The organism is Xanthomonas cannabis pv. cannabis (assembly GCF_000802365.1).
In the GTDB taxonomy this organism is placed as follows: Bacteria; Pseudomonadota; Gammaproteobacteria; order Xanthomonadales; family Xanthomonadaceae; genus Xanthomonas; species Xanthomonas cannabis.
The window spans coordinates 1-44,505 of sequence record NZ_JSZE01000083.1 but is presented as its reverse complement, the minus strand read 5'-3'; the positions used below and the strand labels follow the sequence as shown (position 1 = coordinate 44,505).

Below are 44,505 nucleotides of genomic sequence, written 5' to 3'. Positions count from 1 at the left end.
GGGGATTGGGGATTGGGGATTCGTCAACACCAGCACAGCGGCGGTGCTGGCCTTCGATGTTGCGAATCCCCAATGCCCAATCCCCAATCCCGGCTTCAAAACGCCCAACGCACCCCGATCACGTACTGCCTCGGCACCCCGGGCGCCAGGAAGCGTGCCGGTCCGGTTTCCACCGGCGCGTCCTGCGGGCGGGCGAGTTCGCCGTCGGGGAACACGTCTTCGGCCACGGCGGCATAGGTGGCGTACTGGCGATCGAACAGGTTGTCGATGCGTGCGAAGACCGCTACCCGCGCGGTGACGGCCCAGCGCGCCTGCAGATCGACCAGCGCGTAGCCGGCGGTGCCAATGTCGATGCGTTCTGGCGCGGCCTCACCCTCCTGCGCGTTGTCGACCTGGCCATCTTCGTTGCCGCTGGCCACGCGCCCGGACACTGCACGCACGCCGGCGCCCAGTGTCAGCGCGTCGCGTTGCCAGTCCACCCCGAGCTTGAGCTGGTGCCTTGGCAGCGCGGCGATCCGTAAACCGGGCCGCAGGGTGATCACACGCTCGCCGGACAACAGTTCGCCGTCGCTGCGATAGGTGGCGTCCAGATAGCTGTACCCGGCCGACCACTGCCAAGCGCCGCTGCGCAGCGCCAGCGCGACATCGGCGCCCTGGTAGCGGGTACGGCCCACGTTGTCGAAGTAGCCCAGCTGGGTCTCCGGCGCGCGCAGGAACAGGATGTCGTCGCGATTGTCGGCGCGGTACACCGACACGGTGGCGTTGCTGTCGGCCGACGGCGCCCAGCGCGCGCCCAGTTCGTAGGTGCGCGACACGATCTGCTCCAGGCGCGGGTCGGCCTGCAGGCCGGTCGGCAGCCGGCATGGCTGGGTGGGGTCGGCGCAGCCCAGCTCGATCGCCGTGGGCGCACGCGTGTTCTGCGCGACCGAGCCGTACACCGTCAGCCCGGACTCCAGCCGGTGGGTGAGCCCCAGCGAGGGATTGGCCTTGGCATAGACGAAGCGCTCGCGCGGGCGGTCGCCGTCCTCTGCGGTGGACAGGATGTTGTCCACCACGACGCGGTTCCAGCGCACCGCCGCGGTGAGGTGGGTGGCAGCGTCCAGCTCCCAGGTATCGGCGACGAACGCGCCGAGCGTCTTGGAACTGCCGCGCACGCCGGAGAAGAACGCCCGCTCTGCAGCCGGATCGGCCACCACCGAACGGTCCGGTTGCACCCAGCCCTCGCGGGCGAACTGCCGATACCGCACATGGCCGCGGTCGAAGGTAACGCCGGTGGTGAGCGCGTGTGCGCCCCACTGCGTGCTCAGGTTGAGCGCAACGCCTTGTGCTTCCTGACGCATCTGGGTGGTATTGAGCGCGCCGGTGGGCAAGGCATCGGCATCGGCGCGCGCAACATCGCATTCGGCATCCAGCGCACGGCCATCGGCAGCGTAGCCGGAGGCGCATTCTTCCACGAACCCTTCGTAGTCTTCGCCGATATCGCCATTGACGGTGTCGCGACGACCCACGCGCGAATAGGCCAGCGCGTGCAACGCGGTGTCTTCGTCGAAACGGTGGTCCAGCTGCGCGGTCAGCAGCGTGTTGCGGTTGCGGGTGAGATCGGGCGAGGTGTACACCGAACGCCGATCGGCGCGGTACAAGCCAGGTGCCGGTCCTTCGTCGGTGTAGCGTGTATCGGGCAGCAGCCCGTTGCCGATCAGACGGCTGCGGCCATGCAGCAGCGACAGGCTCCAGTCGGTCTGCTCGCCCTGCCTGCCCAGCTTGCCGAACAGCGTGCCGAGCCGCCCCTCGGAGGCATCGCGCCAGCCATTTTCATCGAACCCGGTCACCGCCACAAAGCCATGCCAGCCATCGGCGCCAGCGACGCCGTAACTGGCATCCAGCCGCTTGCGCGCGCCGCTGCCGCTACTCACTTCGCCCTGCAACCCGGGCGCGGTCAGCCCGGACGCGGTGGACAGCACCACCGCGCCGCCGAGCGTATTCGGCCCGAACAAGGGGTTGGAACCGGGCATCAGCGTCACCGCAGTGATCGCCGATTCGGGCAGCATGTCCCAGCTGACGATGTCGGCAAACGGTTCGTTGACGCGCACGCCATCCAGATACACCGACACGCCTTGCGACGCGCCCGGCAAGGCGGAGGCGCGAAAGCCGTGGAAGGTGAGGTCGTTCTGGAACGCGCTGCCTTGCACGTCGTTGCCATCTACACCCACGAAGCGCCGCTGCAATAGATCGCTTAGGTTGTTGCTGCGCCCGCGCGACAGCTCGGCATTGGTCGCCGACTGCACCATGTACGGCAGTTGCGCCGCATCGATGGTGGTGCCGGGGATGGGCGTGGCGGTGACTTCGATACGGTCCAGCCAGGTCACCTGCGGGGTATCGTCGGCAAGGACGTTGCCGATCGTGCTACTGCACAGCAGCGCTGCGCAGGCGTAGGCCAAGCGATGTTTTCGTAGTGCATTGCATCGCTTTTGTGCAGCGCGAGGTCGCGGTGTCCTGCAATGAACCAGCACCTGGTGGGTCGACGTCATGTCGTCTCCTTCAATAAAGCACGATCGATTTGATGCCGCGCGCTGCGCGCAGATCCGCCAGCGCCTGATTGATGTCCTCCAGCGCCAGCCTGCGGGTGATCAGCGGTGCCAACTGGATGTCGCCCTGCAGATAGCGCTCGACGTAGCCGGGCAATTCGCTGCGCCCCTTCACCCCGCCGAATGCACTGCCGCGCCAGACCCGCCCGGTGACCAACTGCAACGGACGGGTGCTGATTTCCTGCGCGTCGTCGGCGACGCCAAGGATGACGCTCTCACCCCAGCCCTTGTGGCAGCACTCCAGCGCCGCGCGCATCGCCGCGACGTCGCCCACGCAGGCGAAACTGTGGTCGGCGCCGCCATCGGTGAGATCCACGATCACCTGCTGGATGGGTGCACCGTAGTCGCGCGGGTCCAGGCAATCGGTGGCGCCCAACACGCGCGCCAGTGCGAACTTGCCAGGGTCGATATCCACCGCGACGATGCGCCCGGCCTGCGCCAGCACCGCGCCCTGGATCACCGACAGGCCGATGCCGCCCAAGCCGAACACCGCCACGCAATCGCCGGGGCGTACATGCGCGCTGTTGAGCACCGCGCCCACCCCGGTGGTGACCGTGCAGCCCAGCAGGCAGACCTGGTCCAGCGGCGCGTCGGGGTGGATGCGTGCCACCGCAATCTCCGGCAGCACGGTGTATTGGGAAAACGTGCTGGTGCCCATGTGGTGCAGGATCGGCCGGCCGTTCAACGAGAACCGGCTGCTGCCATCGGGCATCAGGCCGCGTTCCTGGCTGCTGCGGATCGCCTGGCACAGGTTGGTGCGGCCGGAGCGGCAGAACTTGCACACGCCGCATTCGGGCATGTACAGCGGGATGACGTGATCGCCGGCGCGCACGCTGGTGACGCCGATGCCGACCTCTTCGACGATACCCGCGCCCTCCTGGCCCAGGATCGCCGGGAAGCTGCTCGCGCGGCCATGCACCAATGCATGCGCGTCGCCATGACAGACGCCGGTGGCGACCAGGCGCACCAGCACCTCGCCGGGACGCGGCGGCTGCAGGTCCACCTCCTCGATGGTCAGCGGCTGATGCGGACCCCAGGCCACCGCAGCGCGTGTCTTCATCCCGCCTCCCCGGCGCGCGTCGGCATGGCCGCCGCTCAGCGCGCGATGACCACGCCCCACGGCAGTTCGCCGACGGGGATCTGTTTGCGTTCGCGCAGGCTGGCGGTGTCGATCACGCTCACCGTGTTGGAGCGCCCGTTGGCCACGTAGAGCTTGTCGCCGGCCGGGGTGAGCGCCGGATTCCAGGGCCGCAGCCCGACCGGGATCTCGGCCACGCTGCGCCCGTTCTGCGTGTCGATCACGCTGACCGTGCCGGCGCCGCCGTTGGACGCGTACAGCCGCGTGCCATCGCCCGACAAGGCGACCCCGGCGGTGCGCACGCCGGCCGGCAGACTGGCGCGTCGGGTGCGGGTCTGCAGGTCGACCACGTCCACCACGTTGGCGGTCTCCTGCGCGATGTAGACGCTGCGCCCGTCCGGGGCGAACGCCATGCCGCGCGGATGCCCGCTGGTAGCTACCACGCCACGCGACCGATGCGTGGCCAGCTCGATCATGTCCATGTCGCTGGAACCCTCGTTGCTGGTGAGCAACCACTGCCCATCGGGCGTATATGCGCAGTGCTCCGGTGCCTGTCCACGCGTGGCGATCACCTGCTGCACGCGGAACTGCGCGGCATCGATCAGCATCACCTGGTTCTGCCCTTCCACGCACACGGCAAACTGCTTGCCATCGGGCGACAGCGCGATGCCTTCGGCGTTTTCGCCGATGTCGACCTGACGCAGCACCGCATCCCTGGCGGTGTCCAGTTCGATCAAGCGGTGGTGCTCGGCATCGATCAGGTACAGATGCCCCTGCGGGCCGGGCAACACCTGCTGCAAGCGCTTGCCGAGCTGGCCCTGCGCGCTGAGCGTGCGCACCACCGTGTCGGTGCCGGTGTCGATCACCGACACCGTGCCGCTGCGCTGATTGGGCACGTAGGCAACGACCGGTGCGGGTGCAGGCGAAGTTGCGGCGTCTACCGGAGCAGGCGGCGCACCGGCAGCCGCCGCCGGCACTGCCGCATCGCGCTGGCAGCCGGCCAAGGCCAGCAGTGCGCCCACCGCAACCGCGGTGCAGCGGCGCTGCCAGCTTGCGCACGCCGTTCGCAGCGGGCCATGCGTCATTGCGGCTTGCCTGCAGTCTTGTTGATCGAATGGATGAAGGCCAGCAGTTTTTCGGTGTCGCCCGGCTTGAGCACCGGTGCGAACGGCGGCATCTGGCCGACCACCTTTTCGTGCCCGATGCGGGTCTTGCCGTGGGTGATCATCGCGGCAGTGCCTTCGCTGATGAGCGCGCGCAAGGTGTCGTCGTCGCTGCCATACACCCAGATGTCGTTGGTCAGCGGCGGGCACATGCCGCCGCCACCGGTACCGCCATGGCAGGCATTGCAGCCAGCAGAGAAATAGATCTTCTTGCCTTCGGCCACCAGCTCCGGGGTGACCTTGACCTCGGGTCCCTTCGGAATCGGCGCCACGGTGGCCGGCGGTGCCGGCGGTGTGGCCGGATCGGGCGCCGGCCCGGCGGCAAGATTAGGCATTCCCGGCGCTGTGGCGGCCGGTGCTGGCGCTGTGGCGGCCGGTGCTGGCGCTGTGGCGGCTGGTGCTGGTGCTGGTGCGCCGGCGGCAGCGGCAGCGGGTGCCGCCGCATCCGGCGCCGGAGCAGGCGGCGGCGCTTCTTCCTTGCCGCATGCCGCCAGCACTGCACTGAGCAGCACGCCGCACAGTGCTGCGCGGACGGAACGATCGATACAACCCACGGTGGACTTGCGCATGAACGAACCTTTCTGATCGGAGGGAACGCCGCGCACCCCGTGCACGCGGCGGATGAAACGGTCAGCGTCTGGCAGGGCGCCTGGCCTCGTTGAGGAGCGAAGCCAGCGCGGTATCGCCGCGGTCCTGTGCCAATGTCGCGGCGGTCTTGCCATCGCGGTTGCGTGCCGCCGGGTCGGCACCGGCCGCCAGCAGACGCTTTGCGACGTCCTCGCGTCCGGCCGCTGCGGCCAGCATCAAGGCGGTGACACCGGCCTGATTGGCGCGCCCCACGTCGGCGTCGCGCGCGAGCAGCGCGTCGAGAATGGCCGGGTCATCGCGTGCCACTGCAAACATCACCGGCGTAAACCCAGTGGCGTTGGCGCGCCGTGCATTTGCGCCGGCAGCAAGCAGTGCCTGCACCACCTCGGCGTCGGCGTAGGACACCGCCAGATCCAGCGCGCTCCAGCCATCGCCGGACACGGTGTCCACCGGCGCGCGCTTGCGCAGCAGGCGGCTGACGCTGTCGGCATCGTTGGCCCAGGCTGCCTTCATCAAGGCGGTCCAGCCGCTGGCATCGCGCGCATCCAGCCGCGCACCGGCATCCAGCAGCAGACCGACCAGATCCGGTTCCTGGTTGCGGATGGCCTGATGCAGCGGCGGCTCGCCGAGCAGGTTGGGCGTGTTGGCGTCGGCACCGTGACGCAGCAACCAGGCCGCACGGAGCGCATCGCCGGCATCCAGCGCATGCGCCAGTTCCTGGTTGGGGTTGGCGCCGTCCGCGATGCGCAGCTGCAGCTGCGCCAGTTCCTGCGACGAGGCGGCAGGACTGCGCGCAGTCGATGCGGGGGCCGGTGTGGTGTAAGGCCCATGCGACGGCAGATCGCCAGCCACGATGCAGTCGCTGCAACGGACCAGCGGCACGTGATAAGCCTGCAGGATCTCGGCGATCTTTGCGGCGTTGTCCTGCAGTGCCTTGTTCAATGCATCGCGTAGCTGCGCGTTCTTGCGCGACACCGCCCACGCCATCGAATACTCCAGCACCGCATCGTCGATGGTGTTCAACGGCACCACGCCCAGCCCGCTGCGCGCCGCGTAATAGCCGGCCACCGGGCCCCAGGATTCGGCCGCATCCAGTGCATTGGCGGCCACCTGCTCCACCAGCTTGCCGGGATGTTCTTCCGGTGCGGTGGCCGAGTCGTAGAACAGGTACTGCACCTCACCGCTGACGCCGTGTTCGTACAGCGCCTGGCGCGCCGGCGAACTCTGGAACACGCCCAGCCGAAGCTTCTTCAGTGCGGGGTCGTCCAGCGAGGTCGGTACCAGGTTCAGGCCTTTGCGCGTCACCAGCACATAGGCCGAGCGATACACCGGGCGCGTGGTCAACCCCTGCTCGAAATCGCTGTTGAGGTCCATCAACAGATCGCAGCGACCCGCGTTGATCGTGCTGCGGGCCAGCCCGCGCTGGTAATAGGTGCGCCACTCGTATTCCAGCCGCCGGCCCATGGCAGCGGCCACCACCTGCGCAATCTTGTTCTGGAAGCCTTCGCCGGCCTGGTTGGACAGCGGCATGTTGCCCGGGTCTGCACACACCCGCAGCACCGTTGGATCGGGCGTGGGCGGCGGCGCAGACACCGACGCTGCAGTGGATGCCGGTGGCGCGGTGTGTGCCGGCGCCGCGGCCGGAACCGCACCGGAGTCAGAAACGCGAGCCGTCGGTGAAGACGGCTCGCGTGTGCAACCTGCGGCGACGAGTCCGAGGCTGCAAACCAGCAGCACCGTGTGCAGGTGCGCGGTCATGCCGCGCACGCCGGCAGGCATCTGCCGACATGCGCGTCCGACGCCGTGCGTGGAGCTCATCGTGCCGTCTTCGCGGCTGCGTTGGCGGTACCGCCGCCCCCGGCCGCTGCGGTGGCCGTCGTGGTGGTCGACACGGTCTTGCCGGCGCCATCCAGGCGGAAGGTATGCACCATGCCGCCGAGCGGAATCTTGTCGAAACCGGCCCCGAACGCCAGCCCGGCCGCACCCAGTGCGCCATACGGGTCACTCGGATCCAACCCCGCTGCGACCGGCAGGCCGATCCAGCCACCGATGCCGGAGAACACCGCCACATACTGGTGGCCGTTGGCCTTGTAGGCGATCGGGTTGCCGATGATGCCGGAGGGCAGCTTCATCTCCCACAGCTTCTTGCCGCTGTCCTTGTCCACCGCACGGAACCAGCCATCCAGCGTGCCGTAGAACACCAGCCCGCCATCGGTGACCAGGGTGCCACTCCACACCGGGAACTTTTCCTTGATCTCCCACTTGGATTTGCCTTCCACCACGTCGAACGCCTTGACGATGCCCAGCGCACCCGGCTCGTTCGGTTTCATCATCACGTTGGCGAACACGTACGGCAGGCCCATCATGGTATTGCCGCGCTCCTGCGGCTCCAGCTCCATGTGCCAGTTGTTGGTACCGCAGAAAAACACCGCCGCGTTGGCCGGATCCACCGAGCACGGTTGCTGGTCCTTGCCACCCATCGCCGACGGGAACGCCTGCACTTTCTTGCCGCGTTCCAGCGGCGAATGCGCCGCCACCTTGACCGGGCGGCCGGTCTTCATGTCGATGCGTTCGGCCCAGTTGGCCGGCACGAATTTATGCGCGCGCAACAACGTGCCGTCGCGACGATCGAGCACATAGGCAAACCCATTGCGATCGAACTGCACCACCGACGGAACCTGCTTGCCGTCGATGGTGAGGTCCACCAGGATCGGCTCGTTGATGCCGTCGTAATCCCACTGGTCGAACGGGGTCTTCTGATAGCCCCACACCGCTTCGCCGGTATCGATCTTGCGTGCGAACAAGGTCATCGACCACTTGTTGTCATGCTCGCCGTTGTTGCATTCCTCGTGCGTGGTCTTGCCGCAGCGGTACGACGGGCTCCACAGGCCGGGATTGCCGGTGCCGTAGTACACCAGCTTCAACTTCGGGTCGTAGCTGTACCAGCCCCAGGCCGCGCCGCCACCGCGCTTCCATTCGTCGTTGGGAAAGGTCTTCACCCCGAGATCGCCGAGCTGGCCATGCTGCGGATTGGCCTTGTTGAAATCCGGACCCAGGCAGATGGCCTTGTCGGTGCCGGCCGCATCGCAGGACCAGGCCTGCTTGCCATCGGACAGGTTGTAGGCGGCCACGCGCCCGAGCACGCCGAACTCGTTGCCGCTGATGCCGGCGACCACTTTGCCATCGGCGATGATCGGCGCCATGGTGATGGTTTCGCCCTTGTCCGGGTGCGCGAGTTTCTGCTTCCACACTTCCTTGCCGGTCTTGGCATCGAGCGCAATCACATCGCCGCTGAGGCTGCCAAACACCAGCTTGCCATCGGCATACGAGGCGCCGCGGTTGACCGTGTCGCAGCACGCCACCGCCACCGAGCGTTCGTCCTGTTGCGGGGTGTACTTCCACAGTACCTTGCCACCGTCGTCCTGCGCTGCGAGGTCGATGGCGAACACATTGTTCGGGTACGCACTGACCATGTACATGATGCTGCCGATCACCAGCGGCTGGCCTTCGTGGCCGCGCGTTGCGTCGGTTTTCATCTCCCACGACATCTTCAGATTCTTGACGTTGTCGCGATTGATCTCGGCCAACGGGCTATGCCGGGTGAGCGCGAAGTCGCGCCCCACGCCGCCCCAGTTGTCTGCATTGCTGGCGTTGGCCGTGAATTCGCCGTCGGTGTCGACCACGGCGGCGGCCGGCGTCGCGGCGGGTGCGGCGGCAGGTGCGGGCGGTGCGGTATCGGCAGCCGGCGTGTCTTTCTTGCAACCGGCCAACACGATGCTCAGCGCAAGCATCAGCAGCGCCGAGCTGCCGATGCGGCGACAGGAAGATTGGTGCATATGCGTCTACCCCTCTCGGTGAAGAATCCAATCGAACGAAGAGCCACGCGCGCTTGCTGCGCAGCGACGGCGCAAACGGGTGGGTACCGGGAGACGACAGAGCACAGCGCGTGCCAGCGTACTGTTGCGTCGCAGCACCTTGCAGTGGCAGCGCGTTGCGCACGCGTGGTTGCCGCAGCACACCAGGTGTCACGCATTTGGCACAGTTTGCGCCGGGCGTGCTGTCGCGCTGGTGGAGCACTGCGTGCGGTTGGGTGAAGGCGTGGCGCTCTTGCGGTGCCCAGGCACGTGCGCAGGATCGTTGGAAGGTGTTGTCTGCCTTCGCCCGCTGGGAGGCCAAGCACGATGAAGGATGAGGGCGGGCATTGGACGGTTGGAGACGTGCACTGCTCACGACGATGCACGCACCATGCAGCGTCTTTGCGCGATGCACTCAGGATGTGCCGAAGGCGCGAGGATGTGCCGATGGCGCCTGGGCCGTACCCTCACCCCAACCCCTCTCCCGCGGGGAGAGGGGCTAGCACCGTGCTGAGCGCTCTAGCACTTTGCTGAGCCCTGGAGCTTGCGCTTGTTGTGCTCACCAGCAGCAACGCTACCGCTTTCAATCACCGCATCAGACGCCTCCCTTCTCCCAACGGGAGAAGGTGCCCGAAGGGCGGATGAGGGTAGGTGTGCTGCAGGGATACAATGCAGTGCGTCTCAATCACCGCATCAGACGCCTCCCTTCTCCCACCGGGAGAAGGTGCCCGAAGGGCGGATGAGGGCGGGTGTGCTGCAGGGACGCAATGCAGTACGTTTCAATCACCGCATCAGACGCCTCCCTTCTCCCACCGGGAGAAGGTGCCCGAAGGGCGGATGAGGGCAGGTGTGCTGCAGGAACTCAATGTAGTGCGCGCTGTGCAGCACAGCGCTGCAAAACAGTGCCGCAGATTGACCGATCGCAGCCTGCCGAACCCATGTCGCAAGGCGCGCGACAGTGGATTGGCGAGCTGCGTCGGCGCGACATCGGGGCAACTCGCAACGCGCGAGCGCCACACGATATGCCGCCGTGCCAAGTGAAGACAGCGAAACTACTGACCAGCGCGGGCCTGCCAGTGCTGTAACAGGTCAGCGCAATCGCGCAGGCGCCAATCGGCCAGGCCAGGCCAGGGATCGCCCGGGGTATTGACCAGCACGGTGCCTGCGCCGGCGGCGCGGCCACAGGCCAGGTCGTTGTGATGGTCGCCGACCATCAGCAGTGCCGCGGCGCTCACTGCCCAGCGCCGCTGGAAGTGGCGCAGGCCATCGGGCGCGGGTTTGGGTGCCGCTTCGTCACGGCCGACGATGTCGTCCGGCGCAAAGGCATCGGCCAGACCGATCGCCTCCAATGTCACCTGCGCCAGGCTGCGTGCGTTGCGGGTCAGCAAGCCCAGCCGGCAGCCATCGGCCTGCAGCGCGCGCACCAGCTGCTGCGCACCGGGCGCAGGGCGTGCCGCCTCTGCCAGGACACGCTCGTGCTCCAGCAACCAGGCATGCTTGGCCTGCGACTCATTGGCCGGCAATGCAGCCAGGTGATGCAGGATGTCCGCGTCGGGCGGGATCTCCAGCGCGCGTCGGATCAATGCAAAATCGTGCACCGGCTCGGTCAGCGTGCCATCCATGTCGAACACCCAATGCCGGCACGCAGACAGCGGCAGGCGTGCGGCAATCGCGCCGTCCATGGGTTATTTCCAGCCCGGCATCTGGGTGGTGTCCAGCCCGCCCACCTCGAATTCCGCGGTCCGCGTGCCGCCGGCCTTGACCGGGAAGGCGATGTTGATGCGCTTGGCGTTGCGCACCAGCTTCCACAGTGCCTTGTCGTCGTCGATGAACATGGCGATCGCTTCATCGGTATCCGGTCGATGCGCCGCCATCGCGCGTGGTGCGCCGCCGTCGGTCGCAACCTGCACCTTGCAGCCAGCGTAGCAATTGAAGTCGCCGGCCTTGAGCACGAGATAGCTGTGGCGCTTCCACTGCGGATGATCGCGGAACACCAGGCTGACCGGCTTTGGCCCACTGCCATCCACATCCACGCGCTCCTTGGCCTCGATCATCGCCGAGCGCTGGGTGCCACCCTTGGCCGGCACCTGCGAGTACTGCCACAGCGCCTGCATGCGGCGCAGTTCGCGCGCCTGCTCGCCCTTGGCCTTGATGTCGGCATAGCCGGGCTCAATGCGTGTGGCGGCTGCAGTGCCGGCATAGCCTTCGAGCAAGGCGGCGCCGTGGGCGCGCGCCATGTCCCAGTTCTGCGCCTTCACCGCCTCGTCGTATTGCTTGGCAAGCGCATCGGCCTGGGTTTCCTTGGCCTGCGCCTGTGCAGTTTCCTGCGCCTTGCGTTGCGCCTCGCGGTCGGTGCAGGCAGTCAGGGCCGCGACGCACAGGGCCGCGCTCAGCAGATACTTCATCGTCGACTCCGGGGCGAATGCAGCCGTAACGATAGCAGCCTGTCCGCATGACCCGCGATCAACCGCGATTAACCGCCGCACACCGTAGGAGCACACCCGGGCGCGACGGGGGTTTCACCGGCAAAGCCCTGTCGCGCCCGGGTGCGCTCCTACGATGGTGGTTGCAGGCACGATGCCGCGATGGAGTGGCGGGCGAGCATGCACAACGGCGGGACTGCATCGTCGCTTCCGGAAGGCATGGACGGCAACGGCATGGCAACGGCATGGCAACGGCAACGGCAACGGTACCAGCCTGCCGCACCACCCGCGATCAGCTACCCCGCGTCGTAGGAGCGCACCCGGGCGCGACGGGGGTTTCACCGGGAAAGCCCTGTCGCGCCCGGGTGCGCTCCTACGAGGGTGGTTGCAGGCACGATGCGGCGATGGAAGCGACGGAGGGCGTCTGCGACGCCCTCCGCTGCCACTACGGCTGCGTCGGCGCAGCCGCCTTGGCCTTGGCGATCATCTCGGTCACCGACGCAGTGGTGATCGGGTGGTAACCCGGCTTGGCCTTTTCGAACGCCTGTTCGGCAAACGCAATGCCGTCCGGGGTCTTCAACAGTTCCGTATAGATCGGCAGCACCAGCTTGCGACGGCCGACGCGCTCGATGAACTCACCGGCGGCAGCGCGCGCGTCGGTGTAGCCGCTGCGGGTCGCCAGCGGATACCAGCGCATGGCGATCTCGCCATTGGGCGTGCCGGTGAAGTGATACGCCTCATCCAGCTGCTTGAGCTGCTCGGGCTTCAAGGTGGCACCCATGCCGCTGAGGAAATGCACCCACTCCTGCGTGCCCCATTCGCCGGTGACCTGCTTGCTGGGCAGCGTACCGCTACCGCTCCAGGCGATGCGTGCGGTGTCCACGATGGAGAAGCTGCGCGAGCGCGCCTTGGCCGCGAATGCCGGGATGCCCGGCTGCTTCAGCCAGGCATCCACCTCGGCGGCGCTCACCGTGTTGGGATGCTTGGCCAGCAGGTTCTTCTGCAGGTAATCGACAAACTGGTCGGTGGTGGCGCTCTGGAACGCGTGATCGTCGAACCAGCCACGCAGGAACGGGTCGAACACCTCGCGGCCGAAACGCTGCTCCAGGAACTGCAGGAACCACGCGCCCTTGACGTAGGCCACCTGGCTCAAAGCCTCGTCCGGGTCGCGCTGCGCCAGCGGCGGCAACTCCAGCACCTGGTCGGCCGGCGGCATGTCCTTTACTTCCGCCAGCAGATCGCCCTGGTCGATCTCGCGCTCCATCTCGGCCATCTCGGTGCCGTACAGCGCTTCGGTGATGCGGCCCTGCACGTAGGTAGTGAAGCCTTCGTTGAGCCAGATGTCCTTCCAGCTGGCATTAGTCACCAGGTTGCCCGACCAGCTGTGCGCCAATTCGTGCGCCACCAACGACACCAGCGACTTGTCGCCGACGATCACGGTGGGCGTGGCGAAGGTCAGGCGCGGATTTTCCATGCCACCGAACGGGAACGACGGCGGCAGCACCAGCATGTCGTAACGGCCCCAGCGATACGGGCCATAGAGTTTTTCCGCAGCACCGATCATCTTCTCGGTGTCTTCGAACTCCTTGGCAGCCTTGTCGGCCATCGCCGGTTCGGCCCACACGCCCGAGCGTGCGGAGATCGGCTTGAACACCACATCGCCGGCGGCGATTGCCAGCAGGTAGGACGGAATCGGCTCGGGCATCTTGAAGCTGTAATCGCCGTCGCGCGCGGCCTTGGGGTCGTTGTCGGCGCTCATCAGCACCATCACGTCCGGACGCGAGGTGACATGCGCGCTATAGGTGAAGCGCACACTCGGGGTGTCCTGCAGCGGTACCCAGCTGCGCGCGTGGATCGCCTGCGACTGGCTGAACATGAAAGGCAGCTGCTTGCCTTCGGTCATGGCCGGCTCCAGCCACTGCAGGCCCGAGGCGGTGGGCGCGGTGTGATAGGTGATCACGACCTTGCCCGGCTGGGTCGGCGCTTCGATGGTGAGTTTGCTGCCAAAGGTCCTGTCGGCCGGCGCCAGTGCGAATTGCAACGGCGACAGACCGCCCTTGCCATCGTCGGCCTGCACCTGCGCAATGCTCAGCTCGCGCGTGTCCAGCACCAGTTGCTTGGCGGCCTTGTCCTTCCACTGCAGCGTGTAGGTGGCGGTGCCCCCGATCTGCCTGGCATCGAAATCCAGCTTCAGGTCCAGCGCCAGGTCCTTGATGACCACCAGCTGCGGCTGGGCATAGGAGCTCTCGTCGTGGGTGCGGGCGTCTGCTTTCACGGGGGCCTTGGCAGTGGCGGCCGGTGCGGCGGTGGTGGCAGCCGGCGGCGTGGACTCATTGGAACAGCCGGCCAGTGCGAGGGACACGGCCAGGGACAGCGACAGGGAAGTGAAGCGCATCGACGGCACCGCAGCGAGGGAATTGGGCATTTTAGCGCTCCCGGCCACGGCCTGCCCGTGCCGCCGGGTGCGGGCGCGCAGCCGACGGCCAGCGCTTGCTCACGCCAGCGCTGCCGCGCCGTCGGTGCTCAGGTCACTGGATGACTGCGCGGGGTGTCGTGGCCATCGCGCACCAGCCGCCGCCCGCCGGAGAACTTGGCGCGGTACATCGCCGCATCCGCGCGCCGATACAGTTCGGTGGCGTCCAGCCCCTGTTCGCAGACCGCGCTGCCGGCGCTCAGATGCAGCGGCGCTTCATCGCCGTCTTCGCGTTCAAGCATCGACAGCCACTGATTGAGCTTGAGCGTGGCTTCGTCTTCGCTGGCATGCACGCCGATCAGAAATTCATCGCCGCCCCAGCGCCCGATCCAGTCCTGCGCGCCCAGCCAGCCATAGGCCGATTCCACCAGCCGCACCAGCACGCGGTCGCCGGCCAGATGCCCGAAGCGGTCGTTGATCGGCTTGAGGTTGTCCATATCCAGCACGAACAACACGAACGGCCAGCCTTCGCGCTGCGAGGCGGCGACCGAATCGCGCATGGCCTGTTCGCAACCGCGCCGGTTCAACGCTTCGGTCAGCGGGTCGAACAGCGCGTGCTTCCTGAGATCGCGCATGCCCGCGTCGATGCCACGCAGACTGCGGTTGATGCCGCGCAGCAGCCGGCCCAGTTCGTCGTCGCCATGCTCGGGCAGGCTGGGCAGACGTTGGTCGGCGTAGTAGGTGTCCAGCGCGTCGGCGGCGATGCGTAACGGGGCAAGCAGGCGATACAGCGCCGAGAGCGTCAGCGCGGTGCCTGCCAAGGTGGCCAGCAAGGCCACGATGACCACCGACCACAACGGGCGGCCTTCCAGCTCGCTCTGCGAGGCCAGCCAGGCGATCAACAACAGCAGCGGCAGGTGGATCCCGATGAAGGTCACCGCCAGCAACTTGGCGCTGAAGGAACGGGGAAACACGCGCGAGAGCCCGGCGTACAAGCGCATCCAACTCTCCGGCAAAGGGGCGCCTAGTGTCGCCGACAGTCAGTGGAGCCAACGCGACGAGCGTCCCAGAAATCCGCTGGTGCGCACACCTGTGCAAGCAGCCAGGGCGCGCCAAGCGAACCCAAGCGGCGCGAGCTCATCCAGGCTGCGGCGCGCGATGCGCGCGCCGCCTCGGCGGCCCGGCGCGCGTGGTCAGATCTTGTAGCCGGAGTGGATGGCCACGATGCCGCCAGTCAGATTCTTGTAATGGCAACGCGCGAATCCGGCCTCGCCCATCATGCCCTTGAGCGATTCCTGCGGCGGGTGCTTGCGGATGCTTTCGGCCAGGTACTGGTAGCTGTCGGCGTCGCGCGCGAACAGCTGGCCCAGCCTGGGCAGGATCTTGAACGAGTGGAAGTCGTAGATTGGCTTGAACCAGTCGGCGGTCACTTCGGAAAACTCCAGCACACGTGCCTGCCCGCCCACCTTCAACACGCGGTACATCTCGCGCAGTGCGGCGTCCTTGTCGGTGACGTTGCGCAGGCCGAAGGAGATGGTCACCAGGTCGAAACTCTGGTCCGGGAACGGCAGCGCTTCGGCGTTGCATTGCACGTAATCGAACCCGGACACCAGCCCGCGGTTGGTGAGCCGGTCGCGGCCCACCGACAGCATGCCGGCATTGATGTCGCCCAGCACCACCGCGCCTTCTTCGCCCACGCGCTCCTTGAGCAGCACGGCGATGTCGCCGGTACCGCCGGCCAGGTCCAGCACGCGGTCGCCCGGCTTCACCTGCGCGGTCGCCACGAAGTAGCGTTTCCATGCGCGATGGACGCCCAGGCTCATCAGGTCGTTCATCAGGTCGTAGTTGCGCGCGACCGAGGTGAACACTTCGCCGACCAGCTTCTGCTTGTCCTTGGCAGCGACATCGCGAAAGCCGAAATGGGTGGTACCGGAGGTATAGGGGGATTCGCTCATGGCCGGATTATCGCACTGCTGACGCCACCATGACCGCAACCGGACCACAATCGCGCACTCTTCCGCCCCTGCCTTGCGAGCATTGCGTGCGTGACAAGTACGCCCAGCGCGACTGGCAGCCCCACGAAAAGCCCACCCTGCCGGGCTCGGCCTCCACCCCGCTGCACCCCACCCGGCGCCGCATCCAGTACGGCCTGGTCGGCATGGTGGTGGCGCTGACCGGGGGCCTGAGCAATGCGCTGGTCACCGCCAACCTGCCCTACCTTCAGGGCGCGCTGGGCGCCTACGCCACCGAAATGGCCTGGCTGCCGGCCGCCTATGTGATGACCAACATGTCGGCGAACCTGTTGCTGGTGAAGTTTCGCCAGCAGTTCGGGCTGCGCCGCTTCACCGAGATCTTCCTGGCTCTGTATGCGGCCATCGCCCTGGCGCATCTGTTCGTGCACAGCCTGAGCTCGGCGATCACCGTGCGAGCCGCCCACGGCCTGGTCGGCGCCGCGCTCAGCTCGCTGGGCTTGTATTACGTGATCCAGGCGTTCCCGGGCAAATACCGGCTCAAGGCCGTGGTGCTGGGGCTGGGCGTCACCCAGCTGGCGTTGCCGCTGGCGCGGGTGTTTTCCACCGACCTGCTGGAATTTGGCCAGTGGCAGGGGCTGTATCTGTTCGAGTTCGGGCTGGCGGTGTTTGCGCTGGCCTGCGTGCTGGCGCTCAAGCTGCCGCCGGGCGACCGTTACCGGGTATTCGAGCCGCTGGATTTCCTCACCTTCAGCCTGTTCGCCGCCGGTGCGGCCGGTCTGGCGGCGGTGCTGTCGCTGGGCCGGCTGTTGTGGTGGACCAGTACGCCGTGGTTGGGCGTGGTGCTGGCGGCTTCGATCGTGCTGCTGTGCCTGGCAGCGTGGATCGAACATAACCGCCGCAACCCGATGATCAACACGCGCTGGCTGGCCAGCGCGGACATGCTGCGGCTGGGGCTGGCCATCCTGCTGATCCGCCTGGTGCTGTCGGAACAGAGCACCGGCGCGATCGGCTTCTTTCAGACCCTGGGCCTGGCCAACGTGCAGCTGCAGACGCTGTTTGCGCTGATGCTGCTGGGCGCGGTGGTGGGCGTGGCCGCCAGTGCGTGGCTGATCAACCCGGCGCGGGTTGCCGAACACCTGATCATCGCGGTGGCCGCCATCTGCATCGGCTGCTTCATGGACGCCGATGCCACCAGCCTCACCCGCCCCGAACAGATGTACGTCAGCCAATTCCTGCTCGCCTTCGGCAGCACGTTCTTCATCGGCCCGGCCATGGTGGCCGGGATCGGGCGGGTCATTGCGCAACCGGGCAACCTGATCAGCTTCATCGTGCTGTTCGGCATGGCACAGAACATGGGCGGGTTGCTCGGCAGCGCCCTGCTCGGCACCGTGCAGGTGGTACGCGAGAAATACCATTCCAGCCAGTTGGTCGAGCATCTGGTGCTGACCGACCCGCAAGTGGCCGCGCGCGTGCAGGCATACGCCAACGTCTACGGGCGCGCCATCGGCGACCCGGCGCTGCGCCAGGCGCAGGGCGTGCGTGCACTGGGCAGCGTGGCCACGCGCGAAGCCAATGTGCTGGCTTACAACGATGTGTTCCTGCTGATCGGCTGCATTGCCATCGCCACCGGGCTGTGGATCCTGTCCGTGCTGGTGTGGCGGCGTTATCTGCGCCCGTCCGTGCAGTCCCCTTCTCCTGCCTCCCCTGTGCGCCCATGAATACACCTGCCGAAGCTCCCTCTGTCGCCGATCAGCAACGCCGGCGCCGCCGGCGCATCACCGGCGCGCTTGGTTTTGGCGGGCTCGCCTTGATCGGCGTGGCGCTGGTGCTCTACTCCTGGCAGTTGCCGCCATTCGTCAGTGCCGTGGAGCGCACCGAAAATGCCATGGTGCATGGCCAGATCACGGTCATCGCGCCGCAGGTCAGCGGCTACGTCACTGACGTGCCGGTGCAGGACTTCGCCCACGTCAAACACGGCCAGTTGCTGGTCACCATCGACGACCGCATCTACGCCCAGCAACTCGAACAGGCCAGGGCGCAAGTGCAGACCGCGCAGGCCAACCTGGCCAACTGGGAGCAGCAACGGCATAGCGCCGAGGCCACCATTGCCGAACAACGTGCGGCGCTGAGCAGCAATCAGGCGCAGCGCGACCGTACCCGCTCGGCGTATGCGCGTACGCAACAGCTGGCCAGCCAGAAGCTGGTTTCCGAGCAGGACCGCGACACCGCCTTTGCCGCACGCGCGCAGGCCGATGCCCGCGTCAGCCAGGCCCGGGCTGCCGTGCAGGCAGCCGAAGAGAACGCGCGCAGCGTCACCGTCAATCGCGCCGCGCTGGAAGCGGCCGTTGCCAATGCACAGGCCGCCCTGCAGCTGGCGCAGATCAATCTGGACAATACCCGCATCGTGGCCCCGCGCGATGGCCAGCTTGGTCAGCTCGGCGTGCGCCAGGGCGCCTACGTCACCAACGGCACCCAACTGATGTCGCTGGTGCCGGACACGCTGTGGGTCGTGGCCAACTTCAAGGAAACCCAGATGGCAAAGATCCGCGTGGGCCAGCGCGCCAGCTTCACCGTGGACGCGCTGGACAACGCACGCCTGCAGGGTCGCGTGCAGGAGATCTCGCCGGCCGCCGGCTCGGAATTCAGCGTGCTGCCGGCCGATAACGCCACCGGCAACTTCGTCAAGATCGCCCAGCGCATTCCACTGCGGATCAGCGTCGACCCCGGCCAGGCGCTGGCACCGCGGCTGCGCCCGGGCATGTCGGTGGTGGTCGCGGTCGATACCGCCAGCGCAGGCGACTGAGCGCGGCTGCCGGCACCGCGCGTGCACAGGCACGGCGTGCGGACCCAGATGCGTGCACTGCAGTGCAGAGCGCTTCGGTCACCTGCGCAGCCACCACGCGCCGCGCCGTCACGCCGTCCGCAGGCGGAGCAGCCGCTATCATGCGCCCATGCCCTCCATACTAACGCCACCCCTGCTCTGGCAGCACCTGCGCTTTGCGCAACTGAGCACCGTGCAGTTGTATGCGCTGCTGCGGCTGCGCACGGATATCTTCGTGGTGGAACAGCAGTGCGCCTATCCCGAGCTGGATGGCAAGGACACCGAGCCCGGCGTGCTGCATGTGCTGGGCAGCACGCAGACCGGAGAGCTGGTCGCCTACCTGCGTGTGCTGCCGCCGGGGCTGAGTTACCCCGAGCCCAGCATCGGCCGCGTGGTCGTCGCCGGCGCACAGCGCGGCACCGGCCTGGCCCACGCGCTGCTACGCGAAGGCATCCGGCTGGTGCACGCGCACTGGCCCGGCAGCGCGATTCAACTGGGTGCGCAGGCCCACCTGCACGCCCTCTACGCCGCCCACGGATTTGTGCCCTCATCGGCGCAGTATCTGGAAGACGGCATTCCCCATCTCGACATGCTGCGCCCCGCCGGCGCGGCCACCCTGGAGTCCGCATGATCACCACCCCCGACTACCGCGCCCTGCTCGACACCGCCATTGCCGAAGCCCGCCAGGGCCTGGCCGAAGGCGGCATCCCGATTGGTGCAGCGCTGTATCACAACGACGGGCGCCTGCTCGGCTGCGGCCATAACCGCCGCGTGCAGGAAAACGACCCGTCCGTGCATGGCGAAACCGATGCCTTCCGCAAGGCCGGCCGCCAGCACCGCTACAAGGACACCATCATGGTCACCACCTTGGCGCCATGCTGGTACTGCAGCGGCTTGGTGCGCCAGTTCAACATCGGCACCGTGGTAGTCGGCGAGTCGGTCACCTTCCAGGGCGGCATCGCGTGGTTGCACGAGCACGGCGTCAACGTGATCGATCTGCAGAGCCAGGAATGTATCGATCTGCTCGGTGGCTATATTTCCGCCAACCCGGATGTGTGGAACGAGGACATCGGCGAGGACTGAGCGGTTTGCCGGATTTAGCGGGTTGGCTGTGCAGTGCAGGCGGCTGCCAAGGTGAAGGTCCTTTGCAGAGCCGATGATCTGAGCCTGCGTTGCAGGGAGTGATCTGCAACCTGGCTGCAGCGCCCTTGCCCGCCCACCATCGCAGGACACGCCGCAAGTACGTCCATGTAGGCGCCGGCGCGGCATCCATGCCGCTCAGGGTCCCGCGATGGTGGGCAGGCAAGGACCAGTCGAGATGGTCGGTCTGCATGGATTTCAACAGCGACTAGCAAGCTGCGACGCGGTGTCTTTGCCTTTCAACAAAACCACCAGCCAACTGTCTGGCGTGGTGTCCTCGCCGGTTGCGGGACCGTGTGGCGGCATGGATGCCGCCACCGAGCCTACAGGGATGGATTCACGGCGTGTCCCGCAAGCGGTGAGGGCATCGCGCCCTCGACGCTGCGAGTGTGCTGCAGGGCCCTTGCCCGCCCACCATCGCGGGACACGCCGCAAGTACGTCCATGTAGGCTCCGGCGCGGCATCCATGCCGCTCAGGGTCCCGCGACGGTGGGCGGGCAAGGACCAGTCGAGATGATCGGTCTGCATGGATTTCAACAGCGACTAGCAAGCTGCGACGCGGTGTCTTTGGCCTTTCAACAAAACCACCAGCCAACTGTCTGGCGTGGTGTCCTCGCCGGTTGCGGGACCGTGTGGCGGCATGGATGCCGCCACCGGGCCTTCAGGGATGGATTCACGGCGTGTCCCGCGAGCGGTGAGGGCGCCGCGCCCTCGACCGACTCGGCCTTTGACTGCATCTGCCAGCATGCATCGTCCTGCGATGCGTTTCTGCCGCGCTTGCACTGCATTTCACGCCAGATGCCATACGCGCATTGCATTTGGCATCTGCGCGCAGCTGCGCTGTGATCAGAGGATGTAGCGGCTCAGGTCCGGATCCTGCACCAGCTCGCCGAGCTGCGCATCGACATAGGCCGCATCGACGGTGACGCTCTGCCCGTCACGGTCCGGCGCCTCGTAACTCAGCACATCGAGCAGACGCTCCAGCACCGTGTGCAGGCGGCGCGCGCCGATGTTTTCCTGCCGCTCGTTGACCTGTGCAGCGATCTCCGCCAGGCGCTCCACCGCATCGGCGCCGAAGGTCAAGCGCACACCCTCGGTCTGCAGCAGGGCTTCGTACTGCTTGATCAACGCCGCCTTGGGCTCGGTGAGGATGCGCACGAAATCGGCCTTGGTCAGCGCGGTCAATTCCACGCGAATCGGGAAGCGGCCCTGCAGCTCCGGAATCAGATCGCTGGGCTTGGCCAGGTGAAACGCACCTGATGCAATGAACAGGATGTGGTCGGTCTTGACCGTGCCGTACTTGGTGGACACGTTGGAGCCTTCCACCAGCGGCAGCAGATCGCGCTGCACGCCTTCGCGGCTGACATCGCCGCCGTTGGAGCCGGCTTCGCCACGCTTGGCCACCTTGTCGATCTCATCGATGAACACGATGCCATGCTGCTCGCAGGCTTCGATCGCCGCGGTGCGCACATCGTCCTCGTTCACCAGCTTGCCGGCTTCTTCCTCGATCAACAGCGGACGCGCGGCCTTGATGGTGAGCTTGCGCTTCTGCGACTTGCCGCCACCGATGTTGGCGAACATCTGCCGCAACTGCTGGCCCATTTCTTCCATGCCCGGCGGGGTCATGATGTCCATGCTGGCATTGACGGCCACTTCCAGCTCGATCTCGCGCTCGTCCAGCTCTCCGTTGCGCAACATGCGGCGGAACTTGATGCGGGTTTCGTTGTCCTGCGACGACGGCTCGTTGCGCGCCGCTTCCGGGTCGAACCCGATGCCGGCCGCACGGCGCGGCAGCAGCGCATCCAGGATGCGATCCTCGGCGCGTTCCTCGGCCTGGTTGCGCACGCGCACCTTGGCCTGCTCGCGATACAGCTTGACCGAGGTGTCGGCCAGGTCGCGGATGATCTGCTCCACGTCCTTGCCCACATAACCCACCTCGGTAAAGCGCGTGGCTTCGACCTTGACGAACGGTGCGTTGGCCAGTGTTGCAAGACGTCGTGCAATCTCGGTCTTGCCGACACCGGTCGGGCCGATCATCAGGATGTTCTTGGGCATCACCTCGTTGCGCAGTTCTTCCGGCAACTGCATGCGGCGCCAGCGGTTACGCAGCGCGATGGCAACCGCGCGCTTGGCGTCGTGCTGGCCAACGATATGACGATCGAGCTCCTGCACGATTTCGCGCGGAGTCATGGTTGAAGTCTCGGGATTTGGCATTGGGGATTGGGGATTCGTAGAAGCGGAGTAGGAACGGTCGATAGGTATCCGGGCGCAGGGAAAGGAGCGCTATTGCGAATCCCCAATCCCCACTCCCGAATCACAGCTCTTCAACCACCACGTTGCGATTGGTATAGATACAGATATCGCCGGCGATGTTGATCGCTTCGGTGGCGATGGTCTTGGCATCCAGTTCGGTATGCGTCAGCAGCGCGCGTGCGGCCGACAGGGCGTAAGAACCGCCGGAACCGATGGCGATGATGCCGTCTTCCGGTTCGATCACATCACCGGTGCCGCTGATGATCAGCGAAGTCTCCTTGTCGGCCACCGCAAGCAACGCTTCGAGCTTGCCGAGGCGGCGCTCGGTGCGCCAGTCCTTGGCCAGTTCCACCGCGGCGCGGGTCAGCTGACCGTGCTTGTCGAGCTTGGCTTCAAACAGCTCGAACAGGGTGAAGGCATCGGCGGCCGCACCGGCAAAGCCCGCCAGCACCTGACCTTCGCGGCCGAGACGGCGCACCTTGCGCGCGTTGCCCTTCATGACCGTATGGCCGAGCGTAACTTGACCATCGCCCGCGACGGCGACATGCCCACCACGCCGAACCGAAATGATGGTGGTGGCGTGAACGATGTTGGGGTTCTGGCTGGGATCCATGGGTCCTCCGGGGGTTTCCAAAGAGGTGGGGACGCCCCTGCCGGGTTCAAGCGCGCTGCGACGAAGCGACGCGGGCACGCGACATGGAGAAGCCTCGCGACACGGCGATCGACTGCCTCAACCGGACGCGCGCCGCACTCGGTCCGAAAGCAAACAGTGAGGCCATGCCAACGCGCTAGCCACCTAGCCCCTCTCCCACCGGGAGAGAGGCCTTGAGCCCCTTCTTCAGAACGCGCCCGCCGCCGCTAGTGGACGGCTCGCCGTTGCATTAGCCAGATCAGTTCCATCAGCCAATCATGCAGCGATGTCGCTGACATCACACACCCCAGCGCTCACTCAGTCGCTTTCTTACGCTTCGCACGCGGATGCGCGGCGTCGTAGACCTTGGCCAGGTGCTGGAAATCCAGATGCGTATAGATCTGCGTGGTGGCGATGTCCGAATGCCCGAGCAATTCCTGCACACCGCGCAGATCGCCGGACGATTCGAGGATGTGGCTGGCGAAACTATGCCGCAGCATATGCGGGTGCACGTCCTTGAACATGCCCTGGCGCACCGCCAGTTGCTTGATGCGGATCTGCACCGCGCGTTGCGAGATCGCGCCGCCCGCGCGGCCGGGGAAGACGTGCGTGTCCGCACGGCCGCCGCTGTCGCGCTGCCACGCGCGCAATGCAGCAATCGCATGCGAACCCACCGGTACCAGCCGCTGCTTGCCGCCCTTGCCCAGCACCATCACCAATGCGCTGGCCAGATCCAGATCGCGCCAACGCAACGCGCAGAGTTCGCTCAGGCGCAGCCCGGACGAATAGAACAGCTCCAGCAGCGCACGGTCGCGCAGGCCCAGCGGTGCATCGGTGGGAACTTCGACCAGCCGCACCGCCTCGTCGGCGTCGAGCACCTGCGGCAACTTGCGCGGCGCCTTGGGCGCGCGCAACGCCGCCGCCGGGCTGGCCGCGATCCGGCCATGCTTGAGCAACCACGCGTAATAACTGCGGCAGGCGGACAAGCGCCGCTGCAGGCTCTTGGCCGACAGGCCGCGCCGATGCTCGGCCGCCACGAACTGCCGCAGCTGCGCGCTATCCAGCTGCGCAACCTCCACAGGCGCGCCGTCGCCGTGCTGCTCGGCCGCCCAGCTCAGCAAGGCCGCAAGATCGCGCCGGTAGGCATCCAGCGTATGTGCCGAGACCTGGCGTTCGACCTGCAGGTACGACAGGAAGGCATCCACCGACGAAGACACTTCAGCCACCCCGTTGCCGCGCCATCGACGCTGCGTTGCGCCGCAACCGCAACGCAATGCGGCGCGCGACCGGCATCACGCGTCGAAACGCTGCAGCGCCACGCCGAGCGACTCGCCCATCATGCGCAGGAACAACGTGCCCATGCCGGGATAGAACCGGTTGGCATCGCTACTGCCGACAGCGATCAGGCCGATGCCCGGCAACGGCAGTAACGCCGTGGATTGCACCTCGCCCGCCTGGTCGGCATACAGCAGCGCATGCTTGTCGGCCTGCAGGCGGCCGCAGATCGGCTCGCCATCACTCAGGCAATCGCGAAACGGGGCCAGCCGCGCATCGTCGGCGGCGATGACCTGCAGCCAGTCTGCCTCCAGCGCAGCAACCGGCTTGAGCAATACCAGCCGCACCAGTTCGCCGTTGAAATCTTCCGCCAGCGAGGCCGCCATTGCCTTGAGCGTGTCGGCTGCGCTGGTCTGGCGCATCAACGCCAGCGTCAACTGGTGCGTGCGTACCGCCAGCCGCTCGTTGATCTGCGCATTGCTGCCCAGCTCGTGCAGCCGTCGCGACAGCTCGCGGTTCTTGTCGCGCAGCACTTCCAGCTGATAGGTCGCCAGCGAGGCAGTGGGGCCTTCGTCGCGCGGCACCAGCAGGCTCACGGCCAGATCCGGGAACTGCTTGAGGAAGGTGGGATGGCGACGCAACCACGTTGCGACCTCGTGCGCACCGAACTTGTCCGTGTTGTCGCTCATCAGTTCCATTCTCCATCGAAGACGAACACGGCCGGGCCGGACATCACCACCTCGTCCTGATCGCCGGGCCATCGAATGCGCAGCTCGCCGCCGGGCAGTGATACACGCACGTCGCGCTCCACGCGGCCGCGCTGCATCAGCACCACCGCCGCGGCACATGCCCCGCTTCCGCAGGCCAGCGTTTCGCCCACGCCGCGTTCGAATACGCGCAACCGCACATGCGTGGGGTCCACCACCTGCGCAAAGCCGACGTTGACCGAATCGGGGAAGGCAGCGTTCTGCTGCAACAAGCTGCCCAGGCGCTCCACCGGTGCGGCATCCACGCGCCCGACCTCCAGCACGGCGTGCGGATTGCCCATCGAGACCGCGCCAAAGCGCACCGTCTCACCGTGCACCGGCAACGCATATTCCTCACGCGCATGTGCAAACCCTGCCAGGGGGATGCGGGTCGGCTCGAACTGCGGCACGCCCATGGCCACCGCGTAGGTGCCGGCATCCATGCGTTCGACCGCGTGCGCGGTGACCGGGCTGTCGATGACGAAGCGCTCACCCTGGGCGGTGCCGTCACGCACCAGCCAGGCCGCGACGCAGCGCGCGCCGTTGCCGCATTGGCGCGCCGGCGAGCCATCGGAATTCCAGATGCCATAGGCCGCCACGGCGCCGTCGCTGCGCGGGGCCTCGATGGTCAGGATCTGGTCGCAGCCCACACCGAAATGCCGGTCGGCCAGCCGCGCCGCCAATGCGGCGTCCGGGGGGGGCGCCCCGTCGCGCAGATCCAGCACCACGAAATCGTTGCCGGCGCCATGCATCTTGGTGAAACGCAGACGCGCGCTGCGACCGTCAGCGCTCATTGCCGCTGCTAGCGGGCTGGTCGGTGGTGGGGGCGGGCGTGGGCTCGGTCTGCACCGGCGCAGATGCCGGCGTCGACTCATCCAGCGGTTGCGGCGCATCCGGCGGCTGCGGCACCGGCTGGGCTTCCACCGGCACCGGCTTCTGCGGCATCACCAGCGGGCCCTTGTTGCCGCAGGCGGCAAGCAGGACAAAGGTCGCACCAACCAGTGCGAGACGAACAGACGGTCGGGACATGATGCTCATGGACCGGAGTATAGCCAGAACACCCTGACTGCCGTGTGCGCTCACTGCGGTGCCGGCATCGTCCGCGGCGGCGGCTCCGGACGCAGCCATAGCCAGATCGCCACCACCACCATGCTGCCGATCGACAGGCATTTCACCCAGAACACCGGCACGCACCACAGCATGATCCCGGCGCACACCGTCATGGTCAGCGTCGCCATCCACTTGGCCTTGCGGCTGACCGCGCGATAGGTCTGCCATTCCACGATCGCCGGCCCGAAGCGGGGATGCGACAGCAACCACGCATGCAGGCGCTCGGAGCCACGCGACGCCGCCCAGGCAGAGATCAGGATAAACACGGTGGTCGGCAACCCGGGCACGAAGATGCCGACGATGCCGGTGGCCAGGCTGGCGTAGGCCAGCAACCACCAGGCCCAGCGGAATCGGTTCGGTCGCGTCATGGCCAAATGATACGACCACAGCGGGCCACGGTCTCTCCAGCGCAGCCAAGGCGCGCGTCCTGCCTGTCCCCACCCGAGGTGCCGGCGCATCGCATTGAATCGCGCCAGCGCCTTCCGGCCACACGGCCCGACGCGCGCCAGGCCGAGCGCTGCCAGCGCTACCGTCACGCATGGCTGTTGCGCGTGCCTTGCCATGTGTCAGCACGCCACCTGACCGCGAGCGAGCATGGCAGCCGCGTGCGGCCGCGGGAGCGCCCTCGTCTGAGCGCTGCGAGCTCGGCAGAGTGCCCCGTGCGGAAAAGCGCAGGACGTCATCACGTCCAGCGACAGCGGCTCTGGTGAGGTGACCTTTGCCAAACACGGGTCACCCGCGCACGGCGCCCTCGACCACGCTTGATCTCAAGCCCTGCCTTCAAGGCTGGACTCACGACTTCAGACGGCGCGTGTCATCGCATCGCTGCAATGGCTTTGCGCAACCTTTCCCTCATGCGCCCTTCGGGCACCTTCTCCCGACGGGAGAAGGAAGCATGCCGCAGTCTCAGTTGCGTCGTTTTGCCCCGCAGATCACTTCACGCCCAGCTGATCCAGCACGAACGCATACGACTCGGCCAGCTCGCGGTAGCGCCGGAAACGCCCGGACTTGCCACCGTGCCCCGCCTCCATGTTGGTGCGGAACACGATCGGCTGCGTCCCGGTATTGTCATCGCGCAACTTCGCCACCCACTTGGCCGGCTCCCAGTACTGCACCTGCGAATCCCACAAGCCGGTGCCCACGAACATCGCCGGGTACGCCTGCTTGCGCACGTTGTCGTACGGTGAGTACGACAGCATGTAATCGTAGTAATCCTTCTCTTCCGGGTTGCCCCACTCGTCGTATTCGTTGGTGGTCAACGGAATGCTGGCGTCGAGCATGGTGGTCACCACATCGACAAACGGCACCTGCGCCACCAGCACGCGGTAGTCCTGCGGCGCCATGTTGGCCACCGCGCCCATCAACAGCCCACCGGCACTGCCGCCGGACGCCGCAACCCGGTCCTTGGCGACGTACCCCTGCGCCACCAGCCCGCGGGTGACGTCGATGAAATCGTTGAAGGTGTTCTTCTTGTGCAGCAACTTGCCATCGTCGTACCACTTGCGGCCCATCTCCTGGCCGCCACGGATATGCGCCAGCGCATACACCACGCCGCGATCGAGCAGGCTCACTGCAGGCAGATTGAACGCCGGGTCGGTGGACATGCCATAGCTGCCGTAGGCGTACTGGAACAACGCAGCGGTGCCGTCCTTCTTGAAGCCCTGTTTGTAGACCAGCGACACCGGCACCTTGACGCCGTCGCGCGCGGTCACCCAGACCCGCTCGGTGACGTATTTGCCCGGGTCGTAGCCGATCACCGGCTGTTGCTTGAGCAGCTTGCGTTCGCCGGTCTGCGTATTGAGTTCGTAGGTGGTCGCCGGCGTGGTCAACGAGGTGTAGCTGTAGCGCAGCCCCGCGGTGTCCGGCTCGGGATTGACCGACAGGCCCATCGAATATGCCGACTCATCGGCCTTGACGTATTCATGGCTGCCATCGCGCTTGAGCAGGCGTACACGCTCCAGGCCGCCGGAGCGTTCTTCGATGGCGGTGAAGCCGTCGAACAACTCGAAGTTTTCGATATACACGCTCTCGTCGTGCGCCACCCAGTCGGTCCACTGCTGACGCGTGGTCGCGTCGGTCGGTGCAGTCACCAGCTTGAAGTTCTCGGCGCCATCGGCGTTGGTGCGGATCACCCAACGGCCATCGAAGTGTTCTGCGCTGTATTCCACATCGCGCTCGCGCTTGGCCAGCACCTTGAAGGTGTCCGGCTTGGCCGCCAATGCGTAACGCGTTTCGGAGGACACCGTGCTTTCCACGCCGATGGTGATGTACTTGTCGTCGCGGGTGCGGCCCACGCCCATGTAGAAGCTGTCGTCCTTTTCCTCGTAGACCAGCACATCGTCCTTGGCGGGAGTGCCCAGCACATGCTTCTTGACCCGGACGGTCAGCAGTGTCTCCGGGTCGTTTTCGACATAGAACACCGTCTTGTTGTCATCGGCCCACACCAGGTTGGCCGCAACGCCTTCCACGGTATCCGGATAAATCTCGCCGGTGTCCAGGTTCTTGAAACGGATCGTGTACTGACGGCGGCCGATCGCATCGTCCGCCCAGGCAAGAATGCGGTTGTCCTGGCTGACCTCCGCCTCGCCCACGCTGAAGTAGCCCTTGCCTTGCGCCATCTGATTGACGTCCAGCAGGATTTCTTCCGGCGCTTCCATGCTGCCCTTGCGGCGCGCCTGGATCGGGTAATCCTTGCCGGCCTCGAACCGGGTGTAATACCAATAATCACGCTCGCGATACGGCACGCTGGCATCATCCTGCTTGATGCGCCCGACGATCTCGCCGTAGAGCGCATCTTCCAGCGGCTTGAGCGGCGCCATCACCTTATCGGTGTAGGCGTTCTCGGCGTTGAGGTAGGCCAGCATCGCCTTGTCCTGCCGCTTGTCGTCGCGCAGCCAGTAGTAGTCGTCGTTGCGGGTCGCACCGAACGGCGCCTTGACCACATGCGGGTGCCTGGCGACGTCTGGCGGCGTGGGGAGAGCGGCAAGTGCAGAGGATGCGGTTGTGGTCATCAGGCTGGCGATCAACAAGGTCAGGACAGGTTTCATCAGATTGGGGTCCGTCGGATGAACGCAATGCCATCCCAGCGCCCGAGTGTGGAAGAGCCCGTCGACGGACGTCATGTGTCCTAGGTCATGCTGGCCTATCATCTTCGCAATGAACTCAACGCTTTCGCCCGCGGCCGGGTACAGCCGACGCAGCCAGGACATCGCCCCATTCCATGTGATGTCGCTGCTGGCCCGCGCCAACACACTCGAACAGGCAGGTCACGATGTGATCCACCTGGAAATCGGCGAACCCGACTTCACCACCGCCGCGCCGATCGTGGCTGCCGGGCAGGCTGCCTTGGCCGCCGGGCATACCCGCTACACCGCCGCACGCGGGCTGCCCGCATTGCGCGAGGCGATTGCCGGGTTTTATGCACAACGCTACGGCTGCACCGTCGACCCGGAACGCATCCTGGTCACCCCCGGCGGCTCCGGTGCGCTGCTGCTGGCCAGCAGCCTGCTGGTGGACCCGAGCAAGCACTGGTTGCTCGCCGACCCCGGCTACCCGTGCAACCGGCACTTCCTGCGCCTGGTCGAAGGTGCCGCGCAGCTGGTGCCTGTGGGGCCCGACAGCGACTACCAGCTCACCCCGGCCCTGGTGGACGCGTGCTGGAACACCGACAGCGTAGGTGCGCTGGTCGCCTCGCCGGCAAACCCCACCGGCAGCGTGCTGTCACACGATCAATTGGCCGCGTTGTCGCATGCCGTGCGTGCACATGACGGGCATCTGGTGGTGGACGAGATCTACCATGGCCTGACCTATGGCCTGGACGCACACAGCGTGCTGGAAGTGGACGACAGTGCGTTTGTGCTGAACAGTTTTTCCAAGTACTTCGGCATGACCGGTTGGCGGCTGGGCTGGCTGATCGCGCCGCCCGACGCGGTGCCGGAGCTGGAGAAACTCGCGCAGAATCTCTACATCAGCGCCTCCACCATTGCGCAGCACGCGGCGCTTGCGTGTTTCACCCCGGACAGCATCGCTATCTTCGAAGCGCGCCGCGCGCAGTTCCAGCAACGTCGCGACTACCTGCTGCCCGCCCTGCGCGAGCTAGGCTTCACGATCGCCGTCGAACCGCAAGGCGCGTTCTACCTCTATGCCGACATCAGCGGATTTTCAGACGATGCACAGGCGTTTTGCGCGCACTTCCTGGAAACCGAACATGTGGCCTTCACCCCCGGCATCGACTTCGGTTTCCACCGCGCCAACCAGCACGTACGCATCGCCTACACGCAGAGCCTGCCACGCCTGGAGCAGGCGGTGGAGCGGATCGCGCGTGGGTTGAAGCATTTTTGATCACATAACGCGCGTTTCGCACGGCTCATCGCTGTAGCGGCATTCAGCCGCAACATCGCTCACTGCGGTCGATAAAAGCAGCTTTTTTCAGGCTCTGCGCTTTTACTTTTTGCGCTCAGGAACACCTCCTTGTGCGTGCGACCGTACCCTTATCCGCCCTTCGGGCACCTTCTCCCGGCGGGAGAAGGAAATAACAAAAAGCCCTGGACCACTCGGCCCAGGGCTTGGTTCAACGCAACACATAAAAAAGCAGATCAAGTTGAGGACTTGCTTCCAAGACCAACTCAGTCGGCCAACCGCTCCCACAGGAAGCTGTAGGCCAGCGCCGCCATATGCGCAGCCTGCGCGTTGTTGGCTGCGCCGCCGTGGCCGCCTTCGATGTTCTCGTAGTAGGTCACGTCCTTGCCGGCCTCGATCATCTTGGCCGCCATCTTGCGCGCGTGGCCCGGGTGCACGCGGTCATCGCGGGTGGAGGTGAGGAAGATCACCGGCGGGTAGGTCTTCTTCGCATCGAACAGGTGGTACGGCGAGAAGGTCTGGATGAATTTCCAGTCGTCGGTATCCGGGTTGCCGTATTCGGCCATCCATGAGGCGCCGGCCAGCAGGTGGCTGTAGCGCTTCATGTCCAGCAGCGGCACCTGCACCACCACCGCACCGAACAGCTCCGGATACTGGGTGAGCATGTTGCCGGTCATCAGGCCGCCGTTGCTGCCGCCCTGCACGCCCAGGTGCTTGGTGGAAGTGATCTTGCGCGCCACCAGGTCCTTGGCCACCGCGGCCATGTCTTCATAGGCCTTGTGGCGGTTCTGCTTGAGCGCGGCCTGGTGCCAGCGCGGGCCGTATTCGCCGCCGCCGCGGATGTTGGCCACCACGTAGACGCCCCCCTTTTCCAGCCAGGCGCGGCCCAGGCCACCGGAGTAATTGGGCGTCATCGAAATCTCAAAACCGCCATAGCCGTATAGCAACGTCGGCGTGCTGCCGTCGAGCTTGAGATCCTTCGGGCGCACCAGGAAGTACGGCACGCGGGTGCCGTCCTTGCTGGTGGCGAAGTGCTGCTCGATGCTGTCCTTGCCGGCATCGAAGAACGTCGGCATGGTCTTGAGCGGCTGCGGCGCGCTGCCCACCTCGACCCACGACAAGGTGGTGGGCGTCAGGTAGTCGGTGACGGTCAGCCACAGCGCATCGCTGTCGTCGCTGTCCACCGCGCTGACATCCACCGTGCCGAACGCGGGCGCGCCGACGAAGGCGCTCTTCTTCCAGCCGTCCTGCGACGGGGTGACCACGCTCAGGCGGTTCTTGACGTCTTCCAGCACGTTCAACACCAGGTGCGATTTGGTCCACGCCACGCCCGCCAGCGAGGTGGTCTCGGTGGGTTCGAACAGCACATCGAAGCTGCGCTTGCCGGCCATGAAGTCGTCAAAGCGCGTGGCCAGCAGCGAGCCGGCCTTGTAGGTCTTGCCACCGACCGTCCACGGCTCGCGCAACTCCAGCGTCAGCCATTGGCGCTTGACCGCCTTGCTGGCCGAATTGGGCACGTCCACCTTGACCAGCTTGCCGTCGGCGCCCTTGAGATACAGCTCGTCGTTGTAGAAGGCCAGCGTGCGACTGACGAAATCGCGCTCGAAGCCGGGCGTGTCGTCGTGCATCGCCGCGATGTACATGTCGGTCGGCTTGCCTTCGTACACCACCGCCGCGGCGCTGAGCGGGGTGCCGCGCTTCCACCGCTTGGCGATGCGCGGGTAGCCGGAGCTGGTCATGCTGCCGGCACCGAAATCGGTGAAAACATAGACCGTGTCGCGGTCGATCCAGCCCAGCCCGCCCTTGGACTCGGGACGGAAGAAGCCATCCTTGACCCACTGCTTGCTACCCAGGTCGAACTCGCGGGTGACATCGGCATCGGCGCCGCCGCGCGACAGCGCGATCAGGCAACGCTGGTACTCCGGGCGCAGGCAGTCGGCGCCGTGCCAGACCCAGTTCTCGCCCTCGGCCTTGTTGAGCGCGTCCAGGTCGAGCACCGTTTCCCACTTGGGCGCCGGCTTGCGGTATTCGTCCAGCGTGGTGCGCCGCCACAGGCCGCGCTCGTGCTGCTTGTCCTTCCAGAAGTTGTAGTAGTACGCGCCGATCTTCTGCACGCCCGGGATCTTGGCGTCCGAATCCAGCACCTCGCGGATGCTGGTTTCCATCTGCTTGAACGCCGGCGTCGTGGCCAGGCGCGCTTCGGTCTTGGCGTTCTGGGCCTTGACCCAGTCCAGCGGTTTGGCGCCGGTGACATCTTCCAGCCAGGCGTAGGGGTCGTTGGACACAGCGGTTTCCTCTGCAGAGACGGCGCCAGCGGTGATCAGGCCGGCAACCAGGCAGATCGAGGCGAACTTGGGCATGTATTTTTCCGGAAAAACCAATGCCGCAAAACCTAGCACAGCGCCTCGCCGGCCCTCCCCTGCCGAAGGTCAGGCCGCGCGCGCCGGAGCCGCCGCCCGCGAAGCCACCCGCCGGCGCTGCGCCTGCGGGCCGCGTCGGCGCGGCGCGGCCCTTCGTGCCCACGGACGCGCCAGCGTCGGCAATGCAAACCGGTGCAGGCTCCACCAGGCCAGCATCGGCATGCCTACCAGCCACAGCGGCAGCCAGCCGATCCACGCGCTGTGCCCGCGCGCGGCCGGCCACACCAGCACCAGGGCCAGCCCGGCCAGGGCGATCTGCCGGACCGGGCGCAGCACGCGCGGGTCGGGGCGTTCGGAAAGACGGGAAGAACGATGCGACATGGCGGCACTCCGTGGCAGAAGGGATCGGAACAGGCGCGCAGCATTGCCTGCGTCCATCTCACCGACTGCGACCTGGATACTGGGATCTCCAGGCGCTGGGGCGGGTGCTGCGCGGGGCCTGGGCGGCGGCGGACGGCTGGTCGGCGCCGTTCGGCGGCGGCATGTGGCGATCGTGGGCGCGTCGGGTGGGCTGGCGGGGATTCGGGGTCCGGGGTTCGGACACTCGCGCGCTTGGGGCAACGCCATTCGCACCGCCCCGTCGCATTGCCGAGATGCGGCAGCGCTGGCCTGTCAGCGAGAAGGTAGCCGACGGCACCGATGCGCGTTCAATGCGTCGATCGGCCAGCTAGGACGCCTGTCCAACGTCGCACCTCGCCACCGCAGCACGATATGCGGCCCCGTCAACGCGGCATGGGCACCGCGACGTTGTTCCAGCCATGCGCAGCAATGTCCTTGGCCGGACTGACCAGTACTCGCTGCCTACGCGTCACCCGCCGTTCGGGGCGCCAGCGGCTGCCGTTGGGCCGGTGGCGCGCGCCAGGCCCGACCGTTGACGCGAACTTGCCCCCTGCATGCGGTAGTGTGCTGCACCTACCGCTCCTTTGTGATGTTGCGATGCGCCTGACCGTTACGATCGCCCTCGCTTTCCTGCTCGTCCTCGGCCTGCCCGTGGCGCATGCCAGGGACACGTCCACCACCGAGCCGGCGATCGATCTGTCCAAGATCATGGGTACCTGGTATGTGATTGCGCGCATGCCCAACGCGGTCGAGCGCGGCCACGTGACCAGCCGCGACGAATACACCCTGGTCGAAGACGGCAAGGTGGCGGTGCGCTATCTGTATCGCGAAGGCTTCAGCGAGCCGGAAAAGGAAGTCAACGCACGCGCGTCGGTGGATGCAGAGAGCGGCAATCGCGACTGGCGGGTGTGGTTCTACAAGGTGATCCCGGCCAAGCAACGCATCCTGGAAATCGCACCGGATGGTTCCTGGATGCTGATCTCCTACCCCGGCCGCGACCTGGCCTGGATCTTCGCGCGCAAGCCGGACATGAGCCGCGACCAGTACCGCACCCTGGTCAACAAGATGCGCGACGACTATTCCATCTACACCGACAAACTCAAGCGGGTGCCGCAGCTGCGTGAACAGGTGGGCCGCCTGGGCTTTGAAGTGCCGAACGAGCGCTAAGCCGGCTGCCGTTACGCTGCGGCAGCAAGCCTGTCTCTGTGCAGCGAGTGCATCGTCCGCGCGTGGCGTGCACGCACAGTGGCGGAGGCACCGGCTACCGGCGCCGCGCGCGGGCGAACCCCGTCAGCAGCGTGCCTGCGTTGAAGAGATGGCCCGTGACCCTGGATGTCGCTAGCGAGCCGCCCAACAGGTGCACAAGACGCCTGCGCAGAGGCGTCCAGTCTGGCTCAGTCGTAGTTGCTCAATGCCAGCGACAGCAGCGCCTTGGCCTGCTCGCGCAGCGAGACCGGCTCGACGATCTCAGCGTCCGACCCGTAATGCAGCACGTCCATCAGCAATTCGCGCGAATTGCTGTACGGCAATCTGAGCTCGTAGCGGCCATCGGGCATGAAACGGCCCTGCTGCTTGGAATGCCAATGTTCGTCGGCCACCCAGCGCGCGGCCTTGGCGCTGAACACGATGGTCGCCCAGCCCTTGGGCGCGCCGGAAAAGATGCCGTAACTGGCCGCGAGCTGCTCATCTAGCTCGCTGTCGGGCACATCGCGCGGCGCGGCATCGAGCAGACGCGCGTGGTTGATGCGGTCCACCGCAAAGCTCCGCACGCCGTCGCGGCCGTGGTCCCAGGCATCCAGGTACCAGTTGTCGCGGTAATGGGTGATGCGCTGCGGCGACACGGTGCGCTTGGTCGACTCGTCGGTGGAGCGCGCGCGGTAATCGAAGCTCAGCTGCTTGCGCTCCAGCACGCCGGAAGCCACCGTGCGGAAGCTGGCTTCGTCCAGCTTGCGGCCGCGGTGCGGAATCACCCGCACCCGATCCACTGGCCACTGCGATACGCCCGCCTGGGCGGCCAACAGGCCTTCGATGCGTTGCTGCAGCGGCGCCAGCATCGAGGACAGCACACCGCCACCGGTGCGTGCGAGCAACTGCTGCGAGGCCAGCAGCGCGTGCAGCTCTTCCGAGCTCAGCCACAGGCCGGGCAGTTCGAACCGATCGCTCTCGCCGGACAGATACCGGAAGCCCGATTCGCCATCGCCTTCCACCGGCGCCATCAGCGCATCGCGCAGAAACGCCAGGTCGCGGTACACGGTGGCACGGGAACAGCTCAGCTCATCCTGCAGCCGCGCCACCGTGACCGGGTAGCGCGCCGATTTGAGCAAGCGATGCAGGGAGTTGATGCGTTCATAGCGGTCCATGCGCCGATTATGTCCGAGTCTTCGCGCGACGGGGTGAGCGTGGCACCTGTGCCGTGGTGCGGCGGGTGCCCGCGGGCGCGTGGTGTGCTGGAGGCGCTGCCGGCAGACGCGCCTTCTGGCGGCTGGCGTGCGAGCTTGGTGGCAGCGCGATCCAACCATGGCCCGGTGCCAGGGATCCAGGCACAGGTGCTGCGGGCACCGTGGTGGGTTCCAGCAGCGTGGCGGCAACCAAACCCGTATGCCGAGCTCAAGCGAAACGCACGCACCAGCATCCCAACCGCCAATGAAGCGTGGCGTTCACCCGGTTATGACGGACCGCACAGTCCGTTATCATGAAATCGCTTCCACCCTCCTGCCCTGCCCTCAAGCGAGCCGCCCATGTCCCGCCGTGCCCCGTTGTCTGCCTTGCTGCCGTTGTTGTTGATCACGCCCGCCGTCTGGGCCCAGGCAGTTGCACCAACGCCGGTGGACCCCGCCGCGGCGGTGATGCCATCGCCCTGGGGCGGCAGCAGCGGCGAGCTTGGCTACGCCGCCGCGCATGGCAACAGCACCACCGACAGCCTGAACGGCCGCATCCGCCTGCGCTATACCGACGGCGACTGGATCCACAGCCTGGATGCCACCGCGCTGCGCTCGAGCTCGGAATACACCAACACCAATGACGACGGCAGCACCACGCGCGAGCGCCAGACCACCGCCGAGCGTTACACCGGCAGCGCCGGCAGCGCATTGCAGCTGGGCGAACACCGCCAACTCACCGCCACCGGCCGCTATGAACACGACGACTTCGCTACCTACGATCGCCTGGCCACCTTCGGCATCGGCTACGGCACACGCCTGATCAACGCCGACCGGTTCTATCTGGACGCGCAGGTGGGCCCGGGTATCCGCCGCGCACACAACAGCGACGAGGACCGCAACGAGACCGGCCTGATCGGGCGCGGCCTGTTCGACCTGAAGTACACCGTCACCGACAACACCGACCTGATCAACACGCTGCTGGTGGAATCGGGCGAATACAACACCTATGCGCAGAACGACTTCGGCGTGCAGGTGAGCATGAACTCGCATTTCGCGCTGAAGGCGGCCTGGCAGATGCGCCATAACAGCGAAGTCAGCGATGGCGACAAGAAGACCGACACGCTGACTACGGTCAACCTGGTCTATACCTTCAAGTAAACAACCCGCAAATGTAGGAGCGGACCTGGCCGCGAAGGGCTTTCCCGGTGAAGCCTCTCGCGGCCAAGGCCGCTCCTACGAAGAGCGGCGACTTGCCGGATAGGCCTGGCCGAGGCGGCGGTCGATCGGTCCCACGTTCGAATCCGCAACTGCGCCCTGTAGGAGCGGACCTGGCCGCGAGGGCTTTCCCGGTGAAGCCTCGTGGCCAAGGCCGCTCCTACGAAGAGCGGCGCCCTGCCGGATAGGCCTGGCCGAGGCGGTGGTCGATCGGTCCCACGTTCGAATCCGCAACTGCGCCCCTGTAGGAGCGGCCCTGGCCGCGAGGGCTTTACCGCGGTAACGCCCCTCGCGGCCAGGGCCGCTCCTACGAGGCAGATGTCTGTTTCCGGGCCCGGGTCAGAGCTCGGCCAGCAGCTGCGCGGCACCCTTGTCGAACAGGCCCTGCGCGACGCGGCGGCCGAGGTCTTCTGTCTCTGCAGCGCTGCCATGGGCATCGGCGTGGATCAGGCGTCCGTCGCTGGCGCTGCCGACCATGCCCTGCAGGTATAGGCCTTCGCCTTCCCAGCGGGCGAATGCTGCCACCGGGACGTGGCAGCTGCCGTGCAACGCGCGGTTCATCGCGCGCTCGGCTTCCACGCAGACGCGGGTGGCGGGCGCGTCCAGCACCGCCAGCAGACGGTGGACACGCGCATCGTCGCCACGGCACTCCACCGCCACTGCGCCCTGCGCCGGAGCCGGCAACCATTCCGGCGCGTCCAATCGCGCACTGATGCGCGCATCCAGACCCAGCCGCTGCAGGCCGGCACAGGCCAGCACGATGGCGTCGTAGCCGCCGTTATCCAGCTTGGCCAGACGCGTATTGACGTTGCCGCGCAGGTCGATCAGCTCAAGATCCGGGCGCGCGGCGCGCAGCTGCGCCTGGCGACGCAACGACGAGGTGCCCACGCGTGCGCCCAGCGGCAAGGCCTGCAGGCTTGCGTAGAGGTTGGACACCAGCGCATCGGCAGCATCACCGCGGCCCAGAATCGCCGGCAGCACGAATGGGGCGTCCAGCTCCATCGGCACGTCCTTCAGCGAATGCACCGCGCAGTCGGCCTCGCCGCGCAGCATGGCCAGCTCCAGCTCCTTCAGGAACAGGCCCTTGCCGCCGATCGCCGCCAGCGAGCGGTCCAGCACCTCGTCGCCGCGGGTGCTCATCGGCACCAGCGTAACCTCCAGGCCGGGATGGTGCTGGCGCAGCGCGGCGGCGACGTGTTCGCTCTGCCATAAGGCGAGCGGGCTCTTGCGGGTAGCGATGCGGAGCGTGGTCATCCACCCATTATCGCGGAGCCGGCGCGTAACTCATACACACCCCGCAACAGAAGGACTGAGGCGACGGCATGGCCGCCAGCGCGCGGCGCCGCAGGCTGGCGCCAGCCTGCGGCACATGGAGAGATCAGCGCTAGAGCGGTGCAACCGATGACGCCCGAGACCGCGGAGCAGATTCCGGCGGTGGCAGCGTCATCTTTCGGCGAAGGACTCGCTCGTCCGCCGTCAGCGGCGCACCGTGTCTGCGCGTACGCTCCGCTCCATCCGGCCCACGGCGATTGGCCTGCTCTGGCGCAGTCGTTCGCGCAGTCTGGCTACGCTGCGTCGCCGCACTTCCAGCAGCTGCGCCACGTTGCGCTACACCGCGTGCGCCGTCGATGACTGCTGCGGCACAGCTCCACCCGCCATCGCCCGCTGCTCCGTGCCGTGCTGCTCCAGCCGGCCCACTGCGATCCACCTGCGCTAGCGCAGTTGTTCGCGCAGGCTGGCCACGCAACGGCGGCTCACTTCCAGGGGCTGCGGCACGTTGCGCAGCACTGCGTGCACCTGGCCATCGCTGCTGCGGCGCAGTTCCACCAGTTCGTCGCGAGCGACCAGGCAGTTGCGATGGATGCGCACCAGACGGTCGGCAAATTCGTCCTCCAATGACTTGAGCGACTCTTCGATCAGGTCTTCGCCCCGGGCGTGATGGACGATGACGTACTTTTCCTCGGCCTGCAGGTAACGAATGTCGCCGACGGGGATCAACCGCAGGCTGCCGCGCAGACGGGCGCACAAATGCGTGCGCAGCGGGGCCTGCGCGGCACTGGGCGCGCGGCCGGCCAGGAAGGTGGCCACCTTTTCCAGCGCAGACGCCAAGCGTTCCGGGCGCACCGGCTTCATCAGGTAATCCAGCGCGGCCGCGTCGAAGGCGGATAGCGCGTGCTGGTCGTAGGCGGTGCAGAACACCACCGCCGGAGGCGGCTGGCGTTGCCGCAGCAGGCGGGCGGTTTCCAGCCCGTCCACCCCGGGCATGGCGATATCCAGCAGCACCAGATCCGGGTGCAGGTGTTCGCACTGCTGCAGCACCTGCGCGCCGTTTTCGGCCTCGCCGATCACCTCGACCTGCGGATGCTCGGCCAGCAGCATGCGCAGGCGCTCGCGCGCCAGTGGCTCGTCATCGGCGATCAGCACCCGCACTTGCGTGGCCGTCATGGGCTCCCCCTCGCTGCAGTGACTTTCCCCTCACGGCAGCGGCAATGTGATCTCGCAGGCATAGTAGCCTTCAGTCCAGCTGGCCGCCATCCGTGCCCCCGCCCCGAACTGGAACGCCAGCCGGTGCGAGATGCTGGCCTGGGCGTGGCCGGCACCGGCCAGCAGCGGCAACTGGGTGCCCGGTTGCGGGGCGGGGTTGACGATGCGGATCTGCAGCTGGTTGCCGCGCTGGCGCAACGACAGGTACAGCGTACCGCCCTCGGGCATGCGCGACACGCCATGCAGCACGGCGTTTTCGACCAATGGTTGCAGCACCAGGCGCGGCATCGGCAGTTCCCAGGGCAACGGCTCCTGGCGGTGCCAGCGCACCTGCAGGCGCTCGCCCAGGCGCAGCGATTCGATCGCCAGATAGCGTTCGGCCAGTTCGCATTCGGCGCGCAGGGTGGACAGGCCCTCGCCGGCCCCCAGCGCGGCGCGGAACAGGTCCGACAGGTCCAGCACGGCCTGCTCGGCCACCACCGGGTCACGGCGCAGCAGGCTGGCGATCAGATTCATGCTGTTGAACAAAAAATGCGGCCGAATGCGCGCCTGCAGGGCATCGGCCTCGGCGCGCGCGTTGGCCTGCACCTGCGCCTCCCAGCGGTCGCTGACGTAGAAATAGCGCAGCGCCAGCGCGGTGATCAGCACCACCGTGGCGGCACTGCCCAGGGTGAACCGCCAGAAGCCGACCAGGCGGCCAAGCGGGGCCTGGTCCAGCACCGCGTACAGGCCGTGCACGATCCCGGCACCGAGCATCGCCACGACCGCGGCGATCGACAGCGCGGCCAGCCCGCCCAGCCTGGGCGGCAAGCGCGACAACCAGGGCCGCAACACGCATAGCAGCACGCTGACCGCCAGGGCCAGCCACAGCGCCAGGCCGCTGGCCGAGATGAAGCGCGACAGGGTGATACCGCGCGCGGCGCCGGCGTCGGGCACCAGGGTCACCACCAGCACCACCAGTTCGGCCAGGCCCAGCATCGCGCCCAGCCGGGGCAGCCGGCACAGGTCCGGCATCCAGGCGATCTGTGGCGCGCGCTGGGCCATTGGGCTCAGGCGGCGGTGAAGCGCGCCTGCATCCAGTCGCGCAGGGCCTCGATCTCTTCCAGACAGACCTGGTGCCCCATCGGGTAGGTGTGCCACTCCAGTGCAAAGCCCAGCGTGCGCAAGGTCTGCATGCTGGCCTGGCCGGCCGCGAACGGCACCACCGGGTCGGCGGTGCCATGGGCCATGAACAGCGGTTGGCGCAGGGCCGCCGGCTGCAACTGGCTGGCGGCCGCGGCCGGATCCGGCAGATAGGTGGACAGGGCGATCAGCCCGGCCAGCGGCACGCTGCGCTGCAGGCCGACGGCCAGGGTCACCGCGCCGCCTTGCGAAAAGCCGGCCAGCAGGATGCGCTCAGGCGCGATGCCGCGGCTTTGCTCATGGGCAATCAGGGCGTCGACCTGGGCCACCGATTCGGCAATGCCGGCCTTGTCGGCGCGCTGGGCGAAATCCATGCCGACGATGTCGTACCAGCCGCGCATGCGCACGCCGTTGTTGATGGTGATCGGGCGGATCGGCGCATGCGGGAACACGAAGCGCAGCGCCGGCCATTGCGGGCGCACCAGCTCCGGCACCATCGGGGCGAAATCGCTGCCATCGGCGCCCAGCCCGTGCAGCCACAGCACGCTCCATTGCGGGTTCGGTCCGGTCTCGCGTTCGATCACTTCCAGCATCATCCAGCTCCGCTTGGGGGCCGGGCATTATGCCCTGCGCGCCGGATCGGCCCGATCACGCCAGGGCCGGACCGCCGCAGCGCAGGACCGGAAGCGGGCATATGGGTCTGCAGCGATCGGCGCGCGCGCCGGGGCACGCGCCGGTCCGCTGTGGCGGATCGCCCCTGCGGGCACTCAGATCAGCGAGGGTTCCAGCGCCGCGGCGCGGCGCAGCTCGGACGCACGCACCAGCACCTTGGGCGGGTCAAGTTCTTCGGGGATGCAGAAGATGCCGGCACGGCGCAACGCCAGGCCGGAACGGCGCAGCGAGGTCAGCGCCACCACCGGGATCGACAACGCCATGCCCACGATCACCGGCGCCATCCAGGCCGCCAGCGACGGCGACACCGTGTAGGCCACCGCGCCCATGAACAGGCCGAACACGGTCAGCCCGCCATAGCTACGCAGCAAGGCCGGCCACGACAGCTTGCCGTCGTCGCGCACCTGGGCGTCCCAACCGGAATCCTTGCCGGCCAGCACTTCGAACACGCCGCGCGACTGCAGGTACATCACCACCGGCGCCATCAAGGCAGCCAGCACGGTTTCCAGCAGGATGCTCAGCATGGCGCGGATGGCGCCGCCACAGGCGCGCAGTTCGCGCGGGTTGAGCAGCAGGGCGATATAGCCCAGCAGCTTGGGCGCCAGCAGCACGAACATGGTGCAGACGAAGATCCAGATCGCATTGCCCTGGCTGCTGCCGTGCCAGTAGCGCGCCGGCGAGAACGGCAGGTTGCCGGCCAGATCGATGCCGCCGCCCGCCAGCGGAATGCCGATGCCGATCAGCATCAGCAGGCCCCACATCGGCGCGGTGAAATAATGGCCGATGCCGATCAGCATGTGCATGCGGCTGATCCAGTGCAGGCCCTTGGCGCCGACCACCTTGGCATGCTGCAGGTTGCCCTGGCACCAGCGGCGGTCGCGGATCAGCAGGTCGGTGAGCGTGGGCGGGCCTTCTTCATAGCTACCCTGCAGGTACGGCACCATGTGCATGGCCCAGCCGCCACGGCGCATCAGCGCCGCTTCGACGAAGTCGTGGCTGAGCACATGCCCGCCGAACGGCTTGCGCCCGCGCAGCGACGGCAGGCCGGCATGATCGGCGAAGGCCTGGGTGCGGATGATGGCGTTGTGGCCCCAGTAGTTGCTCTCGGCGCCATGCCACCAGGCCACGCCGAAGGCGATGATCGGCCCGTACACGCGGCCGCCGAATTGCTGCATGCGGGCGAACAGGGTCTGGCCATTGACCACGGCCGGCAGGGTCTGGATCAGGCCCACGTCCGGGTTGTTTTCCATGCCGGCAACCAGCCGCACGATGGTGTCGCCGGTCATCACGCTGTCGGCGTCCAGGATCAGCATCTGCGGGTAGCTGCCACCGAAACGGCGCACCCAGTCGGCCACGTTGCCGGCCTTGCGCGCGGCATTGTCGGCGCGGCGGCGGTAGAAGATGCGGCCGTGCCCCTCGACGCGGTCGCACAGTTCTTTGTAGACCAGTTCTTCGGCACGCCCGATGTGGTCGCGGGTGGTGTCGCTGAGCACGAAGAAATCGAAGTGCTCCAGCTGGCCGGTTTCGGCCACCGATTCGTAGATGGCCTGCAGGCCTGCCAGCAGGCGGCGCGGGTCTTCGTTATACGTCGGCATCAGCAGCGCGGTGCGCGAGCGCAGCGTGGGCAGCGGCTGCTCGGGGTCGATGCCGAGCTTGCGCCCGGCGCGCGCCACCACGGTGACGAAACCGGCCACCGCGCTGGCAAACGACATGGCGATCCAGGCGAACAACAGCACGAACAGGCCGAGCAGGCAGCCTTCCAGCACGCTGATGCCGTCGGGCCACAGCACGCTGAGCATCACCCATACCGCAATGGCCGTAGTGGCGAAGGTGCCGCCAATCAGATAGAAGCGGCGCACACCGATGCCCACCGGCGAGGTGCGCTGGTGGCGAACCTGCAGGCTGCCTTCGCGCAGGCTTTGTTCGGGCATCGCCAAGGGCGCTTCCGGCGGCAGCGTAGGCTGGCCGGCATCGAGGGCGGAAACGGAAGAGACTGCGGTTGGTGCGGGGGGAAGAGTCACGGTGCCGTCCATCAAGGCTGCCCGCCGCACGCTGGCGGCAGTAAGGGCTGATGCGGGAGGTCCATCCCCGCAACGCGTAGCGACGTTGCCAGGTGCACCGCATGCAGGACGTGCCCGGCGGCGTGCGACCAGGTCGCAGTGTTGGCAGCTATGAAACCACTCCGATGCACAAACTCTCCTGGCGGCGACGCAACGTCGCGGCTCATCCTAAAGAATCGACCGTTAAAGGAAGCGAAGGCCATTGTGCAGTCTTCGCCCCTCCCGACGAGGACCGCGCGGCAGACTACGACGTGACGACCGAACGCAACCCCAACAGATTGCAGCCTGGCCCACGCGCTGTCACGGGCTGGTGGCCGGGCTGTCATACCGCAAGACTGCAAGTGGCGTGCCATGAGGCGCAATCGGTTGCAGCGACGGGGCCTTGGCGTCGGGCCGCTGGATGCGGTCAAGCCAGACGTTGAAGCGTGGCTGGTCGGCTGATTGTTGAAACCACTGCGCACCGACTGCAGACACAGCGCACCGACCATCGTGACTGGTCCTTGCCCGCCCCCGTCGCCGGACCCTGTGGCGGCATGGATGCTGCCACGAAGCTATAGGGATGTACTTGCGGCGTGTCCTGCGATGGTGGGCGGGCAAGGGCCCTGCAGCAACGGCGCACACGGTCCGCTCTCTGCCTGGTCTACCAGTAATTGGGCAATCAGGCAGCGACGACTGCATCGTGCGTCTCGCGATCGCTTGGCTATCTTCAAGTCTGTCGAGGGCGCGGTGCCCTCGCCGCTCGCGGGACACGCCGTAAACCCATCCATGGGGGCTCGGTGGCGGCATCCATGCCGCCACACGGTCCCGCAATCGGTGAGGACACCACGCTAGAAAGTTGGCTGGCGGTTTTGTTGAAAAGCAAAGACACCGCGTCGCACGGTGTGCTGGTTGCTGTTGAAATCTATGCACACCGACCATCTCGACTGGTCCTTGCCCGCCCACCGTCGCGGGACCCTTGGCGGCATGGATGCCGCTACGGAGCTACATGGACGTACTTGCAGCGTGTCCCGCGATGGTGGGCGGGCAAGGGCCCTGCAGCAAAGGCGCAGATGATCAGCTCTCCGCCTGATCTGTTCGTAGTGAACAATCAGGTTGAGACCCATGCGCTGTGCGCATCGTGATCGCTCGGCTGTCTTCAAGTCTGGTCGAGGGCGCGGTGCCCTCACCGCTCGCGGGACACGCCGTAAACCCGTCCATGGGGGCTCGGTGGCGGCATCCATGCCGCCACACGGTCCCGCAATCGGCAAGGACACCACGCCAGACAGTTGGTTGGTGGTTTTGTCGAAGAGCAAAGGTCACCGGGCAGCCAGCTTGCGAGTCGCTGTTGAGATCCATGCGGACCGACCATCTCCACTGGTCCTTGCCCGCCCACCGTCGCGGGACCCTTGGCGGCATGGATG

General features: G+C 66.7%; 34 protein-coding genes. 7 read left to right on the top strand and 27 right to left on the bottom strand.

Annotation, left to right across the window (positions count from 1 at the left end):
* Positions 1 to 95 precede the first annotated feature (95 nt).
* From OZ10_RS14415 to ubiE, 11 genes are all read right to left on the bottom strand, one after another.
* Entirely contained in the window at positions 96 to 2,528 is a 2,433-nt protein-coding gene (locus tag OZ10_RS14415; RefSeq protein ID WP_081419549.1) for a TonB-dependent receptor, read from the bottom strand.
* A 10-nt stretch (positions 2,529 to 2,538) separates the two neighbouring features.
* Positions 2,539 to 3,645: an S-(hydroxymethyl)glutathione dehydrogenase/class III alcohol dehydrogenase gene (locus OZ10_RS14410; protein ID WP_039565545.1), complete on the bottom strand. Its 1,107-nt coding sequence runs from the start codon at positions 3,643 to 3,645 to the stop codon at positions 2,539 to 2,541.
* Between the two features lie 35 nt (positions 3,646 to 3,680).
* A complete protein-coding gene (locus tag OZ10_RS14405; protein ID WP_039565552.1) occupies positions 3,681 to 4,733 on the bottom strand; it encodes a beta-propeller fold lactonase family protein in 1,053 nt (350 codons plus the stop codon).
* Positions 4,734 to 4,744: 11 nt separating this feature from the next.
* Positions 4,745 to 5,431 carry a c-type cytochrome gene (locus OZ10_RS14400; protein WP_039565543.1) on the bottom strand — a complete coding sequence of 229 codons (687 nt, stop codon included), beginning with the start codon at positions 5,429 to 5,431 and terminating at the stop codon, positions 4,745 to 4,747.
* 25 nt (positions 5,432 to 5,456) lie between these two features.
* Positions 5,457 to 7,232 carry a quinoprotein dehydrogenase-associated putative ABC transporter substrate-binding protein gene (locus OZ10_RS14395; RefSeq protein ID WP_068873841.1) on the bottom strand — a complete coding sequence of 592 codons (1,776 nt, stop codon included), beginning with the start codon at positions 7,230 to 7,232 and terminating at the stop codon, positions 5,457 to 5,459.
* Positions 7,229 to 9,250 (bottom strand): methanol/ethanol family PQQ-dependent dehydrogenase, encoded by a 2,022-nt coding sequence (locus OZ10_RS14390; RefSeq protein ID WP_081419546.1) that lies wholly within the window; start codon positions 9,248 to 9,250, stop codon positions 7,229 to 7,231. The genes OZ10_RS14395 and OZ10_RS14390 overlap by 4 nt, the downstream gene beginning before the upstream one ends.
* Positions 9,251 to 10,320: 1,070 nt before the next feature.
* Complete coding sequence (locus OZ10_RS14385; protein ID WP_039565539.1) at positions 10,321 to 10,950, bottom strand: HAD family hydrolase; 630 nt, start codon at positions 10,948 to 10,950, stop codon at positions 10,321 to 10,323.
* 3 nt (positions 10,951 to 10,953) lie between these two features.
* Positions 10,954 to 11,673 (bottom strand): hypothetical protein, encoded by a 720-nt coding sequence (locus OZ10_RS14380; RefSeq protein ID WP_039413107.1) that lies wholly within the window; start codon positions 11,671 to 11,673, stop codon positions 10,954 to 10,956.
* A 463-nt stretch (positions 11,674 to 12,136) separates the two neighbouring features.
* Complete coding sequence (locus tag OZ10_RS14375) at positions 12,137 to 14,086, bottom strand: M1 family metallopeptidase (protein ID WP_202903019.1); 1,950 nt, start codon at positions 14,084 to 14,086, stop codon at positions 12,137 to 12,139.
* 128 nt (positions 14,087 to 14,214) lie between these two features.
* Entirely contained in the window at positions 14,215 to 15,105 is an 891-nt protein-coding gene (locus tag OZ10_RS14370) for a GGDEF domain-containing protein (RefSeq protein WP_039413103.1), read from the bottom strand.
* Positions 15,106 to 15,297: 192 nt separating this feature from the next.
* Positions 15,298 to 16,059 (bottom strand): bifunctional demethylmenaquinone methyltransferase/2-methoxy-6-polyprenyl-1,4-benzoquinol methylase UbiE, encoded by a 762-nt coding sequence (gene ubiE / locus OZ10_RS14365; protein ID WP_039413099.1) that lies wholly within the window; start codon positions 16,057 to 16,059, stop codon positions 15,298 to 15,300.
* 86 nt (positions 16,060 to 16,145) lie between these two features.
* Between ubiE and OZ10_RS14360 the strand changes: the two genes are divergently transcribed.
* From OZ10_RS14360 to OZ10_RS14345, 4 genes are all read left to right on the top strand, one after another.
* Entirely contained in the window at positions 16,146 to 17,795 is a 1,650-nt protein-coding gene (locus tag OZ10_RS14360) for an MFS transporter (RefSeq protein WP_039413096.1), read from the top strand.
* Positions 17,792 to 18,880 (top strand): HlyD family secretion protein, encoded by a 1,089-nt coding sequence (locus OZ10_RS14355; protein ID WP_039565535.1) that lies wholly within the window; start codon positions 17,792 to 17,794, stop codon positions 18,878 to 18,880. The genes OZ10_RS14360 and OZ10_RS14355 overlap by 4 nt, the downstream gene beginning before the upstream one ends.
* A gap of 148 nt (positions 18,881 to 19,028) precedes the next feature.
* Positions 19,029 to 19,529 carry a GNAT family N-acetyltransferase gene (locus tag OZ10_RS14350; protein ID WP_039413090.1) on the top strand — a complete coding sequence of 167 codons (501 nt, stop codon included), beginning with the start codon at positions 19,029 to 19,031 and terminating at the stop codon, positions 19,527 to 19,529.
* Positions 19,526 to 19,981, top strand: coding sequence for a nucleoside deaminase (locus OZ10_RS14345; protein WP_039413088.1), 456 nt, complete (start codon positions 19,526 to 19,528; stop codon positions 19,979 to 19,981). Before OZ10_RS14350 ends, OZ10_RS14345 begins: the two co-directional genes overlap by 4 nt.
* Positions 19,982 to 20,884: 903 nt before the next feature.
* On the opposite strand, the gene hslU is transcribed toward OZ10_RS14345, so the two are convergent.
* From hslU to OZ10_RS14305, 8 genes are all read right to left on the bottom strand, one after another.
* Positions 20,885 to 22,252 (bottom strand): ATP-dependent protease ATPase subunit HslU, encoded by a 1,368-nt coding sequence (gene hslU, locus OZ10_RS14340; protein WP_039413085.1) that lies wholly within the window; start codon positions 22,250 to 22,252, stop codon positions 20,885 to 20,887.
* Between the two features lie 100 nt (positions 22,253 to 22,352).
* Positions 22,353 to 22,904, bottom strand: coding sequence for an ATP-dependent protease subunit HslV (hslV, locus tag OZ10_RS14335; protein WP_039413082.1), 552 nt, complete (start codon positions 22,902 to 22,904; stop codon positions 22,353 to 22,355).
* Positions 22,905 to 23,236: 332 nt separating this feature from the next.
* Positions 23,237 to 24,139, bottom strand: a complete 903-nt coding sequence (gene xerC, locus OZ10_RS14330) for a tyrosine recombinase XerC (protein WP_039565547.1) — start codon at positions 24,137 to 24,139, stop codon at positions 23,237 to 23,239.
* A gap of 75 nt (positions 24,140 to 24,214) precedes the next feature.
* A complete protein-coding gene (locus OZ10_RS14325) occupies positions 24,215 to 24,886 on the bottom strand; it encodes a DUF484 family protein (protein WP_039414862.1) in 672 nt (223 codons plus the stop codon).
* Complete coding sequence (gene dapF, locus OZ10_RS14320; protein ID WP_039414843.1) at positions 24,886 to 25,737, bottom strand: diaminopimelate epimerase; 852 nt, start codon at positions 25,735 to 25,737, stop codon at positions 24,886 to 24,888. The genes OZ10_RS14325 and dapF overlap by 1 nt, the downstream gene beginning before the upstream one ends.
* Complete coding sequence (lptM, locus tag OZ10_RS14315; protein WP_039414846.1) at positions 25,727 to 25,981, bottom strand: LPS translocon maturation chaperone LptM; 255 nt, start codon at positions 25,979 to 25,981, stop codon at positions 25,727 to 25,729. Before lptM ends, dapF begins: the two co-directional genes overlap by 11 nt.
* A gap of 41 nt (positions 25,982 to 26,022) precedes the next feature.
* Positions 26,023 to 26,421 (bottom strand): YbaN family protein, encoded by a 399-nt coding sequence (locus OZ10_RS14310; RefSeq protein WP_039565531.1) that lies wholly within the window; start codon positions 26,419 to 26,421, stop codon positions 26,023 to 26,025.
* 564 nt (positions 26,422 to 26,985) lie between these two features.
* Entirely contained in the window at positions 26,986 to 29,100 is a 2,115-nt protein-coding gene (locus tag OZ10_RS14305) for a S9 family peptidase (protein ID WP_039565529.1), read from the bottom strand.
* A 109-nt stretch (positions 29,101 to 29,209) separates the two neighbouring features.
* Between OZ10_RS14305 and OZ10_RS14300 the strand changes: the two genes are divergently transcribed.
* Positions 29,210 to 30,394, top strand: coding sequence for a pyridoxal phosphate-dependent aminotransferase (locus tag OZ10_RS14300; protein WP_039414856.1), 1,185 nt, complete (start codon positions 29,210 to 29,212; stop codon positions 30,392 to 30,394).
* A 284-nt stretch (positions 30,395 to 30,678) separates the two neighbouring features.
* On the opposite strand, the gene OZ10_RS14295 is transcribed toward OZ10_RS14300, so the two are convergent.
* Both OZ10_RS14295 and OZ10_RS14290 read right to left on the bottom strand, forming a co-directional pair.
* A complete protein-coding gene (locus OZ10_RS14295; protein ID WP_039565526.1) occupies positions 30,679 to 32,772 on the bottom strand; it encodes a prolyl oligopeptidase family serine peptidase in 2,094 nt (697 codons plus the stop codon).
* A 69-nt stretch (positions 32,773 to 32,841) separates the two neighbouring features.
* On the bottom strand, positions 32,842 to 33,153 hold the full coding sequence (locus OZ10_RS14290) for a hypothetical protein (protein WP_039414866.1): 312 nt from the start codon (positions 33,151 to 33,153) through the stop codon (positions 32,842 to 32,844).
* A gap of 615 nt (positions 33,154 to 33,768) precedes the next feature.
* On the opposite strand from OZ10_RS14290, the gene OZ10_RS14285 reads away from it, so the two are divergent.
* Positions 33,769 to 34,338: a lipocalin family protein gene (locus tag OZ10_RS14285; RefSeq protein WP_039415704.1), complete on the top strand. Its 570-nt coding sequence runs from the start codon at positions 33,769 to 33,771 to the stop codon at positions 34,336 to 34,338.
* Between the two features lie 227 nt (positions 34,339 to 34,565).
* Here the strand turns inward: OZ10_RS14285 and OZ10_RS14280 are convergent, their stop codons facing one another.
* Positions 34,566 to 35,531 carry a helix-turn-helix transcriptional regulator gene (locus tag OZ10_RS14280; protein ID WP_039565524.1) on the bottom strand — a complete coding sequence of 322 codons (966 nt, stop codon included), beginning with the start codon at positions 35,529 to 35,531 and terminating at the stop codon, positions 34,566 to 34,568.
* Positions 35,532 to 35,909: 378 nt separating this feature from the next.
* Between OZ10_RS14280 and OZ10_RS14275 the strand changes: the two genes are divergently transcribed.
* Positions 35,910 to 36,710, top strand: coding sequence for a DUF481 domain-containing protein (locus tag OZ10_RS14275; protein ID WP_039415146.1), 801 nt, complete (start codon positions 35,910 to 35,912; stop codon positions 36,708 to 36,710).
* A 396-nt stretch (positions 36,711 to 37,106) separates the two neighbouring features.
* On the opposite strand, the gene hemC is transcribed toward OZ10_RS14275, so the two are convergent.
* The 5 genes from hemC to mdoH form a co-directional block, all read right to left on the bottom strand.
* A complete protein-coding gene (gene hemC / locus OZ10_RS14270) occupies positions 37,107 to 38,021 on the bottom strand; it encodes a hydroxymethylbilane synthase (RefSeq protein WP_039565521.1) in 915 nt (304 codons plus the stop codon).
* Positions 38,022 to 38,480: 459 nt separating this feature from the next.
* Positions 38,481 to 39,212 carry a LytR/AlgR family response regulator transcription factor gene (locus tag OZ10_RS14265; protein ID WP_039415151.1) on the bottom strand — a complete coding sequence of 244 codons (732 nt, stop codon included), beginning with the start codon at positions 39,210 to 39,212 and terminating at the stop codon, positions 38,481 to 38,483.
* Between the two features lie 30 nt (positions 39,213 to 39,242).
* Positions 39,243 to 40,295 carry a sensor histidine kinase gene (locus OZ10_RS14260; protein WP_039415154.1) on the bottom strand — a complete coding sequence of 351 codons (1,053 nt, stop codon included), beginning with the start codon at positions 40,293 to 40,295 and terminating at the stop codon, positions 39,243 to 39,245.
* 5 nt (positions 40,296 to 40,300) lie between these two features.
* Positions 40,301 to 40,969 carry an alpha/beta hydrolase gene (locus tag OZ10_RS14255; RefSeq protein ID WP_039415156.1) on the bottom strand — a complete coding sequence of 223 codons (669 nt, stop codon included), beginning with the start codon at positions 40,967 to 40,969 and terminating at the stop codon, positions 40,301 to 40,303.
* 171 nt (positions 40,970 to 41,140) lie between these two features.
* Entirely contained in the window at positions 41,141 to 43,078 is a 1,938-nt protein-coding gene (gene mdoH / locus OZ10_RS14250) for a glucans biosynthesis glucosyltransferase MdoH (protein ID WP_039415158.1), read from the bottom strand.
* Positions 43,079 to 44,505 lie beyond the last annotated feature (1,427 nt).

Bases quoted from the DNA above. Each gene is read 5' to 3' on its own strand.
- OZ10_RS14415 (WP_081419549.1), bottom strand. From the start codon at position 2,528: ATGACGTCGACCCACCAGGTGCTGGTTCATTGCAGGACACCGCGACCT.
- OZ10_RS14410 (WP_039565545.1), bottom strand. From the start codon at position 3,645: ATGAAGACACGCGCTGCGGTGGCCTGGGGTCCGCATCAGCCGCTGACC.
- OZ10_RS14395 (WP_068873841.1), bottom strand. From the start codon at position 7,232: ATGAGCTCCACGCACGGCGTCGGACGCGCATGTCGGCAGATGCCTGCC.
- OZ10_RS14390 (WP_081419546.1), bottom strand. From the start codon at position 9,250: ATGCACCAATCTTCCTGTCGCCGCATCGGCAGCTCGGCGCTGCTGATG.
- OZ10_RS14385 (WP_039565539.1), bottom strand. From the start codon at position 10,950: ATGGACGGCGCGATTGCCGCACGCCTGCCGCTGTCTGCGTGCCGGCAT.
- OZ10_RS14380 (WP_039413107.1), bottom strand. From the start codon at position 11,673: ATGAAGTATCTGCTGAGCGCGGCCCTGTGCGTCGCGGCCCTGACTGCC.
- OZ10_RS14375 (WP_202903019.1), bottom strand. From the start codon at position 14,086: ATGCGCTTCACTTCCCTGTCGCTGTCCCTGGCCGTGTCCCTCGCACTG.
- OZ10_RS14370 (WP_039413103.1), bottom strand. From the start codon at position 15,105: ATGCGCTTGTACGCCGGGCTCTCGCGCGTGTTTCCCCGTTCCTTCAGC.
- ubiE (WP_039413099.1), bottom strand. From the start codon at position 16,059: ATGAGCGAATCCCCCTATACCTCCGGTACCACCCATTTCGGCTTTCGC.
- OZ10_RS14355 (WP_039565535.1), top strand. From the start codon at position 17,792: ATGAATACACCTGCCGAAGCTCCCTCTGTCGCCGATCAGCAACGCCGG.
- OZ10_RS14350 (WP_039413090.1), top strand. From the start codon at position 19,029: ATGCCCTCCATACTAACGCCACCCCTGCTCTGGCAGCACCTGCGCTTT.
- OZ10_RS14345 (WP_039413088.1), top strand. From the start codon at position 19,526: ATGATCACCACCCCCGACTACCGCGCCCTGCTCGACACCGCCATTGCC.
- hslU (WP_039413085.1), bottom strand. From the start codon at position 22,252: ATGCCAAATCCCGAGACTTCAACCATGACTCCGCGCGAAATCGTGCAG.
- hslV (WP_039413082.1), bottom strand. From the start codon at position 22,904: ATGGATCCCAGCCAGAACCCCAACATCGTTCACGCCACCACCATCATT.
- OZ10_RS14325 (WP_039414862.1), bottom strand. From the start codon at position 24,886: ATGAGCGACAACACGGACAAGTTCGGTGCGCACGAGGTCGCAACGTGG.
- dapF (WP_039414843.1), bottom strand. From the start codon at position 25,737: ATGAGCGCTGACGGTCGCAGCGCGCGTCTGCGTTTCACCAAGATGCAT.
- lptM (WP_039414846.1), bottom strand. From the start codon at position 25,981: ATGAGCATCATGTCCCGACCGTCTGTTCGTCTCGCACTGGTTGGTGCG.
- OZ10_RS14310 (WP_039565531.1), bottom strand. From the start codon at position 26,421: ATGACGCGACCGAACCGATTCCGCTGGGCCTGGTGGTTGCTGGCCTAC.
- OZ10_RS14305 (WP_039565529.1), bottom strand. From the start codon at position 29,100: ATGAAACCTGTCCTGACCTTGTTGATCGCCAGCCTGATGACCACAACC.
- OZ10_RS14300 (WP_039414856.1), top strand. From the start codon at position 29,210: ATGAACTCAACGCTTTCGCCCGCGGCCGGGTACAGCCGACGCAGCCAG.
- OZ10_RS14295 (WP_039565526.1), bottom strand. From the start codon at position 32,772: ATGCCCAAGTTCGCCTCGATCTGCCTGGTTGCCGGCCTGATCACCGCT.
- OZ10_RS14290 (WP_039414866.1), bottom strand. From the start codon at position 33,153: ATGTCGCATCGTTCTTCCCGTCTTTCCGAACGCCCCGACCCGCGCGTG.
- OZ10_RS14285 (WP_039415704.1), top strand. From the start codon at position 33,769: ATGCGCCTGACCGTTACGATCGCCCTCGCTTTCCTGCTCGTCCTCGGC.
- OZ10_RS14280 (WP_039565524.1), bottom strand. From the start codon at position 35,531: ATGGACCGCTATGAACGCATCAACTCCCTGCATCGCTTGCTCAAATCG.
- OZ10_RS14275 (WP_039415146.1), top strand. From the start codon at position 35,910: ATGTCCCGCCGTGCCCCGTTGTCTGCCTTGCTGCCGTTGTTGTTGATC.
- hemC (WP_039565521.1), bottom strand. From the start codon at position 38,021: ATGACCACGCTCCGCATCGCTACCCGCAAGAGCCCGCTCGCCTTATGG.
- OZ10_RS14265 (WP_039415151.1), bottom strand. From the start codon at position 39,212: ATGACGGCCACGCAAGTGCGGGTGCTGATCGCCGATGACGAGCCACTG.
- OZ10_RS14260 (WP_039415154.1), bottom strand. From the start codon at position 40,295: ATGGCCCAGCGCGCGCCACAGATCGCCTGGATGCCGGACCTGTGCCGG.
- OZ10_RS14255 (WP_039415156.1), bottom strand. From the start codon at position 40,969: ATGATGCTGGAAGTGATCGAACGCGAGACCGGACCGAACCCGCAATGG.
- mdoH (WP_039415158.1), bottom strand. From the start codon at position 43,078: ATGGACGGCACCGTGACTCTTCCCCCCGCACCAACCGCAGTCTCTTCC.